Annotated in this window: 55 protein-coding genes and 1 pseudogene (1 of these 56 cut by a window edge); 32 read left to right on the top strand and 24 right to left on the bottom strand. The window is 58.0% G+C overall.

Annotated features, from left to right (window positions below; genetic code table 11):
* The 3 genes from ABWV79_RS15365 to ABWV79_RS15355 form a co-directional block, all read left to right on the top strand.
* Positions 1–862 carry the 3' portion of a hypothetical protein gene (locus tag ABWV79_RS15365; RefSeq protein ID WP_170353038.1) on the top strand. 548 nt of this gene lie to the left of the window's left edge, so the window shows 862 of its 1,410 coding nt (coding positions 549–1,410); the start codon falls outside the window, past its left edge; the stop codon is at positions 860–862.
* A gap of 170 nt (positions 863–1,032) precedes the next feature.
* Positions 1,033–1,635: a YrbL family protein gene (locus ABWV79_RS15360; RefSeq protein WP_170353040.1), complete on the top strand. Its 603-nt coding sequence runs from the start codon at positions 1,033–1,035 to the stop codon at positions 1,633–1,635.
* A 68-nt stretch (positions 1,636–1,703) separates the two neighbouring features.
* On the top strand, positions 1,704–2,708 hold the full coding sequence (locus ABWV79_RS15355; RefSeq protein ID WP_353392986.1) for a GlxA family transcriptional regulator: 1,005 nt from the start codon (positions 1,704–1,706) through the stop codon (positions 2,706–2,708).
* Here the strand turns inward: ABWV79_RS15355 and ABWV79_RS15350 are convergent.
* The 5 genes from ABWV79_RS15350 to ABWV79_RS15330 all read right to left on the bottom strand — a co-directional run bounded on the left by ABWV79_RS15350 (position 2,705) and on the right by ABWV79_RS15330 (position 8,666).
* Positions 2,705–3,265, bottom strand: a complete 561-nt coding sequence (locus ABWV79_RS15350) for a sarcosine oxidase subunit gamma (protein WP_353392984.1) — start codon at positions 3,263–3,265, stop codon at positions 2,705–2,707. The genes ABWV79_RS15355 and ABWV79_RS15350 overlap by 4 nt on opposite strands.
* On the bottom strand, positions 3,258–6,200 hold the full coding sequence (locus ABWV79_RS15345; protein WP_353392982.1) for a sarcosine oxidase subunit alpha family protein: 2,943 nt from the start codon (positions 6,198–6,200) through the stop codon (positions 3,258–3,260). The genes ABWV79_RS15350 and ABWV79_RS15345 overlap by 8 nt, the downstream gene beginning before the upstream one ends.
* On the bottom strand, positions 6,197–6,484 hold the full coding sequence (locus ABWV79_RS15340) for a sarcosine oxidase subunit delta (protein WP_353392981.1): 288 nt from the start codon (positions 6,482–6,484) through the stop codon (positions 6,197–6,199). Before ABWV79_RS15340 ends, ABWV79_RS15345 begins: the two co-directional genes overlap by 4 nt.
* A 14-nt stretch (positions 6,485–6,498) precedes the next feature.
* Entirely contained in the window at positions 6,499–7,749 is a 1,251-nt protein-coding gene (locus ABWV79_RS15335) for a sarcosine oxidase subunit beta family protein (RefSeq protein WP_353392979.1), read from the bottom strand.
* Positions 7,750–7,826: 77 nt separating this feature from the next.
* Positions 7,827–8,666: a LysR family transcriptional regulator gene (locus tag ABWV79_RS15330; RefSeq protein WP_353392977.1), complete on the bottom strand. Its 840-nt coding sequence runs from the start codon at positions 8,664–8,666 to the stop codon at positions 7,827–7,829.
* 105 nt (positions 8,667–8,771) lie between these two features.
* Between ABWV79_RS15330 and ABWV79_RS15325 the strand changes: the two genes are divergently transcribed.
* The 6 genes from ABWV79_RS15325 to ABWV79_RS15300 are packed head-to-tail and all read left to right on the top strand — an operon-like array spanning position 8,772 to position 14,448.
* Positions 8,772–9,371, top strand: a complete 600-nt coding sequence (locus tag ABWV79_RS15325) for an amino acid synthesis family protein (protein ID WP_353392975.1) — start codon at positions 8,772–8,774, stop codon at positions 9,369–9,371.
* Positions 9,343–10,119 carry an alpha/beta fold hydrolase gene (locus tag ABWV79_RS15320; protein ID WP_353392973.1) on the top strand — a complete coding sequence of 259 codons (777 nt, stop codon included), beginning with the start codon at positions 9,343–9,345 and terminating at the stop codon, positions 10,117–10,119. The genes ABWV79_RS15325 and ABWV79_RS15320 overlap by 29 nt, the downstream gene beginning before the upstream one ends.
* Positions 10,116–11,033, top strand: coding sequence for a flavin reductase family protein (locus ABWV79_RS15315; RefSeq protein ID WP_353392971.1), 918 nt, complete (start codon positions 10,116–10,118; stop codon positions 11,031–11,033). Before ABWV79_RS15320 ends, ABWV79_RS15315 begins: the two co-directional genes overlap by 4 nt.
* Positions 11,033–12,067, top strand: a complete 1,035-nt coding sequence (locus tag ABWV79_RS15310; protein ID WP_353392969.1) for an LLM class flavin-dependent oxidoreductase — start codon at positions 11,033–11,035, stop codon at positions 12,065–12,067. The genes ABWV79_RS15315 and ABWV79_RS15310 overlap by 1 nt, the downstream gene beginning before the upstream one ends.
* Positions 12,068–12,075: 8 nt before the next feature.
* Positions 12,076–13,554 (top strand): aldehyde dehydrogenase, encoded by a 1,479-nt coding sequence (locus ABWV79_RS15305; RefSeq protein WP_353392968.1) that lies wholly within the window; start codon positions 12,076–12,078, stop codon positions 13,552–13,554.
* A 27-nt stretch (positions 13,555–13,581) separates the two neighbouring features.
* Positions 13,582–14,448 (top strand): urea carboxylase-associated family protein, encoded by an 867-nt coding sequence (locus ABWV79_RS15300; RefSeq protein ID WP_353392966.1) that lies wholly within the window; start codon positions 13,582–13,584, stop codon positions 14,446–14,448.
* Here ABWV79_RS15300 and argE read toward each other — a convergent pair.
* The gene (argE, locus tag ABWV79_RS15295) at positions 14,445–15,602 is read right to left on the bottom strand and encodes an acetylornithine deacetylase (RefSeq protein ID WP_353392964.1); all 1,158 of its coding nucleotides are present in this window, start codon (positions 15,600–15,602) and stop codon (positions 14,445–14,447) included. The two genes, ABWV79_RS15300 and argE, sit on opposite strands and share 4 nt — an antisense overlap.
* Positions 15,599–16,783, bottom strand: a complete 1,185-nt coding sequence (locus ABWV79_RS15290) for a M24 family metallopeptidase (protein ID WP_170353065.1) — start codon at positions 16,781–16,783, stop codon at positions 15,599–15,601. Before ABWV79_RS15290 ends, argE begins: the two co-directional genes overlap by 4 nt.
* An 84-nt stretch (positions 16,784–16,867) precedes the next feature.
* Between ABWV79_RS15290 and ABWV79_RS15285 the strand changes: the two genes are divergently transcribed.
* From ABWV79_RS15285 to ABWV79_RS15250, 8 genes are all read left to right on the top strand, one after another.
* Entirely contained in the window at positions 16,868–17,911 is a 1,044-nt protein-coding gene (locus tag ABWV79_RS15285) for a pyridoxal-phosphate dependent enzyme (protein ID WP_353392962.1), read from the top strand.
* Positions 17,908–19,053, top strand: a complete 1,146-nt coding sequence (locus ABWV79_RS15280) for a M24 family metallopeptidase (protein ID WP_353392961.1) — start codon at positions 17,908–17,910, stop codon at positions 19,051–19,053. Before ABWV79_RS15285 ends, ABWV79_RS15280 begins: the two co-directional genes overlap by 4 nt.
* Positions 19,050–19,757 (top strand): maleate cis-trans isomerase family protein, encoded by a 708-nt coding sequence (locus ABWV79_RS15275; protein WP_353392960.1) that lies wholly within the window; start codon positions 19,050–19,052, stop codon positions 19,755–19,757. The genes ABWV79_RS15280 and ABWV79_RS15275 overlap by 4 nt, the downstream gene beginning before the upstream one ends.
* A gap of 148 nt (positions 19,758–19,905) precedes the next feature.
* A complete protein-coding gene (locus tag ABWV79_RS15270; RefSeq protein ID WP_170750912.1) occupies positions 19,906–20,997 on the top strand; it encodes an ABC transporter ATP-binding protein in 1,092 nt (363 codons plus the stop codon).
* A gap of 98 nt (positions 20,998–21,095) precedes the next feature.
* Positions 21,096–22,184: an extracellular solute-binding protein gene (locus tag ABWV79_RS15265; protein ID WP_170353070.1), complete on the top strand. Its 1,089-nt coding sequence runs from the start codon at positions 21,096–21,098 to the stop codon at positions 22,182–22,184.
* Between the two features lie 65 nt (positions 22,185–22,249).
* Positions 22,250–23,521: an ABC transporter permease gene (locus ABWV79_RS15260; protein WP_353392957.1), complete on the top strand. Its 1,272-nt coding sequence runs from the start codon at positions 22,250–22,252 to the stop codon at positions 23,519–23,521.
* Positions 23,522–23,526: 5 nt separating this feature from the next.
* On the top strand, positions 23,527–24,738 hold the full coding sequence (locus ABWV79_RS15255; RefSeq protein WP_353392955.1) for an ABC transporter permease: 1,212 nt from the start codon (positions 23,527–23,529) through the stop codon (positions 24,736–24,738).
* Between the two features lie 162 nt (positions 24,739–24,900).
* Entirely contained in the window at positions 24,901–26,118 is a 1,218-nt protein-coding gene (locus ABWV79_RS15250; protein WP_353392954.1) for an aminopeptidase P family protein, read from the top strand.
* Positions 26,119–26,139: 21 nt separating this feature from the next.
* On the opposite strand, the gene speB is transcribed toward ABWV79_RS15250, so the two are convergent.
* Positions 26,140–27,114 carry an agmatinase gene (gene speB, locus ABWV79_RS15245; protein WP_353392952.1) on the bottom strand — a complete coding sequence of 325 codons (975 nt, stop codon included), beginning with the start codon at positions 27,112–27,114 and terminating at the stop codon, positions 26,140–26,142.
* Between the two features lie 140 nt (positions 27,115–27,254).
* Between speB and ABWV79_RS15240 the strand changes: the two genes are divergently transcribed.
* The 3 genes from ABWV79_RS15240 (at position 27,255) to ABWV79_RS15230 (ending at position 29,642) form a co-directional block, all read left to right on the top strand.
* Complete coding sequence (locus ABWV79_RS15240) at positions 27,255–28,097, top strand: glycosyltransferase family 25 protein (RefSeq protein ID WP_353392951.1); 843 nt, start codon at positions 27,255–27,257, stop codon at positions 28,095–28,097.
* Between the two features lie 121 nt (positions 28,098–28,218).
* Positions 28,219–28,587 (top strand): group I truncated hemoglobin, encoded by a 369-nt coding sequence (locus ABWV79_RS15235; protein WP_170750924.1) that lies wholly within the window; start codon positions 28,219–28,221, stop codon positions 28,585–28,587.
* On the top strand, positions 28,584–29,642 hold the full coding sequence (locus ABWV79_RS15230; RefSeq protein ID WP_170353077.1) for an adenylate/guanylate cyclase domain-containing protein: 1,059 nt from the start codon (positions 28,584–28,586) through the stop codon (positions 29,640–29,642). Before ABWV79_RS15235 ends, ABWV79_RS15230 begins: the two co-directional genes overlap by 4 nt.
* Positions 29,643–29,648: 6 nt before the next feature.
* On the opposite strand, the gene ABWV79_RS15225 is transcribed toward ABWV79_RS15230, so the two are convergent.
* From ABWV79_RS15225 to guaA, 9 genes are all read right to left on the bottom strand, one after another.
* Positions 29,649–30,263: a TetR/AcrR family transcriptional regulator gene (locus ABWV79_RS15225; RefSeq protein ID WP_353392948.1), complete on the bottom strand. Its 615-nt coding sequence runs from the start codon at positions 30,261–30,263 to the stop codon at positions 29,649–29,651.
* An 89-nt stretch (positions 30,264–30,352) separates the two neighbouring features.
* Positions 30,353–31,222 (bottom strand): polyphosphate kinase 2, encoded by an 870-nt coding sequence (ppk2, locus tag ABWV79_RS15220; protein ID WP_353392946.1) that lies wholly within the window; start codon positions 31,220–31,222, stop codon positions 30,353–30,355.
* Between the two features lie 49 nt (positions 31,223–31,271).
* Complete coding sequence (locus tag ABWV79_RS15215) at positions 31,272–32,216, bottom strand: alpha/beta fold hydrolase (RefSeq protein WP_353392944.1); 945 nt, start codon at positions 32,214–32,216, stop codon at positions 31,272–31,274.
* Complete coding sequence (gene metA / locus ABWV79_RS15210; RefSeq protein WP_170353081.1) at positions 32,206–33,123, bottom strand: homoserine O-acetyltransferase MetA; 918 nt, start codon at positions 33,121–33,123, stop codon at positions 32,206–32,208. Before metA ends, ABWV79_RS15215 begins: the two co-directional genes overlap by 11 nt.
* A 38-nt stretch (positions 33,124–33,161) precedes the next feature.
* Positions 33,162–34,034, bottom strand: coding sequence for an ATPase (locus ABWV79_RS15205; protein WP_353392942.1), 873 nt, complete (start codon positions 34,032–34,034; stop codon positions 33,162–33,164).
* Between the two features lie 49 nt (positions 34,035–34,083).
* On the bottom strand, positions 34,084–34,980 hold the full coding sequence (locus tag ABWV79_RS15200) for a DMT family transporter (protein ID WP_353392940.1): 897 nt from the start codon (positions 34,978–34,980) through the stop codon (positions 34,084–34,086).
* A 99-nt stretch (positions 34,981–35,079) separates the two neighbouring features.
* Positions 35,080–36,210 (bottom strand): OmpP1/FadL family transporter, encoded by a 1,131-nt coding sequence (locus tag ABWV79_RS15195; protein WP_170353084.1) that lies wholly within the window; start codon positions 36,208–36,210, stop codon positions 35,080–35,082.
* 128 nt (positions 36,211–36,338) lie between these two features.
* On the bottom strand, positions 36,339–37,244 hold the full coding sequence (locus tag ABWV79_RS15190) for a DMT family transporter (protein ID WP_353392938.1): 906 nt from the start codon (positions 37,242–37,244) through the stop codon (positions 36,339–36,341).
* A 98-nt stretch (positions 37,245–37,342) separates the two neighbouring features.
* A complete protein-coding gene (gene guaA, locus ABWV79_RS15185; RefSeq protein WP_353392936.1) occupies positions 37,343–38,902 on the bottom strand; it encodes a glutamine-hydrolyzing GMP synthase in 1,560 nt (519 codons plus the stop codon).
* Positions 38,903–38,983: 81 nt separating this feature from the next.
* On the opposite strand from guaA, the gene ABWV79_RS15180 reads away from it, so the two are divergent.
* Positions 38,984–39,430: a GNAT family N-acetyltransferase gene (locus tag ABWV79_RS15180; RefSeq protein WP_353392934.1), complete on the top strand. Its 447-nt coding sequence runs from the start codon at positions 38,984–38,986 to the stop codon at positions 39,428–39,430.
* Here ABWV79_RS15180 and ABWV79_RS15175 read toward each other — a convergent pair.
* The gene (locus tag ABWV79_RS15175; protein ID WP_170353088.1) at positions 39,427–40,128 is read right to left on the bottom strand and encodes a DUF2270 domain-containing protein; all 702 of its coding nucleotides are present in this window, start codon (positions 40,126–40,128) and stop codon (positions 39,427–39,429) included. The two genes, ABWV79_RS15180 and ABWV79_RS15175, sit on opposite strands and share 4 nt — an antisense overlap.
* Before the next feature lie 155 nt (positions 40,129–40,283).
* On the opposite strand from ABWV79_RS15175, the gene ABWV79_RS15170 reads away from it, so the two are divergent.
* Entirely contained in the window at positions 40,284–41,828 is a 1,545-nt protein-coding gene (locus ABWV79_RS15170) for a trimethylamine methyltransferase family protein (protein WP_170353089.1), read from the top strand.
* Here ABWV79_RS15170 and ABWV79_RS15165 read toward each other — a convergent pair whose 3' ends face one another.
* Positions 41,829–42,128, bottom strand: a complete 300-nt coding sequence (locus tag ABWV79_RS15165) for a DUF6477 family protein (RefSeq protein ID WP_353392933.1) — start codon at positions 42,126–42,128, stop codon at positions 41,829–41,831.
* Between the two features lie 242 nt (positions 42,129–42,370).
* Here ABWV79_RS15165 and ABWV79_RS15160 point away from each other — a divergent pair.
* Together ABWV79_RS15160 and ABWV79_RS15155 are read left to right on the top strand one after the other, a co-directional pair.
* Positions 42,371–43,477, top strand: a pseudogene (locus tag ABWV79_RS15160) (DUF6456 domain-containing protein).
* A gap of 49 nt (positions 43,478–43,526) precedes the next feature.
* The gene (locus ABWV79_RS15155) at positions 43,527–44,450 is read left to right on the top strand and encodes a hydrogen peroxide-inducible genes activator (RefSeq protein ID WP_170353092.1); all 924 of its coding nucleotides are present in this window, start codon (positions 43,527–43,529) and stop codon (positions 44,448–44,450) included.
* A 48-nt stretch (positions 44,451–44,498) separates the two neighbouring features.
* Here the strand turns inward: ABWV79_RS15155 and ABWV79_RS15150 are convergent, their stop codons facing one another.
* Entirely contained in the window at positions 44,499–45,047 is a 549-nt protein-coding gene (locus ABWV79_RS15150) for a peroxiredoxin (RefSeq protein WP_170353093.1), read from the bottom strand.
* Positions 45,048–45,311: 264 nt separating this feature from the next.
* On the opposite strand from ABWV79_RS15150, the gene lipA reads away from it, so the two are divergent.
* Together lipA and ABWV79_RS15140 are read left to right on the top strand one after the other, a co-directional pair.
* Positions 45,312–46,262: a lipoyl synthase gene (gene lipA / locus ABWV79_RS15145; protein ID WP_170353094.1), complete on the top strand. Its 951-nt coding sequence runs from the start codon at positions 45,312–45,314 to the stop codon at positions 46,260–46,262.
* The gene (locus ABWV79_RS15140) at positions 46,259–47,401 is read left to right on the top strand and encodes an amidohydrolase (RefSeq protein ID WP_353392930.1); all 1,143 of its coding nucleotides are present in this window, start codon (positions 46,259–46,261) and stop codon (positions 47,399–47,401) included. Before lipA ends, ABWV79_RS15140 begins: the two co-directional genes overlap by 4 nt.
* A gap of 4 nt (positions 47,402–47,405) precedes the next feature.
* On the opposite strand, the gene ABWV79_RS15135 is transcribed toward ABWV79_RS15140, so the two are convergent.
* Both ABWV79_RS15135 and hpt read right to left on the bottom strand, forming a co-directional pair.
* Complete coding sequence (locus tag ABWV79_RS15135; protein WP_353392928.1) at positions 47,406–47,765, bottom strand: hypothetical protein; 360 nt, start codon at positions 47,763–47,765, stop codon at positions 47,406–47,408.
* A 130-nt stretch (positions 47,766–47,895) separates the two neighbouring features.
* On the bottom strand, positions 47,896–48,438 hold the full coding sequence (gene hpt / locus ABWV79_RS15130; RefSeq protein ID WP_353392926.1) for a hypoxanthine phosphoribosyltransferase: 543 nt from the start codon (positions 48,436–48,438) through the stop codon (positions 47,896–47,898).
* A 73-nt stretch (positions 48,439–48,511) separates the two neighbouring features.
* Between hpt and ABWV79_RS15125 the strand changes: the two genes are divergently transcribed.
* Positions 48,512–48,958: a type II toxin-antitoxin system RatA family toxin gene (locus ABWV79_RS15125; RefSeq protein ID WP_353392925.1), complete on the top strand. Its 447-nt coding sequence runs from the start codon at positions 48,512–48,514 to the stop codon at positions 48,956–48,958.
* 38 nt (positions 48,959–48,996) lie between these two features.
* Positions 48,997–50,292, top strand: a complete 1,296-nt coding sequence (locus ABWV79_RS15120; RefSeq protein ID WP_353392923.1) for an MmgE/PrpD family protein — start codon at positions 48,997–48,999, stop codon at positions 50,290–50,292.
* Here ABWV79_RS15120 and pyrC read toward each other — a convergent pair.
* Positions 50,289–51,326, bottom strand: coding sequence for a dihydroorotase (gene pyrC, locus ABWV79_RS15115; protein WP_353392921.1), 1,038 nt, complete (start codon positions 51,324–51,326; stop codon positions 50,289–50,291). The two genes, ABWV79_RS15120 and pyrC, sit on opposite strands and share 4 nt — an antisense overlap.
* A gap of 151 nt (positions 51,327–51,477) precedes the next feature.
* On the opposite strand from pyrC, the gene ABWV79_RS15110 reads away from it, so the two are divergent.
* Positions 51,478–52,386 carry an AAA family ATPase gene (locus ABWV79_RS15110; RefSeq protein WP_170353101.1) on the top strand — a complete coding sequence of 303 codons (909 nt, stop codon included), beginning with the start codon at positions 51,478–51,480 and terminating at the stop codon, positions 52,384–52,386.
* Positions 52,386–53,642: a vWA domain-containing protein gene (locus ABWV79_RS15105; protein ID WP_353392919.1), complete on the top strand. Its 1,257-nt coding sequence runs from the start codon at positions 52,386–52,388 to the stop codon at positions 53,640–53,642. The genes ABWV79_RS15110 and ABWV79_RS15105 overlap by 1 nt, the downstream gene beginning before the upstream one ends.
* A gap of 2 nt (positions 53,643–53,644) precedes the next feature.
* On the opposite strand, the gene ABWV79_RS15100 is transcribed toward ABWV79_RS15105, so the two are convergent.
* The gene (locus ABWV79_RS15100) at positions 53,645–54,145 is read right to left on the bottom strand and encodes a hypothetical protein (protein WP_170353103.1); all 501 of its coding nucleotides are present in this window, start codon (positions 54,143–54,145) and stop codon (positions 53,645–53,647) included.
* 224 nt (positions 54,146–54,369) lie between these two features.
* On the opposite strand from ABWV79_RS15100, the gene ABWV79_RS15095 reads away from it, so the two are divergent.
* Complete coding sequence (locus tag ABWV79_RS15095; RefSeq protein WP_353392916.1) at positions 54,370–55,338, top strand: XdhC family protein; 969 nt, start codon at positions 54,370–54,372, stop codon at positions 55,336–55,338.
* On the top strand, positions 55,335–56,336 hold the full coding sequence (locus ABWV79_RS15090; RefSeq protein ID WP_353392914.1) for a molybdopterin-binding protein: 1,002 nt from the start codon (positions 55,335–55,337) through the stop codon (positions 56,334–56,336). The genes ABWV79_RS15095 and ABWV79_RS15090 overlap by 4 nt, the downstream gene beginning before the upstream one ends.
* Positions 56,337–56,455 lie beyond the last annotated feature (119 nt).

Raw genomic sequence — 56,455 nt, 5'->3', positions numbered from 1 at the left:
ACAGACTTACAAAAGCATGGTCACCACACTGCTTGTCTTCTTTGTCAGTCTCGTCCTGGCGGTCGTGTCGGTTTACTCGCTCAATTATCTCTACCACGGGGTTTTCGGTATCCCCATAGCCGAGTGGCGGGCCCCGACAGAAGCCAAAACGCTGGATGACCTGATAGTAAATCTGGGCAAGCTAAAAAGGTTTCTAATGATGACCGTCCGCCAATTCGGGGGTGGGACTGCAGGAACCGGAGCTGTGCTGTTGCTGTTTTTTGTTGGGGCATGGGTTTGCTTGTTTCGTTGGCAACGGTTCACTGCGATAGCCGTTTTGGCAGCAGCGCTGGCCGGTCTTGCACCTTTGTTCGCCAAGTCACTGATGTCTGGCGTGTTAGTGCCTGTGCGCGCCTATGGCTGGATTTGGATCCTCATTGGATTTACCTTTACCACAGCAACCTTGCACATGGCCAAAACACCAGGCAGGTGGGCGAGTGTCGCGCGGATTACAATAATGTATGTGCTGTTGATCAAGTTGATCCTATTTGGACGCGCGACTTACCTTCAAATTCCGGAATGGCAAAAAACCACCCGCGATTTGGCAGCGTCCATTCCTGAAGGCACGAGCGCGATCCATATTTATGGAGAATTTCTTGGCTTGAACGGCGCGCGTTCGGCTGGAATCCAGTTTTCGCGTGGGCTGCAGCTGCGCCTGGCTTATCTAACCGGGGCCGAGGTTTTTATCTGTCATAAACAACCTGAAGATTGCGAAAAGGAAACGCCTCCTTTCGACCCTATGGATTGGACACATGTTCCGGTAGTTGAAAGCCGGGGCGAGGTCAGCTTTCTTCTGTTGCCTCCGCCTCCGGTCGGGCCGTAACAGGACGGTATGAACTAACTACGCCCTGTCTTTCCCGACGGAGCGTTTTTCATTTGGTTTGGGCAAAAGTCATTTGTAACAATTCTAAGAAGGTTTTATTAAGCCAATTCCGGTTTGACACTTTATTCCGAATGACGCGACCGTCGTCTTCTATCATAGGGCAACACTAAATGATTGATCTCAGTGGGCGTAAGCCTTTGCGAGAAAGTCGCAACTACCTGATTTTCGAACACCCTGATCACGAAGACGCGCTGCTAAAGGTCAGAGCGGACATTCCTGTCAGAAATCACGCTGTCCAGCGCTATGCCGAAAGACGATACGGCAATTTACGCCAATGGAACCGCGAGGCTAACGAATACCTCGCCGCGCTGCACAGGGGGTGTCCAGAAATTGAGCGCCTTGCGCTGTTTATGGGTTACGCACCAACCTCATTAGGGCCAGCCATGGCCGTAGAAAAACTGACAGGTCCCGATGGCGGGCTGGCGCCGACGGTTTACAGTGAGTGGCTGTTGGTCAAAGACGATCCCGTTGGTCTGAAGCGTTTGCACGATGATTTCGCCGAGCTAATGGACGATCTGGAACGTGGACGGATCATCGTCGGAGACATGAGCCATGAAAACGTAGTGCGCGCTCAAGAGCGTGGCGGAAAGTTGACTGTCATCGACGGCGTCGGTGAGAGGGTTCTGCTTCCGCTGGCTCTGGTCAGTGATTTAGCTTTTCGCAAGTCGATACAACGTCGACGTGAGAGGATGCTTGGCATGCTGCGCCCGTAATTCGTCAGGGTTGTTTCCGTTCGTGAAGAATCTGTTCACGGATGCGGACTTTCGGCCAGGATAATCCAATGTGCAGAGATGACAGAATCGAGATTGGTTTTCTGCTGTTTGATGGCTTTCCGATGGCTTGCCTGACTTCGGTTATCGAACCTTTGCGTGCCGCCAACGAGATCGCAGGGCAGGAGACCTTTTGTTGGACGTTACTGTCCGAGCGCGGACAAAAGGTACGTTCTAGCGCCGAGGTGGGATTTGACGCAATGCGTGGCTTGCTGGATCACGGTGAAGTCGACATTCTGTTCCTGCTAAGTAGCCCGACCTCGAGGTTTGAAAACTCCAGCGCAGGAAATGCCGCTCTGCGCAGCCTTGGGCGACACGGTACAATTCTGGGTGGGATCAGCGGTGGTGTGTTCCCGCTTGTTCGCTCGGGCACGATGCAAGGGCAACCGGTCTCGGTCCATTGGTGCTATGAAGCGGCGTTCGAGGCCGAGTTTCCCGATTTTGATGCCCGGAGTGAAGTCATCGTCAGAACCGCAACGCGCTACACCGCCGCAGGGGCCGCAGCAGGGTTTGATCTGGCATTGCATCTGATTCAGGATCGTCTTGGAGCGGAAATAGCGCATGAGGTTGCGTGTTGGTTTCAGCACCCCATGATGCGTGGAGCCGGGGTGCGCCAACAGGTGCCCAGTGCCACACAACCGGAAACAGGCGACAGTCTTCCGCCGCTTGTCGCGCGTTGCGTTACGCTGTTTGGGCAGGATATGAGCGAACCAGTCTCGATCGCCGACGTCGCACGGGAAATAGGCGTCACGCCGCGCCAAATTGAACGTGCCTTCAAACGGGCAACCGGCAAAAGCCCCAGTCACTACTACAGGGCCATGCGTATGAAGGCCGCGCGGCAGATGGTGATGTATACAGCGGATCCGATCCCCGAGATCGCTGCATCGGTCGGCTATAGTTCCGCCGCGCCTTTGGTGACACATTACCGGGCTGCATTCGGACTCAGCCCGGCCGAGGATCGCCGCCGGATCAACCGATTCCGGGTCGAGGGCAACGCGCCACTGCCATCAGTTTAGTAGACCGATCGCATCGAGGTCAGCACAGCGTGATGTAGCGACCCGGCCGAGGATCGTGGGCCGTATATGCTGTAATGATCTGCATCGCGGCACAAAAGGTAACACCCGACATGGTGGATCGAACAGCGTGCTGCGGTGCCGGGGGGTAGGCGGCGCAGGTCCAGTTGGCTTAGCAATTCCAACACTGACGGAATGCCATCGCCGCGCAGGTCGAACCGTACCCAGGCGTCGGTCTGTTCGGTGACGGACGCCGTATTCCCTACGCCTGCCTTAACCTGATCCGCAAGGTCGTGGTGGCCTTTATATGGGGCCTCAATCATCCATTGATCGGGGCCGGACCAAAAGGCGGTTGTCTCGCCACCTGCTATGCGCTGGATGTCGGGTGCAGGCGCGCCGATCACTTTGGCCAGCGCCTCACGTGCCTTGGCTTCCTGTCCCAACCGGGCCGCGACCGAGGACAGCGCCACGTCGGGCACCTCGGTACATGTGACCGGCCCGACCGTGTCTACGCGCGGCGCGGCCCCGCCGAGGGCGGTTATTGCTACAAGATCATGCACGCAGACGTTCTCCTTCGGGGTCAATGAAATGGGCCGAGACAATTTCGACCTCGACCGTTAGGTCGGTCAGTGGCGACACAAGGCGCATCTTCTCTCCCATCCGCGCATCGCCGCGTTTCAGCAGGCCCAGCCCGATATTGCTGTTCAGATTGGGCGAATAGGCCGCCGAGGTCACATAGCCCTGATCATGCGCCGCATCGACCGGGCCATTCGTGTTCATCAAGTGGCCGCCAGCGGTGATCTTTTCCTCGGGGTTGACCGGTTTCAGGCCGACCAGTTTAAGCACATCGTGCGCGATCAGGGCCTCGCGTTCGCATAGAACCGATCCAATGCTGTCTTTCTTCTTTGATACCATCTTGCCCAGACCAAGATTCAGCGCCGTGGTGGTGCCGTTCAACTCATTGCCGACCGGGTGGCCCTTTTCGATGCGCATCACGCTCAGCGCTTCGGTGCCATAGGGGGTGACGTCGAACTCTTTGCCTTCGGTCATCAGCCGCCGCATCAGTGCGTCGCCATAGCGCGACGGGACGGCGATCTCGAACGCCAATTCGCCCGAGAACGAGATACGAAACAGCCGCGCCCGTAGTCCACCGCAGACGGTGATCTTGCCGCAGGCCATGAAGGGGAAAGCCTCGTTCGAAATATCAAATTCGGGGTCCAAGATCTTTTGCAGAAGCTTGCGGGAATTCGGCCCCGCCACCGCGTATTGCGCCCAACCATCGGTGGTCGAAATCAGCTGCACATCCATGTCCGGGAACAGGCACTGGCGCACAAATTCCATGTGGCGATAGACACTTACAGCATTCGCCGTGGTGGTGGTGACGACGAAATGATCCTCGGCCAGCCGCGCGGCGGTGCCATCATCCATGACCATTCCATCCTCGCGCAGCATCAGCCCATAGCGGGTTTTGCCCACCGCCAGCTTGGCAAAGCCGTTGGCGTAGACGCGGTTGAGGAACTCGGCGGCATCCGTGCCCTGCACGTCGATCTTGCCCAGGGTGGTGCAATCGCACACCCCGACCGAGGCGCGGGTTTGGCGTACCTCGCGGTCGACGGACTCGCGCCAATGCGTCTCACCGGGCAGGGGGAACCACTGTGCGCGCAGCCAGTTCCCGGCCTCGACAAACACCGCGCCGCGTTCCTTGGCCCAATGGTGTGACGGGGTCAGGCGGGTCGGGTGAAAGTCTTTGCCCGTCATTCGGCCGGCGAACGCGCCGATGGGCACAGGGGTATAGGGCGGGCGGAAAATGGTGGTGCCGGTTTCAGGGATCGACTTGCCCGCAACCTCGGCCATGATGGCAAGGCCCGTGATGTTCGAAGTCTTGCCCTGATCGGTTGCCATGCCAAGCGTGGTATAGCGTTTCAGATGCTCGACCGAGCGGAAGCCTTCCTGATAGCTGAGCTTCACATCCTTGACAGTCACGTCGTTCTGTTGGTCGACCCAGGCGCGTTTGCAGCCCTGCACATACCAGAACGGCTTTAGCGCTATGGGCGCGTCCTCGGCTTCTGGCAGGTCGGGCAGGGTGCTCAGGTTCAGCGCGGCAGCGGCCGCTTCGGTGCCCGAGCGCAGCGCACCATGGGTCGACATCACGCCATTGGCAGAACCTGCGACGGACATGCCGACCGGTAGGTTTTCTCCCGGAACGAAAGCAGCAAGGGCTTCGTTCCAAACAGGGCGTCCGCGTTGGTGGCAGGTCAGGTGGACATTCGGGTTCCAGCCGCCCGACACGCCCAGCGCGCCACAGTCCAGTGTCCGGGTCGAACCATCGGGCAATGCGACCTCGACAAAGCTCAGGCCCAGACGGCCCTTGGTGTTTATGACCTGCGCGCCTTTCAGCACCTCATAGTCATAGCTGAGCGGGGCATCGTTGCGCACATCTACCACGGCCGCGATTTTAACGCCCTTGGCGTGCAGGTCCGCGGCCGTGCGGTGGCCGTCATCATTGTTGGTAAAGATCGCAACCCGAGGCGAAGCTGTCACCGCAAAGCGATTGGCATAAGTTCTCAGCGCGCTGGCCGTCATGATGCCGGGTCGGTCATTATTTTCAAACGCAATCGGCCGCTCGGTCGCCCCGGCACAAAGCAGCGCCTTTTGGCTATAGATCCGCCACAGGATCTGGCGCGGTTTGCCAGCGGGCAGCGAGGGCAAGTGATCGCCCGTCCGCTCGACGGCCCCGTATATGCCGTGGTCGAAAGCTCCGATCACCGTGGTGCGCGGCATCAGTCGAACGTTCGGCATTGCCGACAGTTCGGCCACAGCCTGTGCAGCCCAATCGGGCGCGCTGTGGTCGCCGACCGAGAAGGTCTCGCTGTTGAGACGTCCGCCCAGCGTGAAATCCTCGTCTGCCAGTATGACATCTGCGCCCGCACGCCCGGCGGTCAGCGCTGCCATCAGACCCGCAGGCCCGGCACCGATGATCAGCAGATCGCAGTGACGAAACCCTTTGTCGTATTCATCCGGGTCGGCCTGCATCGACAGTGAGCCAAGGCCAGCAGCGCGGCGTATGATCGGCTCGTACAGCTTCTCCCAAAACGCGGCGGGCCACATAAAGGTTTTGTAGTAGAACCCCGCCGACAGGAAGTTGGAAAACAAGTCATTCACCGCCAGCGCGTCGAATCGCAGACTTGGCCAGCGGTTTTGCGAGTTTGCGATCAACCCGTCGAACATCTCGATCGTCGTGGCGCGGGTGTTGGGTTCCTTGCGGGCACCTGCGCGCAGTTCCACCATGCCGTTGGGTTCCTCGGATCCCGCCGTCAGCAGCCCGCGTGGGCGGTGGTATTTGAACGACCGCCCGATCGGTCGCACATTATTGGCCAGCAGCGCAGAAGCCAGAGTATCGCCGGGATGCGCCGTATAGCTGCGTCCGTCGAAGTAGAAGTTCAGGGTCGTATCGCGGTCGATCTGCCCGCCGGTCAGCCGGTTTGCTTGCGTCATTTCGAACGCCCCCGCGCGCGGGCCACATCGCGGGCCAGTTCAACCTTGGAAATCTCGTGGGTCAGAGTGTTGCGGGTGACAACTAGCCAAGACCGGTCCCCGGCTTCGTGATACCACAGCTCGCGGTGTTCACCGGCGGGATTGTCGCGCAGATAGGCATAGTCATAGAACGCATCGGCGGCATTCTCGGCCGTCCCGTCGGGCCGGTCGATCAGAGATGCATCGCCCAGATAGGTGAACTCTGAGGCATCGCGAAGCCCAAGAAGAGGGTGGTTGATGATCATTTCCGTGGTCCCCTCTAGTGCAGGTTGGGCTGGTTGCCCGCGCCTTTTTCGTCGATCATCCGGCCAGTACGGAACCGGTCCAGACGATAGGCGGTGGCAACGGGATGCGGTTCATCTTTTGCCAGCAGATGCGCAAAGCAATAGCCCGAGGCAGGCGTGGCCTTGAACCCGCCGTAGCACCAGCCGCCATTGAAATATAGCCCCTGAACCGGAGTGTGGTCGATGATGGGTGAGCCGTCCATCGACATGTCCATCACGCCGCCCCACATCCGAAGCAAGCGCGCCCGGCCAATCATGGGCATCAGGGCCATACCGCCCTCGCACACATCCTCGACCACGGGTAGGTTGCCGCGTTGCGCGTAGGTATTGTAGCCGTCTATATCGCCGCCAAAGACCAGACCGCCTTTGTCGGATTGGCTGACATAGAAATGGCCCGCTCCAAAGGTGATGACGCTGGGCAGGACGGGCTTCAGCCCCTCGGACACGAACGCCTGCAACACATGGCTTTCAATGGGCAGCCGCATCCCGGCCATGCCCATCACGCGCCCCGAGTTTCCAGCGACCGCACAGCCCACTTTGCTGGCTCCGATAAAGCCTTTTGAGGTTTCGACGCCCAAGCAGGTGCCGTTTTCAATCCGCAGGCCCGTTACCTCGCAATTCTGGATAATGTCGACACCGTGCAAATCCGCCGACCGCGCATAGCCCCAAGCCACCGCGTCGTGGCGTGCCGTGCCCGCGCGACGCTGGACCAGACCGCCTTTGATCGGAAACCGGGCGTCGTCAAAATTCAGATAGGGATGCTCGGCCCGGACCTGATCGGCGTCCAGCAGTTCCGCATCCGCACCGTTCAGGATCATCGCATTGCCGCGTCTGATATACGAATCGCGCTGGCCGTCGGTATGGAACAGGTTGATGATCCCGCGCTGGCTCATCATGGCGTTATAGTTGACGTCCTGCTCCAGCCCCTCCCACAGTTTCAGCGAAAACTCGTAGAACGGCTCATTCCCGTCCAGCATATAGTTCGAGCGCACAATGGTCGTGTTCCGCCCCACATTGCCGCCCCCAATCCAGCCTTTCTCGACCACGGCTATATTGCGCTGGCCGTAGACTTTGGACAGATAGTGGGCCGTGGCTAGCCCGTGACCGCCGCCGCCAATAATGATGACGTCGTAATGGGATTTGGGCTCAGGCTCGCGCCAGACCGGTTTCCAGCCCTTGTGGCCGGTCAGTGCCTCTTTGATGACTCGAAAGCCGGAATATCGCATGAATCGGACCTTTTTCGCCAGAATTCACTATTTTGGCGCGGTTTGATATCCTCGGATGCGACATAGACATGTCTGAATCAGACCCTTAGCAAGTCGGAAAACCACGCGGTGAAGGCGTCTATCTCGGCTGACCGGCGTTGGACGGCCAGAAAATACCCCTCGGTCGCAGGGGCAATATGGTCCGAGGCCCGCACCACTTGACCAGAACCCAGCGCGTGTGCGGCGATCAGTTGGTTGACCAAGGCGACCCCGTTGCCGGACGCCGCCATCTGCAGCGCCAGACCATAGGAATCCACGAAATAAGTCGGGGTGCCCATGGTTTGGCCTGTTGTCTCGGCCCAAGTGACCCAGCTGTCCGAGGTGCCCACGGATTCGATCAGCGGCAGAGCCTCGCCCGCAAGCGCCGGGGATTTCACCGGCACAAGCCGATTGGGTTGTAGGGGCACCGCGTCCTTGCCCACCTGTTTCGCCGACCCAAAGCGGATTTCCACATCAGCACGCGCAGCGGCGTATTCGTCGGGCCAGATCGTGCTGACAAAGCGAACCGATGTCTCGGGGTGTTGCGCCTGAAACGCGGGCAGGGCGGGGGCGATCACCCATTCGATGATACTGATCGAGGCAGCAACGGTGATGTGGCGTGCCTTCTCCTCGGTCAGATAGGGAGAGGCTGCGGTTTCCAGCATCTCAAGCGCGGCCTCAACCTGCGGCAGCAATTTGCGCCCTTCGTCCGTCAGAGACAAACCGCGCGCGTGGCGGTGGAACAATACAACGCCCAGCCGCGTTTCCAGCGCTCGGATCTGCTGGCTGACGGCGGATTGGGTCAACCCGATCTCATCTGCTGCGGCGGTGGAGCTTAGCCGTCGGGCGGCGGCCTCGAAGGATCTGAACCATGTCAGCGGGGGCAGAGTTTTGGCCATCGGTAACCTACCTAGTAGTGATGGTAATACCTAAGGCTGAACTTCTTTCATTTGTCAAAACATGACTCTGCCGTGGATATTCCGCGCAACACGCAGGAGGACACCGTGCAGCCAGAAATCCGCAAAATTGTGACGTATGACGAAGAGGTTCTGATCGAAGGCTTCCGCCCGGCGGAGCGCCCGTGGCGGATGTTCGCCGTGGCCGCTGTAATCAAGAACCCTTGGGCCGGACGGTATGTCGAAGACCTGCGCCCCGAAATTCTGGCCTATGGTCCGGTGCTGGGCGAGATGATGACCGAACGGATGGTGGCGCTGGCTGGCAGCGGTGAGGCGATCGAAGCCTATGGCAAGGCGGCCGTGGTGGGTTTGGATGGTGAGGTTGAACATGCCTCGGGCCTGATCCACACGCTGCATTTCGGTAATTTTTACCGGCAGGCGGTGGGGGCCAAATCCTACCTGTCCTTCACCAACACGCGCGGCCCGGCGAATACGCCGATCATGGTGCCGATGATGGACAAGAACGATGCGGGCCGCCGGTCGCATTATCTGACTCTGCAATTCTCCATCCCCGACGCGCCGCGTGCGGATGAGGTCGTGGTGGTGCTGGGCGGGGCGACCACAGGGCGGCCACATCATCGGATCGGAGACCGCTACCAAGACCTGAAGGATCTGGGACATGATGTGGATAACCCGGCCTCGGTCTGAGATCGGCGGCCTCGCCGCGATTGACGCGGGCGAGGGGGCGCTGGTCATCCTGTTGCACGGTGTTGGCCTGCGGGCCGAGGCGTGGGGCGCGCAGATTGACGCTCTGGTCGCGGCTGGGTTCCGGGTGCTGTGCCCGGACATGCCGGGGCACGGGGACTCAGCGTTTAACCCGGTGGAGGGACTAGAGAGCTATGCCGCACCCGTGGCGGCGCTGATTGACCAACCGGCCGTTTTGATCGGGCATTCGATGGGCGCACTGATCGCAACCCGGATTGCGGCAGAGGGCGGAAACGTCAAAGGCGTGGCCGCGCTGAACGCGATTTTCCAGCGCTCGGATGAAGCCCGCACGGCGGTTCTGGCGCGGGCGCATGCACTGGATGCCGAGCGGGCCAATGACCCCTCGACCACGTTGCAGCGCTGGTTCGATGACAGGGCATCCCCCGAGCGGGACGCCTGCGATAGCTGGCTGCAAAAGGTCGATCCACGCGCTTACAAGGCCGCCTATACCGTCTTCGCCGAAAGCAACGGCCCGACTGCCGAGCAGTTGGCTGCGATCTCCTGTCCAGCACTGTTTCTGACGGGCGAGGACGAGCCGAACTCGACCCCGCGCATGTCGCGAGACATGGCCGCGCTTGCCCCGAACGGGCGGGCCGAGATCATCCCGAACGCCGCCCACATGATGCCGATGACACATTCCCAACAGGTCAACGCGACTCTGTTGTCGTTTGTTAAGGAGTGCCATTCATGACGCTTGATCCCCGCGCGCTGCGCGACGCTTTCGGCAGTTTCATGACCGGTGTGACTGTGGTGACCACCCGCGATGCATCAGGCAACCCAGTCGGGTTCACGGCCAATTCGTTCTCGTCTGTCTCGCTTGATCCTCCGCTGTTGCTGGTCTGTCCGGGCAAGTTCTTATCCAGCTATGAGGTGTTTGCGGGCTGCAGCCACTTTGCCGTCAACATTCTGGCCGAGGGGCAGCAGGACGCCTCGAACACGTTCGCAAGCTATAAGGGCGACCGTTTCGCCAAAGTGGCCCACAGCACAGGGGCCCATGATCTGCCGCTGATCGACGGGGCGCTGGCGCAGTTTTGTTGCTCCACCCATCAGGCGATCCCGGCGGGAGATCATACGGTGCTGATCGGGCAGGTCACGGATTTCTCGCATGCCGGGGGCCGGGGGCTCGGTTATGTGGGCGGCTCGTATTTCAGTCTTGGGCTGGAACAGGAGATGGACAGCGATCAGCCCACCATCTGCGGCGCGATCATCCGGGCCGGCGACGCGGTTCTGATGGAGCGGAAGGGGACCACCTACAGCCCCTTCCACATCGCCGGTGCCGAGCCCGGCGGGCAGCGTCTGCGTCTGGCGCAGGGTCTGGCGGATCGGGGGATCAAGGCGCGGCTAGAGCAAGTCTATTCCTCGTTCAACGATGCGACGACCAAGCTGCATTACACGTTCTTTCTGGCGTCGTTCGCCGGGGCAGCGATCCCCGAAGGAACCGAGTGGATCGCCATCGAACACCTGCCCAACCTGACATACGCCACCCCGTCGGTGGGCAAAATGATGACACGCTTTGCGCTGGAAGCGCGCGAAGGGGATTTTTCGCTCTACCTTGGCGATGCCGACCGGGGTGAGCTGCACAGTTTCGACAAAGGAGCCGGTTGATGGAGTTTTCTCTCTTTGCCCATATGGAACGTCTGACACCCGATCAGCCCCATGACGTGTTGTATGATGAGTTCGTGAGCCTCGTGAAAATGGCCGATGATGGCGGCATGCGCGCGGTCTGGACGGGTGAACATCACGGGATGGAATTCACCATCGCGCCGAATCCGTTCCTGTCTCTGGTCGATCTGGCGCATCACACCAAGAATGTGCGCCTGGGCACTGGTACGGTAATCGCGCCCTTCTGGCATCCGATCAAACTGGCGGGCGAGGCCGCGGCTGCGGATCAGATGACCAAGGGCCGGATCGAGCTGGGGATCGCGCGCGGGGCCTATTCCTATGAATACGAGCGTCTGATGCCCGGCATGGATGCGTGGGAGGCCGGGCAGCGCATGCGCGAATGCACCCCTCTGGTGCCGCAAATCTGGCGCGGGGATTGCGCGCATGAGGGAGAGTTCTATTCGTTTCCGGCGGCCACCTCGGCCCCCAAGCCGTATCAGGAATATGGCCCCCCGATCTGGATTGCCGCGCGCGATCCCAACAGCCACGAGTTCGGAGTTCACAACGGGTTCAACATTCAGGTCACACCGCTGTGGCAGGGCATGGAAGAGATCGAAACGCTGATGGGCCGTTTTAATGCCGCCTGCGAAAGCTATTCCGGCCCACGTCCCAAGATCATGCTGTTGCATCACACCTATGTCGGTGCGGATGAGGATGACGTGGCGCAGGGTGTGCAGGAATTACGCCGTTATTACAACTACTTCGGCGCATGGTTCCTGAACAAGCGGCCCGTGCAGCAAGGGTTGATCCAGCCGATCTCGGATCAGGAGATGGACGCCAATCCGATGTATACGACCGAGAAACTGGGCCAGGATCTGACCGTCGGCACAACGCAGCAGGTGATTGACCGGATCAAACGGTACGAGGATCTGGGCTATGATGAGTTCTCGTTCTGGGTCGATAGCGGCATGACCAATGACCGCAAGCGCGCCTCGCTGGCGCGGTTCATCGACGACGTCATGCCAGCCTTTCAGTGAGGAACACCATGGGAAACCTTCCACATTTTCAGCTTTTCATTGACGGCGCATGGTCCGAGGGTGAGGATGCGCAGGTCATGACCTCGGAAAACCCGGCCACCGGGCAGGGCTGGGCCACGTTCGCCTGCGCCGCGCCCGATGACGTGAATCGCGCTGTGGCCGCAGCCAAGCGCGTGTTGGACGACCCCGCATGGCGCGACATGACGGCGACAGCGCGCGGTAAGTTACTGTACCGGCTGGCCGATCTGGTGGCGGAGCACGCGCAGAAATTGGGCGAGCTGGAGACCGCCGACAGCGGCAAGCTGCTGGCGGAAACTGCGATGCAGACGGGCTATGTGGCCGACTATTACCGCTATTTCGCGGGGCTGGCGGACAAGGTCGAAGGCACTGTTTTGCCGATCGACAAGCCCGACATGCACGTGTTTACCACGCGCGAGCCGATTGGCGTTGTCGCCGCCATTGTCCCGTGGAATGCTCAGATGTTTCTGACAGCCACCAAGCTTGGCCCGGCGCTTGCGGCGGGGTGCTCGGTGGTTCTGAAAGCCTCGGAAATCGCCCCCGCGCCGATGTTGGAATTCGCGCGGCTGATCGAATTGGCCGGGTTCCCGCCCGGCGTCGTTTCGGTCATCACCGGTGATGCCCAGAACTGCGCCATCCCGCTGACTCGCCACGCGGATGTGGACCGCATTGCCTTTACCGGAGGGCCCGAGACTGCACGCCACGTGGTGCGAAACTCGGCCGAGAATTTCGCGGTGACCTCGCTGGAGCTGGGCGGGAAATCTCCGATCCTTGTGTTTGACGACGCCGATCTGGACGGGGCCGCAAACGGGCTGATCGCCGGGAATTTCGGGGCCTCGGGTCAAAGCTGTGTGGCGGGGACGCGGGGATTGGTGCATCGTTCGATCCTTGAGCCTTTGATCGAAAAGATTTCACAAAAGGCCAGCGCTATTCGGCTGGGCGATCCGCTGCAGCCCGACACCCATGTCGGCCCGCTGTGCACCGCCGCGCAGGTCAGCAAGATTGAGGCGACACTGGCCACAGCCCAAGGGCAGGGGGCGAAAATCCGCTTTGGCGGCGCGCCCGCAGATCGCCCGGGCAATTACATGACGCCCACGCTGGTCGAATGCGCAGTGCCTGAGACCGAGACTCTGAAGGTCGAGATGTTCGGTCCGGTCATGTCTCTGCTGCCGTTCGAGACCGAAGAAGAGGCCATCGCGCTTGCCAATTCCACGCCTTATGGTCTGGGTTCCGGCGTCTTCACGCAGAACCTTGCGCGCGCGCATCGGGTGTCGAAACGCATCCGCGCGGGGATTTGCTGGGTGAATACCTATCGCGCAATTTCCCCGATTGCGCCGTTTGGCGGGTTCAATCAGTCAGGTTACGGGCGCGAGGCCGGGGTTGAGGCGATCCTGGATTACACCCGCACCAAAACCACGTGGATCAGCACCGCGCAAGAGCCGATGGCGAACCCGTTTGTGATGCGCTAAACCTGTGGAAACACAGGGAGAGCGCGCATGAAACTGAAGACACCCCACTTCCCAGCCCCCGCAGATGCGGGGGCGCGTAAGGACATCCCTCCGCTCGTCTGCTATCCGCCGGATACGCTGCCCCAACCCGATATCGCCGGGCTGAACACCTTGCGGCAAAGCGCGGTCAAAACGGCTGAGGCCACGGCGGCCCCGCGCGATGCGGCCTGTATCGAGGTGCCCGCCGGGGCCTTTGTGCGCGTGGTGTCGGTGGATGGCCCGCAGGTCGGCGATCTGAACATGTGGAACAAGCATGACCTGACCGAGCGGTTCTATTCCGGCAAAACCCGCGCTTTGCACGGTACGCACCTTTCGACCGGCGACCGCATGTGGTCCAGCTTTCCCAACATGCGCCCGATGGCAACCATCGTGGGGGACACGCTGGATTGGTACGGGTTCGATGCCTATGGCGGCTCGGTGCATGATGTGATCGGGACGCGCTGTGATCCCTATACGGGGCGGCTGCTGTCGGGGGACGACTATCACTATTGCTGCCATTCCAACCTAACCCGCGCCTTGGCTGATCATTGCGATCTGCCGCTGCACGAGGCCGAGATGCATGTGCATGACGTGCTGAATGTCTTCATGTGTACCGGCTTTACCCGCGACACAGGGCAGTATTTCATGAAGGCCAGCCCGGTGCGACCGGGCGATTTTCTTGAGTTTTACGCCGAGATTGACCTGATCGTGGGGCTGTCGGCCTGTCCCGGCGGCGATTGTTCATCCGAACATTCCTCGGACGTGGCCGCCTGCTATCCGCTGCTGATGGAGGTCTATGACCCCGGCGCGGATTCCCGCGCGGCCCATGTTCAGCCGCCGCGCTCCGCCTATGACCGGACCCACGGCGCGGGCTAGGCGGTCAGGCGGCGGCCCAATCGGTCGAGCATCCGGCAACACAGGTCCAGCTGCTCGATCTCGACATATTCGTCGGCCCTGTGCGCCTGTGTGATCGAGCCCGGGCCGCAGACGATAGCGTGAACGCCAAGCTGCTGGAACAGACCGGCCTCGGTGGCGAAGGCGACGGTGCCGGTGCCATTGGCGCCGGTCAGCTCGGCCACCAGTTTGCGGGCGGCGTTGTCCTCCATCGGCTCCAGCCCTTGCACCTCGGCCACGACGTCTTGGGTGATGCTGGCCTCGGGGTGGACGGCCTGCATCTCGGGCAGCAGGGTGTGGGTCACGTAATCGCTGAGCGTCTGGTTGACGAGGTCCGCGTCACTGGCCTGCACCGGGCGCATTTCCCAACCGATCTCGGCTTTGCTGGCGATCACGTTATGGGCCACTCCGCCGTTGAAGAACCCGACATTGATCGTGGTCCATGGGGGTTCAAACAAGTTGCCCGCAGGGGCGCGGGACTTCAGAACGTGACGCAATTCCAACAGCTTGCTGACATAGCGCGCGGCGTATTCGGCAGCGTTCACGCCGTCATCGGGGGCCGAGCTGTGACCCTCCAGACCGGTAAAACGCGTGGTGTATTCAAAGCAACCCTTATGGCCTTCGATCACCCGCATTTCGGTCGGTTCGCCGATGATGGCAATGTCCGGAACAATGCCGCGTTCGGAGAGGTCATTGACCAAATTCTGCGCGCCCAGACAGCCGGTTTCCTCATCATAGGTAAAGGCGAAATGCAGCGGTTGGGTCAGTTTTTCGACGTCCAACGCTTCGGCAAAGGCGAGCGATGCCGCGATAAACCCCTTCATATCGCAGGTGCCGCGCCCATACAGGCGGCCATCACGCTCGACCATTTCGAACGGGTCCGAGGTCCAGTCCTGATCGGCCACCGGCACCACATCCGTATGACCAGACAGCAGGATACCGCCGGGTATGTCGGGGCCGAGGGTGGCAAAGACATTGGCCTTCTTGCCTGTCTCATCGCGCGTCTCGATACAGCGCGCACCCAAGGTTTGAAGGTGGTTGGTCAGAAAACGGATGATCTCAAGATTGCTGTCGGCCGAGACCGTCTCGAACGCAATCAGATCGGCTAGAATATCTTTGGTTCGGGTCAGGGTCATGGTTTCATGAACAGTTTGCGGGGCCGGTTGCACAGGCATTCTGCAGGGCCGGAGTCGGTGATCAGGATGGTCTCGGTGATCTCAAGCCCCCAGTCGTCCATCCAAAGACCGGGCATGAAGTGGAACGTCATGCCGGGTTCCAGAACGGTTTCATCTTCCGCGCGCAAGGATATGGTGCGCTCACCCCAATCCGGCGGATAGCTGAGACCCACCGGATACCCGCATCGAGCGCCGCGTTCGATCCCGGCGCGTTCTAGCGGGGCGGCCAGCGCCAGCGCGATATCGCGCGCCCGATTGCCAGCGCGGGCGGCGTTTAGCCCAGCCTCAAGCCCCTCGACCAGCGCGGCCTCGGCCCGCAGCAGGTGGTCGGGCGGTTGACCCAGAAATACCGACCGGCAGAAAGGTGCGTGATAGCGGCGATAGCAGCCCGAGAGCTCGAAGAAGGTGCACTCCCCGGTTTTGAATGGCGCGCCATCCCATGTCAGATGCGGCGCAGCGGCATCGGGCCCCGAGGGCAGAAGGGGCACGATGGCGGCATAGTCTCCCCAATCCTCACCCACGCCCGAGACCGCGTCATGGTAAATCTGCGCCACCAGTTCGTTCTTGCGCAGGCCGGGTTCGATCCGTTCTATCACCCCATCAATCACATGTTCCGAAATCCGCGCAGCTTTGCGCATCAGGGCGATCTCTTCACCGGATTTCACGGCACGCTGCCAGTTCACCAAAGCGTTGCCATCGACCAACGTGGCCTGAGGCAATTCGGCGGCCAATGTCAGATGCGCCTTGGCCGAGTAATAGTAATTGTCCAACTCAACCCCGATACGCGCCTGCCCAAGGCCATTTTCAAGCAGCAACTTAGCAAGGTCTTGCATTGGGTGCCGCTCGGTCGATTGAACATAGTTATCTGCATAGCCGTGAATGCGGTCATCGCTCATCCAGACCGTGCGCCGCGCGCCGTTGGCGTCCTGATTGCGGCCCCACCAGATTGGATCGGCATCGTGTAGAACGACGACGCCCTGATGCACGTAGAAGGACCAGCCCTCATACCCGGTCAGCCACGCCATATTCGATGGGTCCTGCACAAACAGGGCATTTAAACCAGCGGCTGCCATTGCGGAACGCGTCTTGGTAAGCCGGCGATCATATTCGGCGCGTGAAAAGGCCGGATTGGCATGAGGCATAGCAGCTCCAGTCGTGTTCGAGTTATGTTGACAGAACTGGACGAATGCAGTCACGTCAATGGGCAACTCAGGAAAGACGCCCCATTGAAGATCACACTCAATCCACATCGCGGAGGCCGGAAACTTGCCGCTTCTGCTCCGTACCCGTCCATTGATGCAGCCCGCGTAGCCGATCTTCTGTCGCAATGCCCCGCTGCGGGTGAAACTCCATTGGTCGATGCAAAAGAGCTTGCCGACGTGGCCAATCTTTGGATCAAGGACGAGCGCGGCCGCATGAATCTTGGGTCTTTCAAGGCGCTTGGGGCGGCCTACGTAATCGCGCGACATGCGGCCGAGGCAACGGATGCGCCGGACCGCAATACATTGAACAGTCGAACCTATGTGACGGCCAGTGCAGGAAACCATGGCATGAGCGTCGCCGCAGGCGCGCGGGCATTTGGCGCGCAGGCGGTCGTCTATATCGCCGAAACTGTACCGGAGCGTTTCGCGGACCGCCTCCGCGCGCAAAAGGCGCAGGTTGTGCGCCAAGGCGTCGATTATGCCGCCAGTATGGAGGCCGCCAACCAAGCCGCGCAGGAAAACGGGTGGACGTTGCTGTCCGACAGTTCTTGGGACGGATATATCGAAATTCCGCATATGCTTATGGAGGGGTATCTGCAGATGGCTGCCGAGGCCGTGCGTCAATGTCCGGAAATGCCCAGCCACATCATGTTGCAGGCCGGGGTTGGCGGGCTGGCCGGCGCGGTGGCGGCCTATGCGCGCCATGTCTGGGGTGACGCGCCCAAAATCATCGTGGTCGAGCCCGAGTCCGCCCCCGCGCTACAGGCCAGTATCGAGGCCGGGGCCTGCGTTTTCGCGGATGGCCCTGACAGCATAATGGGACGTCTGGATTGCAAGGAACCTTCGTTGATCGCTCTGAACGGCTTGGCCAGAGATGCCGACGCGTTTTTGACTTTGACCGATGACGATGTTGTTCAGCATTTGCCTGCGATGGCGGCGACTGGGGTGGCAACGACGGCATCCGGTGGGGCAGGGATTGCCGCTGCCATGAATGCCCAAGTGCTGCAGCGTTTAGGAATTGGTGCGGACGCCAAGGTTCTGTGCTTTCTGTCCGAGATTGCGGAATGAGAGGGTTCGACACTGCTGAGTTCACCGCCCGGTTGCAGCGTGCACAAAAGATGATGGCCCAAGCGGACTTGTCTGCCTTGCTGCTGACAACTGAACCCGAGATTCGGTACTTTACCGGCTACTTGACCCGGTTTTGGGAAAGCCCGACCCGACCTTGGTTTCTGGTGGTTCCGGTCAGTGGAAAACCGATTGCCGTTATCCCCTCTATTGGTGCTGCACTGATGGGGCAAACCTGGATCGACGATATCCGAACCTGGAGCTCTCCGGACTTGTTGGATGACGGCGTTAGTCTGTTGGCGGAAACCCTGATCGAGGTCACTCCGACGGATGCCACTATTGGTTTGCCTGATGGGCACGAAACCCATGTCCGTATGCCGATGGCCGATTTGTTGCGCCTTCAATCGCTATTGGGCTCGCGGAGGGTTGCTGGCGATGCGGAACTTATGCGCGGCCTTCGGATGATCAAATCAACGGCGGAGATCGCGAAAATCGAAACCGCGTGCGCGATTGCCGCGCGGGCTTTTCAGCATGTTCCTGAAATCGCAGGATCTGGCATTGCCGTTGATGAGGTGTTTAGAAAGTTCCAAATGCTGTGTCTGGAGGAAGGCGCCGATTGGGTGCCCTATCTTGCGGGCGGTGCCGAGCAGGGGGGATATACGGATGTAATCTCTCCGGCCCGAGATACGGCGATGGAGGACGGAGATGTCTTGATGTTGGACACTGGTTTGGTGTGGGACGGGTATTTTTGTGACTACGACCGAAACTGGTCGATTGGTCCGGCCTCGACGTCAGTGCGTTCTGCGTATGCAACCTTGATTGAGGCGTCAGATGCAGCATTCGAGATTGCAAAGCCGGGCGCGACCGCTTCTGACCTTCATCATGCAATGAACAGTGTTCTGTCGCGTCAAAATGCGGATACAGGGGCTGGGCGTCTGGGGCATGGCCTGGGGATGTCCCTCACAGAATGGCCTTCGTTGATTCCCGACGATCATACTGTGTTGCAACCCGGCATGGTTTTGACGCTCGAACCCGGAATAGCCGTTGGCGACAAAATTCTCGTTCACGAAGAGAACATCGTGATTACAGAAGACGCGCCGCGGTTCATCACCCCTCGGCTTGGGCCGGAGTTGCCTGTGATATGAGCTATTTACCCTATGAACTGGAAGAGGACGACCCGCAGCTCAACCCCATGGGCTTGATCGTCTTGCAGACGGACGAAACGATTGAACCGGAATTCAGCGCTTACTTCGCAAATTGCCGCGCGCCGATTTACGTTTCCAGAATTCCCAGCGGCGCAGAGGTGACAACGGACACGCTGGCCCAGATGGAGAACGCCCTTCCTGCAGCCTCAGATCTATTGCCCAAAGTCCGGCCTTATAAGGTTGTGGGGTATGGCTGCACCTCGGCCAGCTCCGTGATCGGTTCAGCTATGGTCGAGCGCATGGTTCAAAAGACCTGCAACGTTGCGACCGTCACGAATCCGCTGCGTGCAGCTTCCGCCTGCGCTGCGGAAAAAGGTGTTTCCAAATTCGCTTTGCTGTCGCCCTATATCGAAGAAGTGAACGATCCATTACGCCGTGCCTTCGCAAAAAACGGGGTGACAATGGACGTTTTTGGCTCATTCGGTGAGTCCGAGGAATCCAAGGTTGTTCGAATATCCCGCCAATCGCTAGTCGACGCGGCGCTTAACCTGGGCTCTGATTCGGCGGTAGAGGGTGTTTTTATAAGCTGCACGAATCTAAGGACTTTTGACGCTTTGCCAGAAATTGAAAGTCGGCTGGGAAAGCCGGTTCTTTCAAGCAATCAAAGCCTTGCGTGGCATATGCGACGCTTGAATGACGCCTGAATATCAGGCGTGTGGCGCTTTCTTTGTCATTCTCCTGACATATTTTGGTTGCGTCGCCCGTCCTGCTTGTCCTTAAATGGGTTCCGACAGGTCCTTGAGATCCGGATAAACCGGGCAAGCAAGGACAGACAGGGGAGCCAAGTTGGTAATGTCTAATGACGCAGCGTTCGTCGAGTTTCAGCGTGTCCAGAAATCTTACGACGGCGAGATCCTTGTCGTAAAAGATCTAAATCTTTCAATGCCTAAAGGTGAGTTCCTGACAATGCTCGGCCCGTCCGGGTCAGGCAAAACTACTTGCCTTATGATGTTGGCCGGGTTCGAAACAGCAACCCATGGCGAGATCATGTTGGATGGTCGTCCGATCAACAATATTCCGCCGCACAAGCGGGGGATCGGCATGGTTTTTCAGAACTATGCGCTTTTCCCGCACATGACGGTTGCCGAAAATCTCGCTTTCCCGTTGGAGGTGCGAAAAATCGGCAAGGACGAGCGCGAAGAAAAAGTGAAACGCGCCCTGGATATGGTTCAGATGGGGGCATTTGGCAGCCGGCGCCCCGCTCAGTTGTCCGGTGGTCAACAGCAGCGGATCGCATTGGCCCGCGCACTAGTTTTTGAACCCGAGCTTGTTTTGATGGACGAGCCGTTGGGTGCGTTGGATAAACAGTTGCGCGAGCATATGCAGTTCGAAATCACGCGTCTGGCGCATGAGTTGGGTATTACCACTGTTTACGTAACCCACGACCAGACCGAAGCGTTGACCATGTCGGACCGTGTGGCTGTTTTCGACGACGGACGAATTCAGCAACTTGCGCCGCCCGATTTGCTTTATGAAGAGCCGGAAAACAGCTTTGTGGCTCAATTTATCGGTGAAAACAACACATTGGAAGGTGTCGTTAAGTCGATTGACGGCGACTCGTGTGTTGTTGCGCTGGACGATGGGTCTGAGATTGACGCTAAACCGGTGAATGTGACAGCTGCGGGTGAGCGCACCAAAGTGTCGATCCGTCCCGAACGGGTTGAATTCAACAAAGATCGTCTGCACGCTGATGCACATACGCTTAAAGCAACGGTGAAAGAGTTCATCTATATGGGCGACGTGTTCCGCTTTCGTCTGTCGGTTGCTGGGAACGATGACTTCATCATCAAAACCCGCAACGCGCCGGACGCGGTTCGTCTGTCTCCCGGTCAGGAGGTCGAAATCGGCTGGCTGGCCCATGACTGCAGGGCGCTGGACGCCTGAGTCACAAATACCCCGCGTCTGCGGGGCAAGAGTTGGCCGGTTTGCCCCGTGATCCGGCCTAAGAAAGTAAAAGTAACGGGTATAACAGGGAGTTAAACATGAAAGTTAAAACCACTCTTATGGCAAGTGCGGTTGCTGCCGTAGCCGGTGGTGCGATGGCCGAAGAAATGACCATCGTGTCCTGGGGCGGTGCCTATTCCAAGTCGCAGTTGAAAGCATATCACGAGCCCTATTCGGAAAAGACAGGCGTCACCATCCTGAACGATGACAGCTCGGCTGAGGCGGTGGCCAAACTGCGCGCGATGAACGAAGCGGGCAACATCACTTGGGATGTGGTGGATGTTGTTGCAGCGGATGCGATCCGTTTGTGCGACGAAGGTCTGGCGATGGAGATCGATTTCGACAGCCAACTGGCCGCCGCACCTGACGGGACACCAGCATCCGAAGATTTCGGTGATCTGTTGGTCAGTGACTGCTTTATCCCGCAGATCGTGTACTCGACCACTTTCGGCTATCGTACCGATCTGGTGGGTGACACGCCTCCGACCGAGATCTGCGCCGTGTTCGATCTGGAAAACTATCCCGGCAAACGTTCGCTGGAAAAGCGTCCGATCAACAATATGGAATGGGCGCTTCTGTGTGATGGTGTAGCCAAGGACGACGTCTATGACGTTCTGGCGACACCGGAAGGTCAGGATCAGGCTCTGGCCAAGCTGGATACTATTAAGGACAGCGTTGTCTGGTGGTCTGCCGGTGCCGACACACCGCAGTTGCTGGCCGACGGCGAAGTCATCATGGGCTCGACCTATAACGGTCGTTTGTTCAGCGTGATCGAAGAGCAGAAACAGCCCGTCGCCATGCTGTGGGACGCGCAGGTATTCGATCTGGATGGCTGGATCATCCCCGCCGGTCTGAGCGAAGAGCGTCAGCAGCGCGCGCTGGACTACATCATGTTCGCCACTGACACCCAGCGTCTGGCGGATCAGGCCAAGTACATCTCGTACGGTCCGGCCCGTGCCTCGTCGGCGCCGCTGGTTGGTCAGCACGCCGATCTGGGCATCGACATGGCACCGCACATGCCGACCGACCCGGAAAACGCCAAGAATACGTTCCTGTATAACTACGAGTTCTGGGCAGACTACCGTGACGATATCGACGCCAAGTTCCAGGCGTGGCTGGCACAATAAGCCTTTTGTGACAAATGGTTGGGGCCGGTTTTGGCCCCAACCCACCAAAAGACCAAGGGACGCAGATGACTGACGCAACTCAATCAGGTCCGATGCTGGCCGCTGACGGCACGCCTCTGAAAAAATCGCTGGCGCGGTCGTTAAGACGTCGCAAACTTAGGGCGCTGGCCCTTATTGCGCCGTTGCTGCTGTTTGTGCTGTTGTCCTTTGTAATCCCGATCGTGTCCATGTTGTTCCGTTCGGTCGAGAACGGGATTGTGGCTGATACGCTGCCCCTGACCGTGGTCGAGTTGAAGAACTGGGATGCGGAAAGCGGCGAACTACCGGATGAGGCATTATACGCCGCGTTCACGAAAGATATGGTCGTTGCCATTGACGAAAAGACACACACACGGCTTGGCTCGCGCCTGAACTATGAGCAGACGGGTATGTCCTCGATGTTCCGTCGCTCGGGCCGCCAGATTAAAAAACTTGACCCTGAAACCGATGGCCCGTTCAAGGACAAGCTGATCGACATTCACGACGGTTGGGGGGATGTCGAAACCTGGCGCACCATCAAGACCCACGCTGTTCCGATCACCAACGGATATTTCCTGAACGCAATCGACATGCGCCGTACGCCCGAAGGTGCGCAGGCGCAGCCTGAGGACAAACAGATCCTAATCAAGCTGTTTGGGCGTACGCTGATGATGTCGCTGATCATCACTGCTTCGTGCATCCTACTTGCCTATCCGGTGTCATATATTCTGGCGACCCTGCCGATGCGGGTGTCGAACCTGCTGATGATCCTTGTGTTGCTGCCGTTCTGGACATCACTTCTGGTGCGAACGTCTGCGTGGAAGGTGATGTTGCAGCAGCAGGGGGTGATCAACGAAACGCTGGTCTGGCTGGGATTGGTAGCGGATGACGCGCGATTGGTGATCATCAACAACCAGTTCGGCACGATTATCGCGATGACGCATATCCTGCTGCCGTTCATGATATTACCGATGTATTCGGTGATGCAGACCATTCCTGAATCCTACACCCGCGCCGCGAAATCCATGGGAGCGACCAACTGGACGACCTTCTGGCGCATCTACTTCCCGCAATCTATCCCGGGCATTGGTGCGGGGTCGATCCTCGTGTTCATCCTTGCCATCGGCTACTACATCACGCCGGAAATCGTTGGCGGCACGAAAGGTGTCTTTATCTCGAACCGGATTGCGTACCACATCTCATCCTCGCTGAACTGGGGATTGGCGGCTGCGCTCGGGACGATCCTGCTGGCGGTCGTTCTGTTACTCTACTGGTGCTATGACAAGATCGTAGGCATCGACAACGTGAAGCTGGGATAAAGACGATGGCAGCACTAACACCAATATCCCGCAAACCCATGTCGGTGGTTCTGCCCGCTGTGGCCATCGCCGGAGGTTTCGTCGGTATGTTCGTCGGCGCCGGGCAGGGCAGTGTCCTGCTGGGGATCGTGATCGGAGCCGCTCTGATGGCGGGTCTGGCTTGGCTTTACATGAATGTCCTGGACAATGAGCGTGTCGCCCGCTGGATCACGATTCTTGGGATGGGCGTGTTGGGCTTTGTGTTCGCTGGGGTGACTGGCCTGATCATCGGCTTGTTGGTGGGGTGGTTTTTTGCCTTCTTCATCTTCTGGCTTTACGAAGGGCGATACCGCCAAAAACTTCTGCCTTATATGACCGGTCGACAGGTGTTCTGGCACTATACGTTCCGGGTGATCTGCGGTGCGATATTTGTGTTCCTGATCACACCGATCCTTGTGGTTTTGCCACTGTCGTTCAACGCGCAGGATTTCTTTACCTTCACGCCTGAAATGCTGCGGCTGGACCCCGAAGGCTATTCGCTGAAGCATTACCGTGACTTCTTCACCAACAATGAATGGCAGCGCAGCTTCAAGAACTCGTTGATCATCGCGCCGATTGCGACGATCATCTCCGTGTCGCTGGGCACACTGGCGGCCATCGGCCTCAGCCAGAGCCACGTTCCGGGCAAACGGGCGATTATGGGTATCCTGATTTCACCCATGATCGTTCCGCTGATCATCTCGGCCACCGGCATGTTCTTTTTCTACAGCGATATCGGCCGGTTCCTTGAAGGAACGCTGGGCATGGACAAGAACTTTGTGGGCTATGTGAAGGTTATCCTTGCCCACGCGGTTCTGGGTATTCCGTTCGTGATCATCACTGTGACGGCGACCTTGGTCGGCTTTGATCAGTCGCTCACCCGTGCAGCGGCGAACATGGGGGCAGGGCCGGTGCGGACCTTCTTCAAGATCCAGATGCCGCTGATCCTGCCGGGTGTAATCTCAGGTGGCTTGTTCGCCTTTATCACTTCGTTTGATGAGGTGGTTGTGGTGCTGTTCGTCGGTTCGGCCAGCCAGAAAACGCTGCCATGGCAGATGTTCACAGGTCTGCGCGAACAGATCAGCCCGACCATTTTGGCGGTGGCGACAATCCTTGTGGTAATCTCAATCGCGCTGTTGACCACGGTTGAATTGCTGCGCCGCCGGTCCGAGCGTCTGCGGGGGCTTTCCCCCGCTTGACGCGCGCCGCGGCGTGATTTAGCCATTGCGATATGCAGTCCGGTCACGATGGCGTCGTGACATCTATACGGGCGCATGGCTCTCGGTTCCCGAGGCCGCTTGTCCTGAACGCCGGGACTTGTGGCCGGGCACCTTTCGTCCGGCATTGCAGGAGAGAGCATGATGACAGACCTGACAAACCGCCCCGAGTTCTTCACCAGCCACAATGGCGATAAGGCCCCGTTGCCGTTCAGTAAGGCCGAATATGACCGCCGCCTGTCGGGCCTGCGCGCCATGATGACCGCACGCGATATTCCGGCGGTGCTGCTGACCTCGATGCACAATATCGCCTATTACTCGGGCTTTTTGTATTGCGCCTTTGGCCGTCCTTATGGCTGCGTGGTGACGCAGGACGCGTGCACGACGGTGTCGGCGAATATTGACGCGGGCCAGCCGTGGCGACGCTCGGTCGAAGAAAACGTGATCTACACCGACTGGAAGCGCGACAATTACTGGCGCGCGGTGGCCAGCCTGATCGGCGGTGCCAAGCGGATCGGGATCGAAGGCGACCACATGACGCTGGCCGCGCGTGACACGGCGCTGGCGATGCTGGGCCAGCCCGAGCTGGTGGATGTGGCCGCTGATACGATGGCCGCTCGCATGGTGAAATCGGCAGAAGAGATCGAGTTGATCAAGGGCGGTGCGCGCACCGCAGATGTGGGTGGGGCCGCCATCCACGCCGCGATCCGTGAAGGCGCAACCGAGATCGAGATCGCCATGGCCGGGCGCGATGCGATGGAGGCTGAGATCGCGCGCGCTTACCCGGATGCCGAATACCGCGACACCTGGGTCTGGTTCCAGTCAGGCCTGAATACGGACGGCGCGCATAACCCGGTGACCAAGCGGGCGTTGCAAAAGGGCGATATCCTGTCGCTGAACACCTTCCCGATGATCTCGGGCTATTACACCGCGTTGGAGCGCACCCTGTTTCTGGGCGAACCAGACGCCGACAGCCTGCGCATCTGGAAGGCCAATGTGGCCGCGCATGAACTTGGTCTAAGCCTGATCAAACCCGGCGCGACTTGCTCGGGCATCACCGCCGAGATCAACCGGTTCTTTGCAGATGAGGGGCTGCTGCAATATCGCTCCTTCGGCTATGGCCACTCGTTCGGCGTTCTCAGCCATTACTATGGGCGCGAGGCAGGGCTGGAGCTGCGTGAAGATATCGACACCGTATTGGAACCCGGCATGGTCGTGTCGATCGAGCCGATGCTGTGGATTCCCGAAGGACAGCCCGGTGCCGGTGGCTATCGTGAGCATGACATTCTGGTTGTCGGCGAGGACGGGGCCGAAAACATCACCGGCTTCCCTTATGGGCCGGAACACAACACGATCACCTGACTCAAAACGCAGGAGGGGCGCTTAGCCCCTCTTGCCACGCTCATGAAAAATGAACCCGATAAAGTTCAGCAACACCTGCGCGGCCAGAATCTGCGTGCTCTCAGTAGGGTCGTAATTCGGCGCAACTTCGACCAGATCAATACCGACCACATCGCCGCGTTGCGCCAGACCTTGAAGGATTTCCAGCACGTCATAATACAGAAACCCCCCGTGGCTGGGCGTGCCGGTGCCCGACGCAATCGATGGGCAAAAAGCGTCGATATCAATCGTCACATAATACCGCGTGCCTTCGGGGATGCGCGCCAAGACACCCTCGGTTCCCAGTTTGCGGACCTGTCGAACAGACAGGATATCAGACCCTCGGGCGCGGGCATCCTCATAGCCTTCCTTTGCGGTTGAGGACACATTGCGGATGCCCAACTGCGTTATGCCCGAGACGTAGTCTTTCTCAATCGCGCGCCGCATCGGGTTGCCGTGGCCGGCAGTGACCCCGTGGCGTTCATCCACGAAATCCAGATGGGCGTCGATCTGAACCACATGGATCGGACCATTTTCCGCGCAATCGTCAGAAAAAGCATTGATGCAGGGGATGTTGATTGAGTGATCTCCGCCGATGGTGACGGGCAGGGCGCCTGCGTCCAGAATCTTCTGGACCCCGAACTGGATATTGGCGTGGCTTTCCTCGGTCTTGGTGTGGATGATATCCGCGTCGCCGATATCGACCATCCGGACCGAGCTATCCAGATAGGTCGCGTCATCCTCGTGATCATACGCCCCGGCATGGCCAAAGCTGAACAGTGTCGACGCCTCACGCACCGCACGTGGCCCGAACCGAGCGCCGGATCTCCATTGTGTGCCGAAATCGAAGGGTGCGCCCATGATCGCCACATCAGCGTCGATCTGGTCCCAATCCTCGACATAAGGTGACTTGCCAAAGGTCGAAATACCGACGAATGGCAGGTTCAGACGGCCACTTGCATACCCATGAGACGACATAGCGCGATTCCCGTTTCTTGTTTGTCCGTTGCAGCTTAGAAGCGTTGTCTTAAGCAGGATAGTTTTCTTTGAGGGGTGGATGGGTTGAATGTCGCCCGCCAAGGGTGTCTATCTGAGCGAAAGGTCTGAAAGGAATTGCCGTGGGACAGCACGAACTGCCACCCAAGACAGGTGTGTTCTACATCAATCTGGATCGTGTTCCCGCCCGTCGGGATTTTATGGAACGGCAGTTCGCGCACGCTGGCCTGTCCGCTGCCGTCCGTTTCAGTGCCGTTGACGGGCAGCGAACTGGCGCGTTGGACCAGAACAGCTATGTTCCCGGCACTGGTAGCCGTTGGGGGCTGAAGCAAAGCGAGATCGCCTGTTTCGAAAGCCACCGTGCCGTTTGGCAAGCCGCCGTTGATCAGGACTTGGGGGCTGTGGCTGTTTTTGAGGATGACGTGGAAATGTCCAGCAGTGCAGGACGCGTTGTCACCAATATTCTGAATGAAAGTTCCAAGTTTGATTTTGTGAAGCTTGATTATTCCCCCCGAGAGTTGCGATTTGGGGCCCTTCAGACCGTTGGCGCAGTTGACGTGCGACCGATGTTGGAGATGGCACCAAGCGCTGCTGCGTATGTCTTGTCGAATGCCGCCTGCCGTAAGCTATTGGCCTGGTCCACCGCCTATTCCGACCACCTGGATGACTTCGTCTCGATCCCGCGTGCGGATTGGCGCATGTTTCAGTGCTTTCCGGCCGTCGGTGTGCAGGTTATCTGGTCTCAGCATCAGGAACAGACGCAAGAGGATGTTAAGGTCAGCGAACGCTCTAGGGATCGTAAAACCAACAGCGGCCTGGACAAAGGGCCCACTTGGTTCCGCTTGCGACGAGAGCTTTTGGCCGCACAGCGGAAACTGTATTGGCGGATGGGTGGCCAAAAGCGGCTGATCCGGAAGGGCGGCTTTGTTGGCTTTATTCCTTGTGCGGGCGATCTCAACGTTTAGGCGCGTCGTTTTGTGGTGCCGCGAGCCCATTCGGTGCTTTCTGCACGTATTAGCGTTAACAAAACTGTCAGTTTGATATAACGTTGTGGTGTTGTTTACGGGTGGCGCACGGGTTCGCAGCATGAGTCAGACGATTTACGAACGCTACGGTGGGTTCAAAACGATCAGTCGGATCGTTATGACGTTCTATGAAATGGCCTTGGATTCCGATCAGATCGGAGGGCATTTTGAAGATATCGATATGCCGCGTCTGATCGACCACCAGACCAAATTTGTATCCTCTTTGGTTGGTGGACCCGCTTCGTTCAGCGATGAGCGTATCGAGGCCGTGCATCGGCACCTCAATATTTCACACGAGGATTTTGATGAGATGGCTGCGCTGTTTGCGCAGGCGCTTGAAATGCACGGGATGGATGACTCTCATGTTAAAATCGCGCTGGGAGCCATTGAATCGAAACGCAGAATAATCGTTACACGCAGCGCGGCATGAGCATTTTAGCAATAAATGAGCAACTGTTGCGCGCTATCGGAGTCGGTGTTGCGGTTGTTCGCGCCTCGGACCTTGGCTTTGTCTTTTACAATGGTCCGTTTTCAGAATGGTTCGGCACACCGGCTGAGGGCCAAACTCTGTTGGACGTTTTCCCGACCCTTGATCAGCGTGAGTTGGAAGACGTCAAGCAATCGGGGTTGCGCTATTCCTTCGAAATGCAACTGAAGCCAAAGCGCAGGACTTTGGTCTTCGCGACGGCCATTTCATTGGCCAACGGCGCGGAAGAGCAGCTTTTGGTCATTGAGTGCCAGAACATCACCCGCATTCGTGAACTGGAAAGCATGATCGACAGTTACTCGACCATGGTGGAACGCAATACGCGCGAATTGGAGCGGGAAAAAGAGCGGGTCGAGCGGCTTTTGCTAAATCTGATGCCGCGCGCTGTGTATGAAGAATTTAAGACGTTTGGCGTTGTCACGCCTCAGCTGTACGATCAAGTTTCAGTTGTTATGCTTGATTTCGTGGGCTTCACCGACTTTGCCGCCAAGACGGATCCGACGGTTACACTGAGTGAATTGAACGACATTTTCACAGCTTTTGACCGCATCGTCGAACAATTTGGCTGCGAGAGGATCAAGACCATCGGCGACGCGTATCTTGCTGTATCCGGGATGCCGGATGCTACGCCGGACCATGCGACCGCAGTTGCACATTGTGCAGTCCGGTTCTTGCGGTACTTGGAACGTCGCAACGAAAGCCACCCGCACAAGTGGCAGGCAAGAATTGGTCTGGGAATGGGCCCCGCCGTGGGATCTGTGGTTGGGATTCAGAAATACGTCTACGATGTGTTCGGACCTGCGGTTAACATTGCGTCTCGGCTGCAAGTCTTTGCCAACCCAATGAATATTGTCGCTCCGGAAGAGATGAAATATGCGTTGATCGACGAGTTTCAGGTCTCCGACTTAGGACGCGTTGACATCAAGGGTATGGGCGAGATGGATCTGATCAATGTGACGTCGGGTTTGAGCATGCCACAGCCCCGGCATTTGTTTTAGTCATCGTCATTCGTCGGGTGGCACCAGTCCCAGTCCGCGCAAATAGATGCCTATCCCTGATTCCAACAAGTCCTCGGGCGGGAAGGGAGAGCTTGCACCAGTATTGCGCGCAAACAGCTCTACCACCCCGTGGCTCATGGCCCAGATATGAGCGCTGAACATCGAGGCCGGAGGGCGCTTTTCTGGTGGGATATGTTGGGACAGGTCAGAGGCGGCCTTTTCAAGTACGCTTTTGGCGCGGTTCGCGGCCAGTGAAAGTTCCGGCGTACGATTGAGCGAAATGCCACTTTCGAACATCGCGATGTAGTGACCGGGATGCTTGCGGGCAAAAGCCAGATAGGCCCGACCGGTCGCCTCGAACGCGGCCAAAGCTGACGGTTGCCCCTTGTCGTAGGCATATTGCATCAGATCCGCGAACATCTCGAAACCCTGACGAGCTGCCTCAGCAATCAGATCCTCGCGACCCTGATAGTGCCTATACACTGCAGCGGGTGTAACCCCGGCAGTCTTTGCGGCCTCGGATAAGGTGAAGCCGGTCGGGCCCTTCTTTTCAATCAGCGACAAAGCAGCCTCGATCAGCGCTTGTTTTAGATTGCCGTGGTGATACCCGCGTTTCGTCATCTCCTGATCAGCTGCCTTTGTTGTCGTTGTTTGTTGTTATTTCGACATAATCCGTGACCGGGCTTCGTCCAATAGCAACAGTGGAACACTCATGCATCCCAGATGTCCGGACCGCCACAGATTTTCGGGTCATTTTCACCGATGGCATCTGCGTCTTTTTCATCATAGTCAACCGCGTGCAGAACCGTCCGGATTGCAGCCAAACGCGCGCGTTTCTTGTCGTCGGAACGAACAATCGTCCAGGGACAGTGGTCAGAATGGCTGCGGGTCAGTGTTTCGCTGATCGATTGCGTGTACTCATCCCACTTACTAAGCCCAGCGACATCAATGGGACTAAGTTTCCATTGTTTGAGGGGGTCAGTTTCGCGCGCAAGAAACCGGTTCAACTGTTCGGCGCGACCGACATTCAACCAAAACTTAAACAACTGGATACCGTCATTGACCAGCCCGGTCTCAAGCGGCAGGACCTGTCGGAAAAATTTTTCGCGTTCAACAGCTTCGCAAAAACCGAAAACGTTTTCGACAACGCCGCGGTTGTACCAGCTGCGGTCAAAAAACACGATTTCTCCCGCCGCAGGTAGATGTTGGATATAGCGTTGGAAATACCATTGGCTGCGTTCCTGATCCGAGGGTTTACTGAGCGCAACATTGCGTGCCCCGCGCGGGTTAAGGTTTTCTCGGAACCGTTTGATTGTACCGCCTTTACCTGCGGCATCGCGGCCTTCGAAAATAAGCGCGATGCGGCTGCCGGACTCTTTTACCCAAGATTGCATTTTGACTAGCTCGACCTGCAGAGCCTCCATCTGCTTGTCATAGTCCTTACGCTTCATGCGCTCGTTGTAAGGGTATGATGGATTGAGGATGTCGTCTTTGTCGGATTTCTCGATGGCCGAGCGGACATCCTTTGGCGCTTCTTTACGAAAGTATTTTTCAATAGAGCCTTTTTCAGACCGGGCCATACCTCACCTCACAATAAAACCCATAACTTACTATGGATTAGCCGGCGAATTAACGCAAACCTGCCCTTTGGGCTGCGCGATCAATGGCTGCGGCGACTTCGGGGGCTGCGACGACCTGCGGCATGTGGCCAATGCCCTCAAGCTCGATCAGCTCTGCGCCGGGAATCTGTTCGATCAAGCGATGTGAGTGCCAACCCAGACCCACGGTGTCATCCGCAGTGCCGTGTACGATCTCGGTCGGTACGTCGATGTTCTTATAGCTGGGTTGCAGGGCGCGCACTTCTTCCAGAAGGTTGGCACGTTGCTTGGCGTTGGCGTGCATCGAAGCACGACGGATCGTTAAGCCGGTGCCAAAATGGTCTGCATATCCTTCAGGGGCCGTTTGAGGCGCGAAGACGCGATCCAAAGCTTGTTCGACATACCATTCCGGAACAAACGCGCTGATCAGCGGCAGCGCCAGCACATTTCCTGTTGGTGTTGAGGCCATCTTGTTGAACCCATCAAGAGGTGTCTCCCACGGGATGGCAGCAGGCGCTATCAGGACCAGCGCTGAAAGGTTATCAGGACGCGTCACTGCCCATGCCAGAGACACAGCCCCCCCATAGCTTTGCCCCGCTACTATAGGTTTCTTGGCCCCAAGTTTTTCAGCCGCTTTTTGCAAGATTTCCGCTTGTTCTACAATAGTTTCCCCGTTGGGATTAAAGCTGTCGCTATATCCCAGGCCGGGACGGTCGAATACGATAACCCGGTAGCGTTCGGCAAGGATCGGCGCCAGCGCAAAGGTCATGTCCCGTGTGTTACCACTCGATCCATGGATCAAAACAACATCGGGGCCATTACCCATTATGACAGCGTGAATGCCGACGCCATCAACGTCGATGATCTGGCCCTCTGGTGGGAAAGCAGTTTCCGCGCGCGCCTTGTTGTGCGACTCGCGCCAAGTGGTGATGACGGCGACGAGCAAAAGAACTGTTATAAGCGCTTTAACGGCCAATGTTTTCCATCTCGAACGGGGTGGACTGATAAATTTCGTTGACCCAGTTACCGTAGAGCAAATGCGCATGGCTGCGCCATCGGTTCTGCGGCGGGCGACTTGGATCGTCGTCAGGGTAGTAGTTCATTGGCACGTTGATTGGGGTACCGTTGGCCACGTCGCGGTCATATTCCTGTTTCAGCGTATCACTGTCATATTCGAAATGATTGAAGATATAGATCGCGCGGTGGGCTTGATCCTCGACAAGGCACGGTCCGACTTCGTCACTGCCCAAAAGCGTCTTTAACCCCGAGGCGGTGTCGATTTCGGATTGCTTCATTTCTGTCCAACGGCTGACAGGGATAACGCAATCGTCCGAAAAACCCCGTAAGAAAGGGGACGCGGGTGCAAGATTACTGTGACGGAAACATCCAAACGCCTTGGCGTCCAGGATGTGCTTTTTGACACCGTGGAAATGATTGATCATCGCCATTCCACCCCAACAAACGCCAAAAGTCGAATGGACATTTGTCTGAGTCCACTCAAAGACTTCGCTGATTTCGTCCCAGTAGGTGACATCATTGAACTCAAGATGTTCGATAGGTGCGCCGGTGATAATCAGGCCATCAAATTTCTGATCTTTGACTTCCTGAAACGGGCGGTAGAACTCAGCCATGTGTTCGGCCGCAGTATTTTTCGTGCGATGCTCGGTCATCCGGATCAACGACAAGTCGATCTGCAAGGGCGTCGCGCCAATCAGGCGGGCGAATTGGTTTTCGGTCTGAATCTTTTTCGGCATCAGGTTCAGCAACCCGATCCGCAAAGGACGAATATCCTGACGCATTGCCTGATCCTCTGCCATGACCATGACACCCTCTTTCGAGAGAACGTCAAATGCGGGCAGGTCGGAGGGAATCTTGATTGGCATCAGTGCAAGCCTTTGGAGTTACAGTGTAGAGGCGGTAATTAAGCGTGGTTAGAGCGGGTCTCAAGGGTGCGTTCGATCAACTCATCGAAATCACCCGCGTCACGAACGCTGTGCATATCATTTGCAGTGACCGTCACGCCCCAATTGTCGGCCATCGCCTGATAGCGCGGTTGCCGATGCGCTAACGCGCGCGCATAGGTCCACCGAACAAAAGCATCTGGATCGACCTCGGTCGCGCTGCAGCCTTGTTCCGCAAGATATTCCTCCCAAACTCGTGTCAGGAACTCTGGCTGGTAGGACATCGGTTTAGGGGCTTTGTCAAACCTGCGGACCAACTCGGCGGTGTGATCCTCATCGCCTTTTAACCAGATCATCAATGTCTGGCGCGACAATTCCGACAAGACCGGATCGCGCGCATTATCGGGATCAACCCACTCGCAAATAGAACCGCCCGTGTCGCAAATGAAATGCGGATATTGGTACAGGCGCTTGGCACGATCAATGAAATATTCGGTGTCCAGAAGAGCGTGAATTTCGGCCAGGCGAAACTGCTCTTGTCGGCGGCGATACTCCGACAGTTCCAACCCGCCGAGCGCAGGATTGCCCGGCTTGCCCAGGTAAGCGGCAACAGGGGTCAGGTTTTCGAACGAGATATTCGAGCCAATGTAAATCGAATCCGACAACAGAAGATCGCGCAGAAAAGGGACCTTCATGGCTTGGGCTTTGGCGTTATCGATAATGTATTCGCCCATGTAGCGTGTGCCGATGCGATAATCGATCGAGTAGTGAAACCAGTCTCCAGAATCCCTCAGGACATTCGAGACATAGGTTTTGCCAAGCCCTGACATGCCGAAGAAAAGCACTTTCTTCCGTTCTCCGTCCCGCCACTCTTTCGCCGAATTGTAGATCATCGACCGCTATCCCTTTTTTCGACCTTGCTAATTCGGGGCAGCGGCGGCGTCAATCGCGCGCAGCGGATCGGTTAAGTATTAGCAGCCCAAGTCCGAGAACCGCAAAACCTAGATATGCTTGTACCGGAAGGGCTTCGTCCCTCAGGACACTGCCCAGCAGAATGGCGATGGGCGGAATGACAAGTGTTACTAACATCAGGTTTCCTGCACCCGCCATAGCCAGAACGCGGTAATACAAAAGGTACGCACCTGCGGTCGCGACCAGGGCGTAATATGTGATCGCGACCCACGTTATCGCAGGCAGATTGAGCACGGGTATCCCGTCGGTCATCAAGGTTATGGGAAGGATCACCACCGTAGCTCCAGTTAACATCCCCGCTGCTGCAACGGTTGGGGGAAGATGCGCAAGCGTAACTCTCGCCCATGCGCTGGCGAAAGCGTATGACAGGGCGCCGGCAATGATCGCCAGTTGGGCGACGTTTTGTATGTTAAAGCTCGCAAAGTTCCGCCAGCCAATGGCGATAGTGACACCCAGAAAACCTAACCCGACACCAAGGGCGCGGGCTTTAGTCAGCCTTTCGTCCCGGAACAGCATGGCGGCAACCAATACACCGAAAACCGCCGTGGCCGCGTTGAGGATCGAGGTCAGCCCGGTGTCGATATACAACTGACCCCATGCCATAAGGGTGAATGGGATAGCGTTATTCAGCAGCCCCATGACAAGAAACGCACCCCATGTACGCAGGTCGGTCGGGACGCTTTGTTGTTTTGCCCAGACTATTAGCCACAAAGCTAGCATCGCCCAGAACACACGATGCAGAACAGAAGTCATCACAGGGATTGTGTCCAAAGCGATGCGGATCGCCAAAAAGGATGCACCCCAGATCAGCCCCAGAAGTAAAAGCTCGGCCCATGCGCGGCCAGAGAGATGTTTTTGATCAGCCATATGTTTGTTTCTCATATCGCCAAGGCTGGAGGCGACCCGAAACATGCGAAAAAGCCCCACCGATTGGGCGGGGCCTTTGAATGGTTTGGATTAATCTGATTAGTCCAGCGCGTAGGTCAGCTGCAGACCGACGCTCCAGGCCGAGTTTCCGCTGAACTCGCCGCCAGTGGTTGTGGTCGCGTCGCCGATATCTGTGTAGCGAATACCGCCCGAGATCTGAGCTTTCTCAATCGAGTAGGTGCCACCGACACCGACGCTCCAGAAACCATTGGTCGGGCCCAGGTTGGACACCTCGGAGCCTGTGTCCCTTTCATAGCCCAAGGAGAATGCTCCGGAGAATTCATCCGAGAACTGATAGCCCACACCCAGTGTGTATGTGAACGTTTCGTCAGCAAAGCTCACAAGTGGATCACTGTTGGGCGGCAGCGCTGTGAACGCCTGAGGCGAAACGTCAGCCTGCGGCCAATCAACCCAACGCACAGAGCCGAAGACCAGAGTTTTAGGTGCAACGCCGGTTTGGAAATCCAAGTTGATGGACTGAGGCGTCTCGACCCTGGTTGTTGAGTCCACGGTCTGGAGAACAACTCCTGTCGGTCCCAAAGCATTGAAAGATTCAGTAGTGCCTATGTCGTGGGTGATCTTAGAATTGTAGACCAAAGAAACACGCGCGGCAATTTCAGGACGTTCCCAAGCAACACCTACCAGATATCCAAAATCCGTAGTGTTGTCGAAATCCACCTCGTAACCCAAGACGGCGGGAACCGCTACGTTTGCATCAATTCGCTGACCTCGGATACCACCAAGTGCGCTGAAACCGTTTCCAACTTTGTAACGAAGCACGGCGGTGATGGCATCGACATCGGCTTCTGCACGCAGAACATCAGTTCGTCCACCAAATGGTGCAAGGGGGTTTAAAGAAAGCGGGTAATTCGACGGGTACTCAACGTCTGCACCAAAGGGCTGATCATAAAGAAGCGCAAAATCCAATTTATCCGTCAGGGCCCGTTTGTAGCCCAGACCCGGAGAGAAAAAGCTTTCACCGACGTTTCCGGAATCCACACCATTCTGCTCACCGCTGATATCTGGGTTTGCGTAACCCAGGCGCGCCTGGACCACCGAACCATCTTCGAAAATCAGGTTGATGCCCTGACCGCTGCGATCAAGTCCTGCGGCATGCACGCCAGTCGCGCCAACGCACAAAGCGCACGCTTGTAGAAGCGCCTTTTTCATGAATTTCCTCCCTTATACTTTCCTGTATGCTGCGCGGTGCTGTGATGTGAGTGCGCGCAGTGTGGTGTTTACTTATGATGCTCAATATTCACTCGGGGTTCATTTTAGCGTCAACTGGTGACGGTGCGTTACTTGCGCTGAGTGTCGCGAGGAACTGTTGCTAAACTGTTACGATTTTCGGCGTGAACGTTCAGAAAGATACCTGCAAAGATCACAACGGCCCCTAAAAGCGTCCAGTGATCCAGTGGTTCTTGGTAGAGAATCACCCCGACAATCGCGATTGTCGGCAGTCTGGCGAAGTCGAAAGGCACCACAACTGTGGCCGGAGCAATCGCCAGAGCGTTCGTAATACAGAAATGCGCAAGCAACCCAGCCAGCCCGACGAGCAGCAGGAAAGGGGCGGTTGATAATGTCGGCAAGGTGATCTGGCCATCGAATGCAGAAGCGGCAAACCCGAGGCCGGCCTGAATGACAGTCAGCCAGAACATAATGCACCCGATGCTTGCGAATTGGGTCAGTTTTTTTGTCGAGATCGTCGTCAGGGCAAAGAAGATCGCAGACATGGCGGCGGCCACTACGCCTGCGCTGAGGGGAACGGCCCCCGGACGCGCCACGATGAGGATACCGAGGAATCCGATCAGGGCCGACAGGACGCGAATTGTGGTCAAACGCTCACCCAGCAGGAGCGGAGACAACAGGATCACCCAGATGGGCTGCGTAAATTCCAGTGCAAACACTTGCGCCAGCGGAATAACCGAAACGGCGTAAAACCACAGATTTTGCCCGGTGAAATGCAACACGTTCCGAACGCCGTGCAGCCCCAGCCTGTGTGTTGAGACCTGATGCCAACTGCCGGTTGCCGTAAGAACAAGGCCGACCACCAAGATGCCGACAATGCTGCGGTAGAACATGATTTCGAACGTGTCATGCGTCACGCTCAGCTCGCGTCCGGCTACCGCCATTGAGGAAAACGAAGCGATCGCACCGACCATCCATAAAGCGGCCTTGCCGATTTGCGGTCTGGAAGTTTCCATGCAAGGCCCTGTTAACTCTGATGTGTATTGTTCTGATACGTAACCGGAAATCTGTCGCGCAGAAACAAAAAAGCCGGGCGATGGCCCGGCTTTTTGCGTCATTCCCATTCGATTGTGCCCGGAGGCTTCGAGGTGATGTCATAAGTGCATCGGTTGATGCCCTTGACCTCGTTGATGATCCGCGTGGCGGTTTCGCCCAGGAATTCATGGGTGAAGGGGTAGTAATCTGCGGTCATACCATCGACCGAGGTCACGGCCCGAAGGGCGCAGGCATAGTCATAAGTGCGCCCGTCACCCATTACACCCACGGTGCGCACGGGCAGGATAGCCACGAAGGCCTGCCAAATCTCGTCATAAAGGCCGTGTTTACGAATTTGGTCGATATAGACGGCATCTGCCTCGCGTAGAATTTCCAGCTTTTCGCGGGTGATTTCGCCAGGGCAGCGGATCGCCAGGCCGGGGCCGGGGAAGGGGTGACGACCGATGAAACTCTGAGGCAGGCCCAGTTCGCGGCCCAAAGCGCGGACCTCGTCCTTGAACAGTTCGCGCAGGGGTTCAACCAGCTTCAGGCCCATTTTCTCGGGCAGGCCGCCGACATTGTGGTGCGACTTGATCGTGACCGAGGGGCCGCCGGAAAAGGACACCGATTCAATGACATCGGGGTAGAGCGTACCTTGTGCCAGGAACTCGGCCCCGTCGATGGTGTCGGCGTGTTTCTGGAACACGTCGATGAACAGCTTGCCGATGATCTTGCGTTTGGTCTCGGGGTCGGACTGGCCTTCCAGCTCACCAAGGAACAGCTCGCTTTCATCGGCGTGGATTAGCTGGATGTTATAGTTGTCGCGGAACATGCCGACGACTTCCTCGGCCTCGTTCTTGCGCAGCAACCCATGGTCGACGAACACACAGGTCAACTGGTCGCCGATCGCCTCGTGGATCAGGATCGCTGCGACCGAGCTGTCGACGCCGCCAGACAGACCGCAAATGACTTTCTTTTCGCCCACCTGTTCGCGGATTTGTTCGATCATCTGCTCGCGATAGGCGTCCATGGTCCAGTCGCCGCTGAACCCGGCCAGTTTGACGAAATTCTCATACAGTTTCGCACCTTTGGGGGTGTGGTGCACCTCGGGGTGGAACTGTACTGCATAGAAATGGCGCGCGCTGTCGGCGGTGATGGCAAAGGGCGCATTTGGAGACGTCCCGAACACCTCAAACCCCGGAGCGATTTCACTGACGTGATCGCCATGGCTCATCCAGACCTGCTCGTCACCCTCGGCGAACCAACCGTCCAGAATGTCCAGCTGACCCTTGGGAGTGACGAAGGCACGACCGAATTCGGCAGTACCGTGGCCGCTTTCGACCTTGCCACCCAGTTGGTGCATCATCACTTGCTGGCCGTAGCAGATGCCAAGGATCGGCACGCCATAGTCGAAAATTTCTTGCGGGGCGCGGGGTGAGCCCTCGCGTGTGACGCTGTCCGGTCCGCCTGAGAAGATTACAGCCTTGGGTGCCATCTGGCGCACAAAGTCCATAGTAACATTCTGGTAGGGGTGGATTTCGCAGTAGACGTTAAGCTCGCGCAGGCGACGGGCGATAAGCTGCGTTACCTGGCTGCCGAAGTCTATGATCAATAGGCGGTCATGGGATGTCTGGCTCATGGTTGGCTCTTAGGTCGCGCGGCGGCTATGTGCAAGCGTTATGAGGTCTTTCTGACCAGATACGAGAGGGAGATTGGATCAATGACTGCCATTCGTTTCGCGAACGCGACTCAGAAAGACGCCACGGCGATCACTGATTGCATAAATGCGGCTTATTTAAGCGCGCGTGAATACCTTACCGATTTACCGGATGTGACTGCGGGTATTGATCAGGATATCGCTGACAATAGGGTGGTTATTGCCGTTTCAGATGACCGGTTGGCGGGGGTGATCATTTTTGCACGGCAAGGCGCCGAGATGAAGGTTTTCAATCTGGCCGTATCACCAATGGCACAAGGGCAGGGAATAGCCGGAAAGCTGCTTGCCCGGGTCGAGGCCGAAGCGCGCGACGCCGGATGCACCCTGATGGTATTGCGCACGCATCGGCTGATGCGAGATCCCCGCGCGATCTATGCGCATCTGGGTTGGATTGAAACGGAAGTCAGCGGAAATTCCGTGGCCATGCAAAAAACACTCGAAGCAGATTAGCCCATCGATTCCGATTTTTCGCGACCTCGATGAGAGGCACGGCTGACATCTGCCCGGTAACTCCAGATCGCGATGAGGGACCAGCAAAGTATGTAGAAAATGCCTGTGAGAATAAGAAACTCACCGGGAATGGGGCCGACATCCGCTCGATCGAGGGCCTGATGAAAACTTTCAACCGGCGTCGGATGGACCGAAATCTTGACGCAAAAGGCAAGGCTCTGGATCAGTAAAATCCACAGATAATTCCTTCGGATTCGCCGCCCGATCGCGATCATCAGGCTGACGTGGTAGCGTGGGTGCAAATAGTCCTGAGCCAAAACCTTTTGCCAGTTCTCTTCCATGTGAAGATCGCCGTCATACAGAAGTGGTGCATAGAAATGGGTTTCCAGCCATCTGGCCCGGGCGCGCCACACATTGAAATACCGGTAGCGCCGCGCTTCGAGCATCAGGAAAAGGATAATCAGAACGCCAACAAGTACCAGTGGAAGCGGCGAAGCCTCGGGCGATGAAAAAGAAATCGACAGCGCAACGCCCAATGTGACAACTGCCCAGTTGGTCGTGGTGTCCAGTCGTGTTCGCCAGATCGTGCTCCGGTAGACTTCGCCGCGGTATAGGTGCGCAACTGCACCGATCTCGGCCGCGTCCAGACTTTTTCTTTCCGCAGATGGGCCCGCGGCGTGAGGCGTTTCCGAATCCATGCTTACATTTTGAGCATTCGTGAAATGGGGTCAAAACAAAAGCGAATGACGGATCATGTCGCTTTTACCCCTATTGCGACGTAATCCACGTCTGGTGACTCCGGCTGTTCCGGTAACACAATGTCCAACGTGAACATGTTTAACGGGATCATCTCATGACAGAGGCAAACACCCGACGCAGAGCCAGAAGCGGTGGCGGGGCCGCCCGCCGGGCCGAGCGTACTGCGGTTCGTATCGAAACGGCGAAGTATATCGAGCGCAACATTCCGAACTTTGAAGTTCTGAACGAGGAAGCGCTGGAAATTATCGAAAGCAACGCTGAAACCATTCTGGCCGAGGTTGGCGTCAACTTTGTCGACAACCCCGCTGCACTAGAGCGCTGGAAGAACGCCGGTGCCGACATTGATGGCGAGCGTGTGCGTATCCCCCGAGGGTTGGCGCGTGAACTGATCAAAACCGCGCCCAGCGAATTCACGCAGCACGCGCGAAACCCAGAAAAATCGGTGGTTGTCGGCGGCCGCAACCTGGTTCTTGCACCAGTTTATGGCCCTCCATTTGTGCGTGATGCTCAGGGTGGTCGTCGTTATGCGACCATGGATGATTTCAACAAGTTCGTGAAACTGGCCTACATGTCCAAGTGGTTGCACCACTCGGGTGGTACGGTCTGCGAACCGACAGATGTGCCGGTGAACAAGCGCCACCTAGATATGTTGATGGCGCATATGACTTTGTCGGACAAACCCTTCATGGGTTCGGTTACCGACCCAAGCCGCGCGCAGGACTCGGTCGAGATGTGCGAGATTCTGTTCGGCAAAGAGTTCGTGCAGGAAAACACCGTCATGACCTCGTTGACCAACATCAACTCGCCGATGACCTTCGACGATGTGATGATGGGCTCGCTGGAGGTGTACGCCGCGAACAATCAAGCCTGCATCATCTCGCCCTTCATCGTGGGCGGTGCGATGGCTCCGGTTTCGGTAGCGGGGACGCTGACGCAAGTTCTGGCCGAGGTTCTGGCCGGTGTCGCCTATAGCCAGATCATCCGTCCCGGCGCACCAGCGATCTTTGGCGCGTTTGTGTCGTCGATCGACATGAATTCGGGCGCGCCAACCTTCGGTACGCCTGAGGCGTCTTTGGTTACCTATGGTGCCGGTCAGTTGGCGCGACGCCTTGGGTTGCCATACCGGTCAGCAGGGTCGTTCTGCGGCTCGAAACTGCCTGACGCGCAGGCCGCATATGAAACCGCGAACTCGCTGAACATGGGGCTGATGGCCGGTGTTAACTTTATGCTGCATTCCTGCGGCTGGCTGGAAGGTGGTCTGGTGGCGGACTTTGAAAAATTCGTCATGGATGCTGATCAGTTGGGTGTTCTGCACGGCGTGGCCAAAGGCGTCGCCTTTGACGACAACGCACAGGCGATGGATGCGATCCGCGAAGTGGGCCCCGGTGGTCACTACCTTGGCTGCGCCCACACGCAGGCCAACTTCAAGGACGCGTTCTGGAAATCGGAACTGCTTGACTACAAGCCGTTCGAAACCTGGGAAGATGAAGGCGGTCGGGATACACGGCAACTGGCCACTTCGCGGGTCGAACATCTGCTGGCAAACTACCAGCAGCCGCAGCTCGACCCGGCGATCCATGCCGCTCTGAATGAGTATATCGAGAAGAAAAAGGCCTCTATGCCGGATGCCTTTGCCTGATCACTGATATTGCGCGGCGCGGCTGGCCTTGTACAGCTGCGCCTCGCCCAGTAACGCGATCAACAGGTCCAGATGGCGGACCAGAGAATAGGCGGCGTCTTCGGCCAGCCTTTGCGCGTTTACATCTTTCTCCATTTCCATCAACTGCATGAGTGCCGCGCCAGATCCGGGCAGTGCACCATAGCCCAACAGACGTTGAAGATGACGATCTCGATCGTAGTCCTGCGCTCCGTGTTTTGCAGCCCGCGCCAGCAAACGAGGGCGGCGAAGGGCAGCTATCATGGTCATCAGGTCCTGCATGTCGGGGTTCCTTAGTCCGAGTAAAAGTTGCCCTCTTTGTCACACAACCTAAGCGGGCGTTGCCTTAACAGCATTCCCTCCAAACGATGGTTTCATGAGTGTTTATGATTTTGAAGCAAATCTGGTTTTCGTCCCTGTTGGTTAACGAACGAGTAACGAAAGCGGCTCTAGTTAGAATTGGTTAACACATTTACCGGGGGCGATTGGGAACGGAATTGTTTTGTCGACGAGGGCAAGTAACTATGGAAAATAACGTGGCTTTTACCATTCCGGCTTGGGTACCCGAAGGGGCGCAGAGGTATCTCGCGCATACCGAAACCGGTCAGTCGATCCGCGATATAGCGCGGTCAGCGGGGTGCCATGCGTCGACCATACTCAGACAAATTCGCCGGATTGAGATGCGGCGAGACGACCCGCTGGTGGATGCTGCGCTTCAGACGCTGGCGGAAGCTCATTTTTCGGACGCAGCTCAACAGAGTTGCACCTTTCCGGCCGCTCAGGAAGAAGATCTTGCTGCGGCCGAGGAAAAATTCAATCGAGAGGCGATGCGCGTTCTCAGGCGGCTTTGCGAAACTGGGTCAGTCCTAGCCGTGGCCGAAGAAATGGATAAGGCCGTTGTGGTGCGCGATGCGGGTGACAGCGGTACCACGCGGACGGCTGTAGTGGATTGCAAAACTGCTCAAGCCTTGGCTTTGAAGGACTGGATCACGTGCGATAACCCCGGACGAATTTCACGTTATCGGATTTCGACTTCGGGCCGTGCTGCGCTTAGCCAGCTTGTGGCCGAGGCGGAAAACAAGGCACGTAACCGAAATGATTTCGGGTTGGCCGAGGCACAAGCGCCGTTTCAGACGGCCTCATCCCTTGCGCAAGTGGGCGCTGCAAAGACAGAACGTCCGCGGCGCATACGGTACAGCGCCGCTGAAAGCCCTCTGATCGCCTTGGCGCGGCGTCGGGATCGGGACGGAAAACCTTTTCTGGACGAAGCACTGGTTCGGGCGGGTGAGAGGCTGCGTGAGGATTTTGAACTTGCTCAGATCGGTCCTTAGGTCGCGCAGAACTGGGATCATTTCCTGACGGCAGGAGGGCGCGGCAGTTTTGGCGCGGGTGTGAAGGACGGGCGGGGCTCGTCCGATGCGCGCGATCGGGTCGAGCGGGCTCTGTCCGATCTGGGGCCGGGACTCAGCGATGTTGCACTGCGCTGCTGCTGTTACCTGGAGGGTTTGGAACTGGCCGAGAAACGCATGGGTTGGTCGGCACGCTCGGGCAAAATTGTGCTGCAGATTGCACTTCAACGGTTGAAACGCCACTATGAGAGCCAAGCCGAAAAGAGCCGGATGATAGGCTAGCGCTATAATTTGCGGTTGCGAGAAACGGGCATTGAGATAATCAGGGGTTATGAATTTTACACTCCGACAACTTCAATATTTCAGCGCAGTGGCCGAACAGCGAAATTTCGGCAGGGCGGCGCAGAAATGCAACGTGTCACAACCCGCCCTGTCAGTTCAGATCAAAACGCTTGAGGAAACGCTGGGCGGCCCGCTGTTTGAACGGCAAGCGCGGGACATCCTGTTAACCCCGTTGGGGCGGGATGTTCTGGACTATGCGCAGCAGGTTTTGGGGGCCGCTAGTCGTCTCGACCAGTTTGCTAGGGATCATTCGGGCGGTCACCGGTCATTGTCGATCGGGATCATCCCGACGATTGCACCCTATATTCTACCCGGTGTCTTAGCAGGATTGCGGACGATGGACGTTTCGTTGCGCGTGCAGATTCGCGAGGCGCGCACCGATCGACTGTTGGACATGCTACGGGCTGGTGACATTGATGCGGGGGTCATGGCTCTGCCCTCGGGCGGCTCTGAGTTGTTCGAGCAGCCTTTGTTCGAAGACAGGTTTTTACTGGCGGGCAGTGCTGGCCGGTTGCAAACCATGCAACGCGACACTGAGGCTTTGCGACCGGTGGACCTTCAAACCACTCAGTTGATGCTTTTGGACGACGGGCATTGCCTGACAGATCAAGCGCTGGAGGTCTGCGGTCAGGACCGCAGCAGCGGCTTGATTAATATGGGGGCTTCTTCGTTGGCGACATTGTCGCGTCTTGTTGCCGAGGGATTTGGTTTGACCTTGATGCCGGAACTGGCCGCGCAGGCTGAGATTGGTGCTGTGCGAGGTCTAAGCTTAAAGCGTTTCGGCGCACCACAACCCTTCCGGACCGTAGGGTTGGTGCGCCGGATTTCTACCCGGGGTGAAGACTGGTTTGACAGTCTGGCCGGGGTCATCCGAGCTGTGGGAACGGATATCGTTTCGGCAACGCGGACATGAAAAGACCCGCCAACAGGGCGGGTCTTGCAGAGGTACTCAAAGTCGCGATCAGGCCAGAGTTAGTTCTTTCTCTGCTTCCAGATGCGTCATCAGATTTTCCGGAGATGACACGCCATAGGGGTCTTCGGGGCAGTTATCCATCAGTCCGGGCTCTTCGAACCACGCTTCGACAACGCCGTCGGTGATGATGGCCGCATAGCGCCACGAACGCATTCCGAATCCCAGATTGTCTTTGTCGACCAGCATCCCCATCTTTCGTGTGAACTCACCCGATCCATCGGGAATGACCTTGACGTTCTTCAAGCCCTGATCTTGCGCCCATTTGTTCATGACAAAGCTGTCATTGACCGACATGCAGTAGATCTCATCAATGCCGTTTTTCTTGAAGTCGGCAAAGCCGTTTTCAAAACCGGGCAGTTGGTAGGTCGAGCAGGTTGGCGTGAATGCACCGGGCAACGAGAACAGGATCACGCGCTTGCCGGCGAAGTAATCTGCGGTGGTCTTGTCTTCCCAGCGATAGGGGTTGGGGCCTTCGACGGCCTCGTCACGCACTCGGGTGCGGAAGGTCACTTTCGGCAGTTCGGTCCCGGTCTTCATGTTCAAATTCCTGTGATTCCTGTGTGAATTGAGGCGGATTTAAAACAGTTCTAAATGTGCTTCAATGCGATTGTTTTCGCAGATGCGAATTTTCTGATATTTATTGGAAGACGCTGAAATATCGCAATAATCGATTGAATCAGTACAGTCAGTATTCTGCAGATGCATGGTGCGCGGTCATGGCAGCTATGCACGGGTGGGCTAGCTTGTTACACAGGAATGTACTAAATCCCACTCAAGTGACCCTAAGTCAGGAAAGCCGCCGTGCGTGATCTGAAGATCCCCGAACAACGTCATCCCGAAAAAGCGCATCGTCAGGACAATGCGCAGCCGAAAAAACCGAAATGGATTCGGGTGCGGGCACCAGGGGGCAAGGGCTATGCAGAAACGCACAAGATTATGCGTGAAAACAATTTGGTCACCGTGTGCGAAGAAGCGGGTTGCCCCAATGTCGGCGAATGCTGGAGCCAGGGCCACGCCACCATGATGATCATGGGCGAAATCTGTACCCGTGGCTGCACCTTCTGCAACATCGCCACTGGCCGCCCGGATGAACTGGACGCGTTCGAGCCGGGCCGCGTGGCCCATGCGGTGCAAAAGCTGGGGCTAAACCACGTGGTTATCACTTCGGTGGACCGTGATGATCTTGCCGATGGTGGGGCCGAGCATTTTGCGCAGACCATCCGCGCCGTGCGTCATCGCTCGCCCAAGACCACGATCGAGATTCTGACCCCCGATTTTCTGAAGTGTGATCCTGCGGTTCTGGAAACCGTGGTCGAGGCCAAGCCGGATGTGTTCAACCACAATCTGGAAACCGTTCCCGGCCTCTATCCGCAAGTTCGCCCCGGTGCGCGCTATTTCCACAGCCTGCGCCTGTTGCAGCGGGTCAAAGAGATGGACCCCTCGATCTTCACCAAATCCGGTATCATGGTCGGTCTGGGTGAGGGCGAGCAAGAGGTTCGGCAGGTCATGGATGACATGCGCGCTGCTGATATCGATTTCCTGACCATTGGCCAATACCTACAGCCGACGCCAAAACATCACGGTGTTGACCGCTTTGTAACGCCCGAGGAGTTCGCTTCATACGAAAAGGCTGCTTTTGGTAAAGGTTTCCTGATGGTATCGGCGACTCCGCTAACGCGTTCGTCCTATCACGCAGGTGACGACTTTGCGCGCCTGCGTGACGCTCGTCAGGCAAAGCTCGAACAAGGGTGAGCCCCGAGGCGTTGGCCCGGCTGACCCGGCTGCGGCACGAATTGCATCAATATCCTGAATTGTCCGGGCACGAGACCGAAACGGCCGCCCGGATCGCTGATGAATTGCGCGCGCGCGATGCCGATCAGGTATTGACCGGGATCGGCGGGCATGGCGTGGCTGGAATATTCGACAGCGGCCAGCCCGGGCCCACAGTGGCGATCCGGTGCGAGCTGGACGGGCTGCCAATCCAGGAAATCTCGGATGCAAACTATGCCTCACGCGTGGTGGGCAAGGGGCATCTGTGTGGACATGATGGCCATATGGTCATGGTTCTGGGCGTAGCTGATCATCTGGCGGAGACCCGCCCTAAAAGGGGCCGCGTGGTTCTGATCTTTCAACCCGCCGAGGAGACCGGGCAGGGCGCCGTAGCCTTTCGCGCTGATCCCCAGTTCGCGTCCATCGCGCCGGACCATGTATTTTCGTTGCACAATCTGCCCGGCCTCGCGCTGGGTGAGGTGTCGTTGTGTGCAGGCCCTGCCAACTGTGCGTCACGCGGGATGAGAGTGGTGCTTAAGGGTAAGACCTCGCACGCAGCGGAACCGCAGGATGGAGTCTCTCCGGCAAAAGCGCTTGCGTCTTTGATTCCGCAACTGGCAGGTTTAGGATCGGGCAGCGCACTGAATGCCGATTTCGCCCTGACCACTGTGACCCACGCCCGACTGGGCGAACCCACGTTTGGCGTCGCCCCTGGCGCGGCCGAGCTGTGGGTGACGCTGCGTACCGTGTCCGACACTCGGATGCAGAACCTGATCGCCGAAGCCGAAGGGCTTGTCACTCAAACCGCAGAAACCCAAGGTCTTGCGGTTGAAATCACCCATGAGGATGTGTTCGAGGCCTGCACAAACAACGCGCAGGCTGTAGCCACTGTAGCTGAGGCTTGCGCCGCGCTCGGCGTTCCTTGTACTTTTACGACAGAACCCCAGAAATTTTCCGAGGACTTCGGCCAGTTTGGCAAAAGCGCCGCGGCGGCGATGTTTTGGCTGGGTGCCGGACAAGCGCACCCGCAATTGCACAACCCGGATTATGATTTTCCGGATGCGCTGATCCCTGTAGGGGTAGATGTATTCAGTGCGGTAATTCGATCTCTCGTAGGCTAAGCCCTCAGTTTACAAGATCACCGACGATTCCAACGGCATCAATAACTGTCTTTGTGTCATCGGATATCGACAGGATTTCGTCGTCTACTCGGATATACCGCTGACCGGCGGGCAAGGGTTTCAACTTCCAACCATCCAGATCGTCAAGATAGTCAAAATCCAAGTCATTAGGGATTTTCTGACCTCGCGTATAACGCTTGATCTGTCCGGGCGGTACACCGACACCTTTATTTGTTTTTAGCGACTTTTCAATTTTCGACTTGTCGGGGCCTTTACCTTTTCCCTTGTTGTCTTTTGCATCCGCAATTCCAACTGTTGCGACTAGCGCGAAAGCCGCCAGAATCCCAATAGACAGTGTTTTCATATGTATAAAACCTCCCAAAGTACTCGAATGGTAGTCTCTTGCTGGGAGAAATGTCCAATAATATTCCAATAGATGAATTTTAGATACTTAATCGCTGCTACTCGCGAAAGCCGAATAGATCAGGGACAGCTCAGCCTTCGACAAATCGAACCTTACCGATAAACGGCAGGTTGCGGTTGCGCTGCGCGTAGTCGATGCCGTAGCCCACGACAAACTCATCAGGTATTTCAAACCCGATCCAGTCTGAGCGGAAATCGACCTCGCGCCTGCTGGGCTTGTCGAGCAAGGCGATGGATTTCAGCCGCGCGGGTTTACGGCTGCGCAACAGTTTGGTCACGTGGTTCAGAGTATGACCAGTATCGACGATATCTTCGACGACCAGCACATCGCGGCCTTCAATTGCGCCGCGCAAGTCCTTGAGAATGCGAACTTCGCGACTGCTCTCCATCGAGTCGCCATAGGAGGAGGCCTCAAGGAAATCCACCTCGATTGGCAGATCTAGTTCACGCACCAGATCGGCGATGAATACAAAACTGCCGCGCAACAGACCCACAACAACCAGCTTGTCGGTGTTGCCGAATTCCTGCGTGATCTCGCGGCAAAGTTCTTCGATCCGGGCAGCGATGGCCTTGGCCGAGATCATCTCATCTATCACATATGCGCGGTCTGTCATCACTGCCCCCTTGATCTTTGGCGCGCAACATACGACATGACGCGCCATTGTCACCTGCAAATAGCGGACCGCCATGCCGACCCATTCCGAGACACGTCACCTGCCGTATACCGCTCAGCAGATGTATGACCTTGTCGCAGATGTGGCGAAGTATCCGCAGTTTTTGCCGTGGTGCGCGGCGGCCCGGATCAGGCGCACTTATGCGGCGGGCGAGGCCCAGGTGCTAGAGGCCGATCTTGTGATTTCCTTCAAAGTGTTCCGCGAACGGTTCGGCAGCCGTGTGACGCTACACGCCGAGGATCGCCGGATCGACACCGAGTATCTGGACGGGCCGTTCAAGTACATGAAATCCGACTGGGAGTTCGAAGACGCGGCTGATGGGGGCTGCAACATCTCGTTCCATGTGGATTTCGAGTTCAAGAATGCCATCCTGCAGGGCATCATCGGCGTCGTGTTCAACGAGGCCATGCAGCGGGTGGTCAAAGCCTTCGAGGCCCGCGCCGCAGATTTGTACGGCTGAGGCTTTACCCATCCCCGGCGCACGCTAGACTGCGCCGCATGAGTGATTTTACCAACGCCTTGGCCGGGTTCGCGGCCAGTCCCGTATCCACGTCGCAGCAGGCTCGGATTGTAACGTCTTTGTCCGTTCTGGATTGGCTGGCCGTGGGGCGGGCTGGAGAAGACGAGTCCGTTTCGAAATCCGTACGCGCGCTGGTTCTTGACGAGGGCGGCGAAGCACAGGCGCATCTGTTCGGCGGTGGGGCCGCGCCCTTGCGAGGTGCGGCACTGGTCAACGGGACGGTGTCCCATGCGCTGGATTATGACGACACGCATTTCGCCCATATCGGGCATCCGTCCGTGGCTATTCTGCCTGCGGCCCTTGCGCTTGGCGAGTGGGATGACCGCATTCTGGTAGATGTCCTCGAGGCGGCTTTGGTAGGGATGGAGATCTCGATCCGCGTAGGCCTGTGGTTGGGGCGTGACCATTATCAGGCCGGGTTTCATCAGACCGCAACAGCGGGTGCGTTTGGGGCAGCTGTCGCAGCGGGCCGAATCCTTCGGTTCGATGAGGGTCAGATGCGTAAGGTTCTGGGTCTGACGGCCACACGCGCGGCGGGGCTCAAGGCGCAGTTCGGGACAATGGGTAAGCCCTATAACGCCGGGCTTGCCGCCTCGACCGGGGTCGAGGCCGCGCTGCTGATCGCCAAAGGGTTCGACCCTAACGCGGATGCGCTAGAGGGCCCCCGTGGGTTCGGGGCTACGCATCAGGGGCAAGGTGACGCACAAACTGCGCTGGACGGGTTGGGCGAGGACTGGCTGTTTGAATCTGTCAGCCACAAGTTCCACGCCTGCTGCCACGGTCTGCACGCGGCACTTGAGGCCGCGCGCGCTTTGGACATTGCAGAACCTGAAGTGGCCGAGATCACAGTCAAGACACATCCGCGCTGGATGAGCGTGTGCAATCAGATGTCTCCGTCCACCGGGCTGGGCGCAAAGTTCTCATATCGGACAGTGATTGCGATGCAGGCGCTGGGATATGACACCGCCTTGCCCGCCAGCTATTCCGAGAAAACCTGCGCCGATCCGCGCCTGACATCGCTGCGCAACCGCGTCACGGTCGAGGAGGATGAAACGCTGTCCGAGACGCAAGCCCACCTGACCCTGTTGCGCCGTGACGGCGCGCGCAAAGAGGCCAGTCATGATCTTCTGACCCCGTTGCCCTTGTCCGAGCGTGAGGATCGGGTGCGTGGCAAAGCTGCCAAGCTGATCGGAGGTGACGAGGCGGACGCGATCTGGTCGATGCTGCGCACTGGAGGCCGCGCCCGCGATCTGGCGGCATTGCTAGCGGATTAGACCACGCGCCAATGCAGCGGGAATCCTGGGTCGAACACCGTGACAGGCCCGTCACTAGAGTCGATTTTTTCGGGATACACGACCGGTTCGCCCTTGGTTAGTGTGATCGTGTCCTCATTCACCGGCAGGCCATAGAAACCGGAGCCATTGAGCGAGGTGAACCCTTCCAGCTTGTCCAGCGCGTTTTCGCGGTCGAACATCTCTGCCACCAGTGACATCGTGTTTGTCGCGGTGAAACACCCGGCGCAGCCGCAGGCCATTTCCTTGTTCGCATCTGTATGCGGCGCGCTGTCAGTGCCCAAAAAGAACCGTGCATCGCTCGAGGTCGCAGCGGCCAGCAGCGCCAGCCGGTGTTCCTCGCGCTTGGCGACGGGCAGGCAGTAGTAATGCGGTTTGATCCCGCCAACCAGAATATGGTTACGGTTGATGATCAGGTGATGCGCCGTGATCGTCGCGCCCAGATCAGTGTCATTGGCTTTGACATAGTCCACGCCGTTCGCGGTGGTGATATGCTCCATCACCACGCGCAGGCCGGGGGTCGACTTGCGGATCGGGTCCAGAACGCGGTCGATGAACACGGCCTCGCGGTCGAAAATGTCGATATCCGCATCCGTGACCTCGCCATGCACACACATGGGCAGGCCAATCTCGGCCATCTTTTCCAGCACCGGGCGTATCTTGTCAAAATCCCTCACGCCCGAGGCCGAATTGGTCGTGGCCCCAGCCGGATACAGCTTGCACGCTTTGATCAGACCGCTGGCATGGGCCGCGGCGACGTCTTCGGCATCCGTGTCCTCGGTTAGATAGAGGGTCATCAGCGGTTCAAACGTCATGCCTTCGGGCAAGGCGGCCAGAATGCGGTCGCGATAGGCGGCGGCCTGATCGCCGCGCACCACGGGCGGTACAAGGTTTGGCATGATAATCGCGCGGGCGAAATGACGCGCGGTTTCGGGCAGGACGGCCTCAAGCATCGCGCCATCGCGCAGATGCAGGTGCCAGTCGTCGGGGCGGCGGATCGTCAGGGTATCGGTCATGGCCCCCGGCTAGCACAGTGCGCGCAGCCGTGAAAGGCCCCGAATGCACGGCTGCCCCTTGTCAACATGCCCGAACGTCGTAACTCCTTGCGAAGCCCCGGCCTTGACGCGCGCCCGCCGTCGTGACCTCTTGGGCGCACAGGAGGGGACCATGACGCAGCCAAATTCCATCGACGCCGTTCAGACTATGCTGGGCGATCAGGGCTATGTCTGCGGGCGGGCCTTGGCCACGGTCGTCTTCCTGTCGCTGAAACTGGGCCGCCCGTTGTTTCTGGAGGGTGAGGCCGGGGTCGGCAAGACCGAGATCGCCAAGGCGCTGGCCGCCGGGCTGAACCGCCGTCTGATCCGACTGCAATGTTACGAGGGGCTGGATGCCTCTTCGGCTGTCTACGAATGGAACTTCCCGGCGCAAATGGTGGCAATCCGCACCGCCGAAGCCTCGGGCGGCGCCGACCGGGGTGCCCTGCAATCCGAGCTGTTTTCGGACGACTACCTGATCGAACGCCCGCTGTTGCAGGCTATGCGCCCAGATGAACACGGCGCGCCGGTCCTGCTGATCGACGAACTTGACCGCACGGATGAACCGTTCGAAGCGTTCCTGCTGGAGGCGCTCAGCGATTTTCAGGTTACAATCCCCGAACTGGGCACCGTCAAAGCGCCGGAACCGCCCATTGTCATCGTCACCTCGAACCGCACGCGCGAGGTGCATGACGCCCTGAAACGCCGTTGCCTCTATCATTGGGTCGACTACCCCGATTTCGAGCGCGAGATCGAAATCCTCCACGCCCGCGCACCCGAAGCGGCACAGCAGCTGAGCCGCGAGGTGGTGGCCTTCGTCCAGCATTTGCGCACCGAAGACCTGTTCAAGAAACCCGGCGTTGCCGAAACCATCGACTGGGCCAAGTGCTTGCTGGCATTGGATGTGATTAACCTCAGCCCCGAAGTGATCGGCGACACGCTGGGCGCGATCCTGAAATACCAGGACGACATCCAGAAACTCCAAGGGTCTGAGGCAAAACGTATTCTGGACGAAGCCAAAGCCACGCTCGAACCGGTGTGATGGCGGAGCAGCTTCACCTAGATATCCCAGATGACCCCAAACTGGCGCAGAACATCACCCATTTCGCGCGGGCCCTGCGCAAGGCGGGCTTGCCCATAGGTACGGGCCGTGTTGTCGATGCCATCCGCGCGGTACAGGCTGCCGGGTTCTCGCAAAAGCAGGATTTCTACTGGACCCTGCACGCCTGTTTCGTGAGCCGTCCCGAACATCGCACAGTGTTCGCGCAGGTCTTTCGCATGTATTGGCGCGACCCGCGGTATATGGAGCATATGATGGCCATGATGTTGCCTGCGATCCGTGGTGTTCAGGAAGACCGCAAGGCCGACGCGGGCGAAAAGCGCGCGGCCGAGGCGCTGTTGGACGGTGTCGAACGCGATCAGCCAGAGACGGAAGACACGGGCGAAGAAACTGAGCTTGAGATCGACGCCTCACAAACCGCCTCGACCGAGGAACGCCTGCGCAGTCTAGACTTTGAACAGATGAGCACGGCCGAGATCGCTCAGGCCAAGCGCATATTGGCCCGTATGACGCTACCCGTAAAACCAATCGAATCCCGGCGCGGTCAAGCCAGCCATGTAGGGCAAAGGATCGACCGCGCCCGCACCTTGCGCGCCGCCATGCGCCAGGGCGGAGAGTTGCACGAAATCGCTCGTCAGAAACCCCGAACCCGCTGGCCAAATCTGGTGGTGCTGTGTGATATCTCGGGGTCGATGAGCCGATACAGCCGCATTATCCTGCATTTTCTGCACTCGATCTCGAACGCGAAAGGCGCTGGATGGGCCAAAGTTCATGCGTTCACCTTCGGTACCCGCCTGACCAATATCACCCGCCACCTGCATCAACGCGATGTAGATGCCGCTTTGGCCGCCGCTGGGGCGGAAGCGCAGGATTGGGAGGGCGGCACCCGCATCGGCGAATGCCTGCACGCGTTCAACCGCGACTGGTCGCGGCGCGTCATGGGGCAGGGTGCGGTGGTTCTGTTGATCTCGGACGGATTGGACCGGGGCGAACCGCAAGCGCTGGGGAAAGAGATGGAGCGTCTGCACCTTTCCGCCCGCCGTCTGATCTGGCTGAACCCACTGCTGCGCTGGGACGGGTTTGCACCCAAGGCGCAGGGCGTGGCCGCGATGTTGCCGCATGTGGACAGCTTTCGGGCCGGGCATTCGATTGCCTCGCTTGAGGAGCTGGCCGAGGTCATCTCGAAACCCGATGACATGGGTGAGAAAGCGCGGCTGATGACCGCGCTTTCGAGTTAGGGTTAACTCAGCTGTTCTTCATTGCACTTGCGGGCCATTTCCATGGCCTTGTAGGTGCCAGTCAGATCCACGGTGAAGGCAAATTCCTTCTCGGGGAAGACAAGCATCACCTTTTGCTTGGCAATGTCTTCAGCGAATTGGGGATCATTGGACAGAACGTAACCGCCCGAATACCCCTTGGTGATGTTACCCTTCATGCCGGTGGCTTCACCGATATAGAGGTTGTCGCCCAGCAGAATTGCCACAGCCTCGGTATCGCCGCGCTTGATGTCGGTTTTTTCTTTGGTGAAGACGCCCACATAGCCAACGCCGCGATCTTCGGTTAGCCCCATCTGAACCACGTTCTCGGAGTCATCGATAGCCTCAATCAGGCAGGATTTCTTGTCCTGATCAATGAATACCTTCCAGCCCTCGACCTCGCCATAGCGCAGGAATGTATCTGCACTGACTGCCGTGGATGCCAAAAGTCCGATTGCTGTTCCGAGTGCAAAAATGCGTTTCAACTCTTTGTCTCCCTTGTGAAAATTAAATATGCGCATACTGGAATGCAGCAGATGTATGTGTAGGCTAGAATCTGCTCTGTAGACAATCAATGCTTTGCAGAAAATGGTAAAAACTCAGCCAATTCGCGCCGAAGCCTGACTGCGGCGTCTGACCTTAAAGTCGGGGTTCCTTTTCATCTGGCCAAACCTGCCTATGTTGGGTCAAAGCACTATGGGAGGGCGCAATGGACAGATTTTACAACAGCCCAGAAACTGCGCTGCGCTGGTTCAGCAATGGCAAAAAGGCCGCGCTCGCCACCGTGGTTGAGACTTGGGGAAGCGCCCCGCGCCGTGTGGGCGCGCAGTTGGTCATTGGCGGCGATGGTCGGATCGAAGGTTCGGTTTCGGGCGGTTGTGTCGAAGGCGCTGTGATCGTCGAAGCGCTTGAGGCCATAGATGAAGGCGAAGCACGTCTGTTGGAATTTGGTGTCAGCGACGAAGATGCGTTTGCCGTTGGTCTGGCCTGTGGAGGGACGATCCGGGTGCTGGTCGAGCCCATCGGAAGCGTTCTGCCCGAACCCATGCTTCGTGATCTGGTCGAGGCGCGGGCCGCGCGAGTACCACTCGCCTATGAGGTCAATGTCGAGACCGGCCACCGCGCGCTGCGTCGCAACGCGTATGCCGACCGGCTGCGCATGGATCGCTCGGGGTTTGAAGAGGACGGCAAGACCTTTGTGGCTGTTCACAACCCACCTTTGCGCCTGATTGTCGTGGGTGCGGTTCATATTGCGCAGGCGCTGGTTCCGATGGCACGGATTGCAGGGTATGACCCCGCGATTATCGACCCACGGGATGCTTTTGCGTCCAGCGCCCGTTTTCCGGGTGAAAACATACTGACCGATTGGCCGGATGAGGCTGTTGCCAAGCTGGGTCTGGATTCGCGCACCGCTGTGGTGTTGTTGACCCACGACCCCAAGCTGGACGACCCGGCACTGGAGTCAGCGTTGGCCGCCGGGGTGTTTTACATCGGTGCTCTGGGCTCGACCCGGACCCATGCCAAACGCGTGGCTCGTATGACCGAGGCCGGGTTCACCGAAGATCAGATTGCCCGCATTCATGGTCCGGTTGGTCTGGATATCGGGGCTGCCGATCCGTCCGAAATTGCAGTCGCCATATTGGCACAGATGACCGCCGTGTTACGAGGCAAAGCGTGAAGTTCGGTCCTGTCCCCGTTGCCGAGGCCGTCGGCACGATCCTAGCCCATTCGATCAAGGTCGGTGACCGTAAGCTGCGCAAAGGCATCGCGCTGACGGCAGACCACATCAACGACCTGACCGAGGCTGGCTTTGGCTCCGTCACTGTCGCGCGACTTGAACCGGGTGACTGTCACGAGGATGAGGCCGCCCGGATGCTTGCCGCCGCCTTGGTTCCGAACCCAACCGAGGCGTGTTTACGCGTGACCCAACCTTTCACCGGACGCGTGAATCTGCTGGCGGATGGACCAGGCGTCGCCGTGCTGGATGTTGAGGCGTTGGAGGCCTTCAATCGCGTCAACCCGATGATCACCGTCGCGACTGTTCCGCAATACCAGCAGATGGGCGAAGGCGGCATGGTGGCTACGATCAAGGTTATCTCTTATGCCGTGCCCGGAGGCGATGTGATGCACGCGGCACGTCTGGCGCAGGCATCGATCCGTATGGTCTCGCCGATCCACAAAACTGCGGGTCTAGTGGTGACTGATATTCCCGGCGGCCCGTCGAATGACAAAGGGATTGCCGCAATCAGGGGGCGTGTCGAAGCCTTGGGGATGGAACTGTCAGACGTTCGGATCGTCCCGCATCAGGCGGAACCTTTGTCCTCGGCTGTGTCCGACGCTGAGGGGGATATCGTTATGATCCTGACCGGCTCGGCCACGTCTGACGTGTACGACGTGGCTCCCGAGGCGGTACGCGCCGCCGGAGGGCAAGTGGACCGGTTCGGAATGCCGGTCGATCCGGGCAACCTTCTATTTCTCGGAGCGCTTGGCGAGCGGCCCGTGATTGGCTTGCCGGGCTGCGCGCGTTCACCTGCACTGAACGGGGCCGATTGGGTTTTGTCCCGCGTGGCCTGCGGGATCGAAACAACGGGGCTCGACATCGCAGGGATGGGTGTCGGTGGGTTACTGAAAGAGATCCCGACACGCCCGCAGCCCCGGTCTTCGCGAAAGCCCTGAAGTGGTGGGCTTGCCCGACAATCCTCTGAACCGTCTCAGATTTTTGTTCTCAAATGAAAACCCGCGTGTTTAACTCGACCCGAGGACCAATATGAAACGGGAGGATTTCATGGCACAGG

This window comes from Ruegeria sp. HU-ET01832 (genome assembly GCF_040371315.1).
Taxonomy (GTDB): domain Bacteria; phylum Pseudomonadota; class Alphaproteobacteria; order Rhodobacterales; family Rhodobacteraceae; genus Ruegeria; species Ruegeria lacuscaerulensis_A.
The sequence above is the reverse complement of the archived record's forward strand: the minus strand, read 5'-3'. Positions and strand labels throughout refer to the sequence as shown.

Bases quoted from the DNA above. Each gene is read 5' to 3' on its own strand.
- ABWV79_RS15360 (WP_170353040.1), top strand. From the start codon at position 1,033: ATGATTGATCTCAGTGGGCGTAAGCCTTTGCGAGAAAGTCGCAACTAC.
- ABWV79_RS15355 (WP_353392986.1), top strand. From the start codon at position 1,704: ATGTGCAGAGATGACAGAATCGAGATTGGTTTTCTGCTGTTTGATGGC.
- ABWV79_RS15345 (WP_353392982.1), bottom strand. From the start codon at position 6,200: ATGACGCAAGCAAACCGGCTGACCGGCGGGCAGATCGACCGCGATACG.
- ABWV79_RS15340 (WP_353392981.1), bottom strand. From the start codon at position 6,484: ATGATCATCAACCACCCTCTTCTTGGGCTTCGCGATGCCTCAGAGTTC.
- ABWV79_RS15335 (WP_353392979.1), bottom strand. From the start codon at position 7,749: ATGCGATATTCCGGCTTTCGAGTCATCAAAGAGGCACTGACCGGCCAC.
- ABWV79_RS15330 (WP_353392977.1), bottom strand. From the start codon at position 8,666: ATGGCCAAAACTCTGCCCCCGCTGACATGGTTCAGATCCTTCGAGGCC.
- ABWV79_RS15320 (WP_353392973.1), top strand. From the start codon at position 9,343: ATGATGTGGATAACCCGGCCTCGGTCTGAGATCGGCGGCCTCGCCGCG.
- ABWV79_RS15315 (WP_353392971.1), top strand. From the start codon at position 10,116: ATGACGCTTGATCCCCGCGCGCTGCGCGACGCTTTCGGCAGTTTCATG.
- ABWV79_RS15310 (WP_353392969.1), top strand. From the start codon at position 11,033: ATGGAGTTTTCTCTCTTTGCCCATATGGAACGTCTGACACCCGATCAG.
- ABWV79_RS15305 (WP_353392968.1), top strand. From the start codon at position 12,076: ATGGGAAACCTTCCACATTTTCAGCTTTTCATTGACGGCGCATGGTCC.
- ABWV79_RS15300 (WP_353392966.1), top strand. From the start codon at position 13,582: ATGAAACTGAAGACACCCCACTTCCCAGCCCCCGCAGATGCGGGGGCG.
- argE (WP_353392964.1), bottom strand. From the start codon at position 15,602: ATGACCCTGACCCGAACCAAAGATATTCTAGCCGATCTGATTGCGTTC.
- ABWV79_RS15290 (WP_170353065.1), bottom strand. From the start codon at position 16,783: ATGCCTCATGCCAATCCGGCCTTTTCACGCGCCGAATATGATCGCCGG.
- ABWV79_RS15280 (WP_353392961.1), top strand. From the start codon at position 17,908: ATGAGAGGGTTCGACACTGCTGAGTTCACCGCCCGGTTGCAGCGTGCA.
- ABWV79_RS15275 (WP_353392960.1), top strand. From the start codon at position 19,050: ATGAGCTATTTACCCTATGAACTGGAAGAGGACGACCCGCAGCTCAAC.
- ABWV79_RS15270 (WP_170750912.1), top strand. From the start codon at position 19,906: ATGTCTAATGACGCAGCGTTCGTCGAGTTTCAGCGTGTCCAGAAATCT.
- ABWV79_RS15265 (WP_170353070.1), top strand. From the start codon at position 21,096: ATGAAAGTTAAAACCACTCTTATGGCAAGTGCGGTTGCTGCCGTAGCC.
- ABWV79_RS15260 (WP_353392957.1), top strand. From the start codon at position 22,250: ATGACTGACGCAACTCAATCAGGTCCGATGCTGGCCGCTGACGGCACG.
- ABWV79_RS15255 (WP_353392955.1), top strand. From the start codon at position 23,527: ATGGCAGCACTAACACCAATATCCCGCAAACCCATGTCGGTGGTTCTG.
- ABWV79_RS15250 (WP_353392954.1), top strand. From the start codon at position 24,901: ATGACAGACCTGACAAACCGCCCCGAGTTCTTCACCAGCCACAATGGC.
- speB (WP_353392952.1), bottom strand. From the start codon at position 27,114: ATGTCGTCTCATGGGTATGCAAGTGGCCGTCTGAACCTGCCATTCGTC.
- ABWV79_RS15235 (WP_170750924.1), top strand. From the start codon at position 28,219: ATGAGTCAGACGATTTACGAACGCTACGGTGGGTTCAAAACGATCAGT.
- ABWV79_RS15230 (WP_170353077.1), top strand. From the start codon at position 28,584: ATGAGCATTTTAGCAATAAATGAGCAACTGTTGCGCGCTATCGGAGTC.
- ABWV79_RS15225 (WP_353392948.1), bottom strand. From the start codon at position 30,263: ATGACGAAACGCGGGTATCACCACGGCAATCTAAAACAAGCGCTGATC.
- ppk2 (WP_353392946.1), bottom strand. From the start codon at position 31,222: ATGGCCCGGTCTGAAAAAGGCTCTATTGAAAAATACTTTCGTAAAGAA.
- metA (WP_170353081.1), bottom strand. From the start codon at position 33,123: ATGCCAATCAAGATTCCCTCCGACCTGCCCGCATTTGACGTTCTCTCG.
- ABWV79_RS15205 (WP_353392942.1), bottom strand. From the start codon at position 34,034: ATGATCTACAATTCGGCGAAAGAGTGGCGGGACGGAGAACGGAAGAAA.
- ABWV79_RS15200 (WP_353392940.1), bottom strand. From the start codon at position 34,980: ATGGCTGATCAAAAACATCTCTCTGGCCGCGCATGGGCCGAGCTTTTA.
- ABWV79_RS15195 (WP_170353084.1), bottom strand. From the start codon at position 36,210: ATGAAAAAGGCGCTTCTACAAGCGTGCGCTTTGTGCGTTGGCGCGACT.
- ABWV79_RS15190 (WP_353392938.1), bottom strand. From the start codon at position 37,244: ATGGAAACTTCCAGACCGCAAATCGGCAAGGCCGCTTTATGGATGGTC.
- guaA (WP_353392936.1), bottom strand. From the start codon at position 38,902: ATGAGCCAGACATCCCATGACCGCCTATTGATCATAGACTTCGGCAGC.
- ABWV79_RS15180 (WP_353392934.1), top strand. From the start codon at position 38,984: ATGACTGCCATTCGTTTCGCGAACGCGACTCAGAAAGACGCCACGGCG.
- ABWV79_RS15175 (WP_170353088.1), bottom strand. From the start codon at position 40,128: ATGGATTCGGAAACGCCTCACGCCGCGGGCCCATCTGCGGAAAGAAAA.
- ABWV79_RS15170 (WP_170353089.1), top strand. From the start codon at position 40,284: ATGACAGAGGCAAACACCCGACGCAGAGCCAGAAGCGGTGGCGGGGCC.
- ABWV79_RS15165 (WP_353392933.1), bottom strand. From the start codon at position 42,128: ATGCAGGACCTGATGACCATGATAGCTGCCCTTCGCCGCCCTCGTTTG.
- ABWV79_RS15155 (WP_170353092.1), top strand. From the start codon at position 43,527: ATGAATTTTACACTCCGACAACTTCAATATTTCAGCGCAGTGGCCGAA.
- ABWV79_RS15150 (WP_170353093.1), bottom strand. From the start codon at position 45,047: ATGAAGACCGGGACCGAACTGCCGAAAGTGACCTTCCGCACCCGAGTG.
- ABWV79_RS15135 (WP_353392928.1), bottom strand. From the start codon at position 47,765: ATGAAAACACTGTCTATTGGGATTCTGGCGGCTTTCGCGCTAGTCGCA.
- hpt (WP_353392926.1), bottom strand. From the start codon at position 48,438: ATGACAGACCGCGCATATGTGATAGATGAGATGATCTCGGCCAAGGCC.
- ABWV79_RS15125 (WP_353392925.1), top strand. From the start codon at position 48,512: ATGCCGACCCATTCCGAGACACGTCACCTGCCGTATACCGCTCAGCAG.
- ABWV79_RS15120 (WP_353392923.1), top strand. From the start codon at position 48,997: ATGAGTGATTTTACCAACGCCTTGGCCGGGTTCGCGGCCAGTCCCGTA.
- pyrC (WP_353392921.1), bottom strand. From the start codon at position 51,326: ATGACCGATACCCTGACGATCCGCCGCCCCGACGACTGGCACCTGCAT.
- ABWV79_RS15110 (WP_170353101.1), top strand. From the start codon at position 51,478: ATGACGCAGCCAAATTCCATCGACGCCGTTCAGACTATGCTGGGCGAT.
- ABWV79_RS15105 (WP_353392919.1), top strand. From the start codon at position 52,386: ATGGCGGAGCAGCTTCACCTAGATATCCCAGATGACCCCAAACTGGCG.
- ABWV79_RS15095 (WP_353392916.1), top strand. From the start codon at position 54,370: ATGGACAGATTTTACAACAGCCCAGAAACTGCGCTGCGCTGGTTCAGC.